General features: G+C 59.8%; 56 protein-coding genes and 3 tRNA genes (2 of these 59 running past the window's edge). 40 read left to right on the top strand and 19 right to left on the bottom strand.

What is annotated here, in order from left to right:
• Together asd and rsgA are read right to left on the bottom strand one after the other, a co-directional pair.
• Positions 1–514, bottom strand: partial view of an archaetidylserine decarboxylase gene (asd, locus tag ACSBQQ_RS16825; RefSeq protein WP_033636775.1) — the 5' portion only. Its footprint begins 380 nt before the window's first position; 514 of the gene's 894 nt are visible here — the first part of the coding sequence; the start codon lies at positions 512–514; its stop codon lies beyond the left edge, outside the window.
• Between the two features lie 76 nt (positions 515–590).
• A complete protein-coding gene (gene rsgA, locus ACSBQQ_RS16820; RefSeq protein WP_033638924.1) occupies positions 591–1,640 on the bottom strand; it encodes a small ribosomal subunit biogenesis GTPase RsgA in 1,050 nt (349 codons plus the stop codon).
• A 240-nt stretch (positions 1,641–1,880) separates the two neighbouring features.
• On the opposite strand from rsgA, the gene orn reads away from it, so the two are divergent.
• The 4 genes from orn (at position 1,881) to ACSBQQ_RS16800 (ending at position 2,965) form a co-directional block, all read left to right on the top strand.
• Positions 1,881–2,426 (top strand): oligoribonuclease, encoded by a 546-nt coding sequence (gene orn / locus ACSBQQ_RS16815; protein WP_033636776.1) that lies wholly within the window; start codon positions 1,881–1,883, stop codon positions 2,424–2,426.
• Positions 2,427–2,617: 191 nt separating this feature from the next.
• A tRNA-Gly gene (locus ACSBQQ_RS16810) sits at positions 2,618–2,693 on the top strand.
• 66 nt (positions 2,694–2,759) lie between these two features.
• Positions 2,760–2,835, top strand: a tRNA-Gly gene (locus tag ACSBQQ_RS16805).
• A gap of 54 nt (positions 2,836–2,889) precedes the next feature.
• Positions 2,890–2,965 (top strand) — tRNA-Gly (locus tag ACSBQQ_RS16800).
• A 311-nt stretch (positions 2,966–3,276) separates the two neighbouring features.
• Here the strand turns inward: ACSBQQ_RS16800 and queG are convergent.
• Positions 3,277–4,416 carry a tRNA epoxyqueuosine(34) reductase QueG gene (gene queG, locus ACSBQQ_RS16795; protein ID WP_033648708.1) on the bottom strand — a complete coding sequence of 380 codons (1,140 nt, stop codon included), beginning with the start codon at positions 4,414–4,416 and terminating at the stop codon, positions 3,277–3,279.
• Here queG and nnr point away from each other — a divergent pair.
• The 16 genes from nnr (at position 4,415) to ACSBQQ_RS16715 (ending at position 23,076) form a co-directional block, all read left to right on the top strand.
• A complete protein-coding gene (gene nnr / locus ACSBQQ_RS16790; RefSeq protein WP_039567867.1) occupies positions 4,415–5,929 on the top strand; it encodes a bifunctional ADP-dependent NAD(P)H-hydrate dehydratase/NAD(P)H-hydrate epimerase in 1,515 nt (504 codons plus the stop codon). The genes queG and nnr overlap by 2 nt on opposite strands.
• Positions 5,930–5,939: 10 nt before the next feature.
• Positions 5,940–6,410, top strand: a complete 471-nt coding sequence (gene tsaE, locus ACSBQQ_RS16785) for a tRNA (adenosine(37)-N6)-threonylcarbamoyltransferase complex ATPase subunit type 1 TsaE (RefSeq protein WP_033648706.1) — start codon at positions 5,940–5,942, stop codon at positions 6,408–6,410.
• 7 nt (positions 6,411–6,417) lie between these two features.
• Positions 6,418–8,250: an N-acetylmuramoyl-L-alanine amidase AmiB gene (amiB, locus tag ACSBQQ_RS16780; protein WP_060428805.1), complete on the top strand. Its 1,833-nt coding sequence runs from the start codon at positions 6,418–6,420 to the stop codon at positions 8,248–8,250.
• Positions 8,251–8,272: 22 nt separating this feature from the next.
• Positions 8,273–10,156, top strand: coding sequence for a DNA mismatch repair endonuclease MutL (gene mutL / locus ACSBQQ_RS16775; RefSeq protein WP_048321234.1), 1,884 nt, complete (start codon positions 8,273–8,275; stop codon positions 10,154–10,156).
• Positions 10,149–11,090 (top strand): tRNA (adenosine(37)-N6)-dimethylallyltransferase MiaA, encoded by a 942-nt coding sequence (miaA, locus tag ACSBQQ_RS16770; RefSeq protein WP_048321235.1) that lies wholly within the window; start codon positions 10,149–10,151, stop codon positions 11,088–11,090. Before mutL ends, miaA begins: the two co-directional genes overlap by 8 nt.
• Before the next feature lie 114 nt (positions 11,091–11,204).
• Entirely contained in the window at positions 11,205–11,513 is a 309-nt protein-coding gene (gene hfq, locus ACSBQQ_RS16765) for an RNA chaperone Hfq (RefSeq protein WP_004933678.1), read from the top strand.
• A 98-nt stretch (positions 11,514–11,611) separates the two neighbouring features.
• Positions 11,612–12,892, top strand: coding sequence for a ribosome rescue GTPase HflX (hflX, locus tag ACSBQQ_RS16760; protein WP_004933675.1), 1,281 nt, complete (start codon positions 11,612–11,614; stop codon positions 12,890–12,892).
• 68 nt (positions 12,893–12,960) lie between these two features.
• Positions 12,961–14,211 carry an FtsH protease activity modulator HflK gene (gene hflK / locus ACSBQQ_RS16755; protein WP_033636782.1) on the top strand — a complete coding sequence of 417 codons (1,251 nt, stop codon included), beginning with the start codon at positions 12,961–12,963 and terminating at the stop codon, positions 14,209–14,211.
• Between the two features lie 3 nt (positions 14,212–14,214).
• A complete protein-coding gene (gene hflC / locus ACSBQQ_RS16750; protein WP_004933669.1) occupies positions 14,215–15,219 on the top strand; it encodes a protease modulator HflC in 1,005 nt (334 codons plus the stop codon).
• A gap of 63 nt (positions 15,220–15,282) precedes the next feature.
• Positions 15,283–15,483, top strand: coding sequence for a DUF2065 domain-containing protein (locus ACSBQQ_RS16745; RefSeq protein WP_004933666.1), 201 nt, complete (start codon positions 15,283–15,285; stop codon positions 15,481–15,483).
• A gap of 98 nt (positions 15,484–15,581) precedes the next feature.
• Positions 15,582–16,880 carry an adenylosuccinate synthase gene (locus tag ACSBQQ_RS16740; protein ID WP_033654892.1) on the top strand — a complete coding sequence of 433 codons (1,299 nt, stop codon included), beginning with the start codon at positions 15,582–15,584 and terminating at the stop codon, positions 16,878–16,880.
• 233 nt (positions 16,881–17,113) lie between these two features.
• Positions 17,114–17,539, top strand: coding sequence for a nitric oxide-sensing transcriptional repressor NsrR (nsrR, locus tag ACSBQQ_RS16735; RefSeq protein WP_033636784.1), 426 nt, complete (start codon positions 17,114–17,116; stop codon positions 17,537–17,539).
• A 59-nt stretch (positions 17,540–17,598) separates the two neighbouring features.
• Positions 17,599–20,073, top strand: coding sequence for a ribonuclease R (rnr, locus tag ACSBQQ_RS16730; RefSeq protein ID WP_033648699.1), 2,475 nt, complete (start codon positions 17,599–17,601; stop codon positions 20,071–20,073).
• A gap of 61 nt (positions 20,074–20,134) precedes the next feature.
• Positions 20,135–20,866, top strand: coding sequence for a 23S rRNA (guanosine(2251)-2'-O)-methyltransferase RlmB (gene rlmB / locus ACSBQQ_RS16725; protein ID WP_004933653.1), 732 nt, complete (start codon positions 20,135–20,137; stop codon positions 20,864–20,866).
• 116 nt (positions 20,867–20,982) lie between these two features.
• On the top strand, positions 20,983–22,611 hold the full coding sequence (locus ACSBQQ_RS16720) for an isovaleryl-CoA dehydrogenase (protein WP_033654894.1): 1,629 nt from the start codon (positions 20,983–20,985) through the stop codon (positions 22,609–22,611).
• A gap of 66 nt (positions 22,612–22,677) precedes the next feature.
• Complete coding sequence (locus ACSBQQ_RS16715; RefSeq protein ID WP_033636787.1) at positions 22,678–23,076, top strand: DUF350 domain-containing protein; 399 nt, start codon at positions 22,678–22,680, stop codon at positions 23,074–23,076.
• Here the strand turns inward: ACSBQQ_RS16715 and ACSBQQ_RS16710 are convergent.
• Both ACSBQQ_RS16710 and bsmA read right to left on the bottom strand, forming a co-directional pair.
• A complete protein-coding gene (locus ACSBQQ_RS16710; RefSeq protein ID WP_033638652.1) occupies positions 23,073–23,348 on the bottom strand; it encodes a DUF1471 domain-containing protein in 276 nt (91 codons plus the stop codon). The two genes, ACSBQQ_RS16715 and ACSBQQ_RS16710, sit on opposite strands and share 4 nt — an antisense overlap.
• A gap of 122 nt (positions 23,349–23,470) precedes the next feature.
• Positions 23,471–23,779 carry a biofilm peroxide resistance protein BsmA gene (bsmA, locus tag ACSBQQ_RS16705; RefSeq protein ID WP_033648696.1) on the bottom strand — a complete coding sequence of 103 codons (309 nt, stop codon included), beginning with the start codon at positions 23,777–23,779 and terminating at the stop codon, positions 23,471–23,473.
• 126 nt (positions 23,780–23,905) lie between these two features.
• Here bsmA and yjfP point away from each other — a divergent pair, with 126 nt between their 5' ends.
• Both yjfP and ACSBQQ_RS16695 read left to right on the top strand, forming a co-directional pair.
• Entirely contained in the window at positions 23,906–24,658 is a 753-nt protein-coding gene (gene yjfP / locus ACSBQQ_RS16700) for an esterase (RefSeq protein ID WP_060428803.1), read from the top strand.
• 123 nt (positions 24,659–24,781) lie between these two features.
• Positions 24,782–25,144, top strand: coding sequence for a hypothetical protein (locus tag ACSBQQ_RS16695; protein WP_033654896.1), 363 nt, complete (start codon positions 24,782–24,784; stop codon positions 25,142–25,144).
• 96 nt (positions 25,145–25,240) lie between these two features.
• Here ACSBQQ_RS16695 and ACSBQQ_RS16690 read toward each other — a convergent pair whose 3' ends face one another.
• Complete coding sequence (locus ACSBQQ_RS16690; protein ID WP_033654897.1) at positions 25,241–25,507, bottom strand: DUF1471 domain-containing protein; 267 nt, start codon at positions 25,505–25,507, stop codon at positions 25,241–25,243.
• A 453-nt stretch (positions 25,508–25,960) separates the two neighbouring features.
• On the opposite strand from ACSBQQ_RS16690, the gene rpsF reads away from it, so the two are divergent.
• The 5 genes from rpsF (at position 25,961) to ACSBQQ_RS16665 (ending at position 27,874) form a co-directional block, all read left to right on the top strand.
• A complete protein-coding gene (rpsF, locus tag ACSBQQ_RS16685) occupies positions 25,961–26,359 on the top strand; it encodes a 30S ribosomal protein S6 (protein ID WP_004933634.1) in 399 nt (132 codons plus the stop codon).
• A gap of 8 nt (positions 26,360–26,367) precedes the next feature.
• Positions 26,368–26,685 carry a primosomal replication protein N gene (priB, locus tag ACSBQQ_RS16680; RefSeq protein WP_049233092.1) on the top strand — a complete coding sequence of 106 codons (318 nt, stop codon included), beginning with the start codon at positions 26,368–26,370 and terminating at the stop codon, positions 26,683–26,685.
• Positions 26,686–26,689: 4 nt separating this feature from the next.
• The gene (rpsR, locus tag ACSBQQ_RS16675; protein ID WP_000135199.1) at positions 26,690–26,917 is read left to right on the top strand and encodes a 30S ribosomal protein S18; all 228 of its coding nucleotides are present in this window, start codon (positions 26,690–26,692) and stop codon (positions 26,915–26,917) included.
• 39 nt (positions 26,918–26,956) lie between these two features.
• Positions 26,957–27,409, top strand: coding sequence for a 50S ribosomal protein L9 (gene rplI, locus ACSBQQ_RS16670; protein ID WP_004933629.1), 453 nt, complete (start codon positions 26,957–26,959; stop codon positions 27,407–27,409).
• 111 nt (positions 27,410–27,520) lie between these two features.
• A complete protein-coding gene (locus ACSBQQ_RS16665; RefSeq protein ID WP_033648693.1) occupies positions 27,521–27,874 on the top strand; it encodes a DUF488 domain-containing protein in 354 nt (117 codons plus the stop codon).
• Positions 27,875–27,877: 3 nt separating this feature from the next.
• On the opposite strand, the gene ACSBQQ_RS16660 is transcribed toward ACSBQQ_RS16665, so the two are convergent.
• Positions 27,878–28,549 (bottom strand): OapA family protein, encoded by a 672-nt coding sequence (locus ACSBQQ_RS16660; protein WP_060388201.1) that lies wholly within the window; start codon positions 28,547–28,549, stop codon positions 27,878–27,880.
• A 267-nt stretch (positions 28,550–28,816) separates the two neighbouring features.
• On the opposite strand from ACSBQQ_RS16660, the gene fklB reads away from it, so the two are divergent.
• Positions 28,817–29,437, top strand: a complete 621-nt coding sequence (fklB, locus tag ACSBQQ_RS16655) for an FKBP-type peptidyl-prolyl cis-trans isomerase (protein WP_004933618.1) — start codon at positions 28,817–28,819, stop codon at positions 29,435–29,437.
• A 43-nt stretch (positions 29,438–29,480) separates the two neighbouring features.
• Here fklB and ytfE read toward each other — a convergent pair whose 3' ends face one another.
• Both ytfE and ACSBQQ_RS16645 read right to left on the bottom strand, forming a co-directional pair.
• Positions 29,481–30,146, bottom strand: coding sequence for an iron-sulfur cluster repair protein YtfE (gene ytfE, locus ACSBQQ_RS16650; protein WP_060428801.1), 666 nt, complete (start codon positions 30,144–30,146; stop codon positions 29,481–29,483).
• 117 nt (positions 30,147–30,263) lie between these two features.
• Positions 30,264–32,216, bottom strand: a complete 1,953-nt coding sequence (locus ACSBQQ_RS16645; protein WP_060428799.1) for a bifunctional 2',3'-cyclic-nucleotide 2'-phosphodiesterase/3'-nucleotidase — start codon at positions 32,214–32,216, stop codon at positions 30,264–30,266.
• Between the two features lie 254 nt (positions 32,217–32,470).
• On the opposite strand from ACSBQQ_RS16645, the gene cysQ reads away from it, so the two are divergent.
• Positions 32,471–33,211: a 3'(2'),5'-bisphosphate nucleotidase CysQ gene (gene cysQ, locus ACSBQQ_RS16640; RefSeq protein WP_033654905.1), complete on the top strand. Its 741-nt coding sequence runs from the start codon at positions 32,471–32,473 to the stop codon at positions 33,209–33,211.
• A 1-nt stretch (position 33,212) separates the two neighbouring features.
• Here the strand turns inward: cysQ and ACSBQQ_RS16635 are convergent, their stop codons facing one another.
• Complete coding sequence (locus ACSBQQ_RS16635; RefSeq protein ID WP_060428798.1) at positions 33,213–33,770, bottom strand: YtfJ family protein; 558 nt, start codon at positions 33,768–33,770, stop codon at positions 33,213–33,215.
• A 330-nt stretch (positions 33,771–34,100) separates the two neighbouring features.
• On the opposite strand from ACSBQQ_RS16635, the gene ACSBQQ_RS16630 reads away from it, so the two are divergent.
• The gene (locus ACSBQQ_RS16630; RefSeq protein WP_033636801.1) at positions 34,101–34,307 is read left to right on the top strand and encodes a DUF1107 domain-containing protein; all 207 of its coding nucleotides are present in this window, start codon (positions 34,101–34,103) and stop codon (positions 34,305–34,307) included.
• Positions 34,308–34,380: 73 nt separating this feature from the next.
• On the opposite strand, the gene ACSBQQ_RS16625 is transcribed toward ACSBQQ_RS16630, so the two are convergent.
• The gene (locus ACSBQQ_RS16625; RefSeq protein WP_033636802.1) at positions 34,381–35,706 is read right to left on the bottom strand and encodes a hemolysin family protein; all 1,326 of its coding nucleotides are present in this window, start codon (positions 35,704–35,706) and stop codon (positions 34,381–34,383) included.
• A 180-nt stretch (positions 35,707–35,886) separates the two neighbouring features.
• The gene (gene msrA / locus ACSBQQ_RS16620) at positions 35,887–36,528 is read right to left on the bottom strand and encodes a peptide-methionine (S)-S-oxide reductase MsrA (protein ID WP_033648689.1); all 642 of its coding nucleotides are present in this window, start codon (positions 36,526–36,528) and stop codon (positions 35,887–35,889) included.
• Positions 36,529–36,832: 304 nt separating this feature from the next.
• Here msrA and tamA point away from each other — a divergent pair, with 304 nt between their 5' ends.
• Genes tamA through ACSBQQ_RS16605 form a run of 3 tightly spaced genes read left to right on the top strand, consistent with a single transcriptional unit; the run spans position 36,833 to position 42,716 of the window.
• Complete coding sequence (gene tamA, locus ACSBQQ_RS16615; RefSeq protein WP_170929839.1) at positions 36,833–38,551, top strand: autotransporter assembly complex protein TamA; 1,719 nt, start codon at positions 36,833–36,835, stop codon at positions 38,549–38,551.
• Positions 38,548–42,366: an autotransporter assembly complex protein TamB gene (tamB, locus tag ACSBQQ_RS16610; protein WP_060428797.1), complete on the top strand. Its 3,819-nt coding sequence runs from the start codon at positions 38,548–38,550 to the stop codon at positions 42,364–42,366. The genes tamA and tamB overlap by 4 nt, the downstream gene beginning before the upstream one ends.
• Before the next feature lie 2 nt (positions 42,367–42,368).
• Positions 42,369–42,716: a gamma-glutamylcyclotransferase family protein gene (locus tag ACSBQQ_RS16605; RefSeq protein ID WP_033636808.1), complete on the top strand. Its 348-nt coding sequence runs from the start codon at positions 42,369–42,371 to the stop codon at positions 42,714–42,716.
• Positions 42,717–42,769: 53 nt separating this feature from the next.
• Here the strand turns inward: ACSBQQ_RS16605 and ppa are convergent, their stop codons facing one another.
• Positions 42,770–43,300, bottom strand: a complete 531-nt coding sequence (gene ppa, locus ACSBQQ_RS16600; RefSeq protein WP_004933594.1) for an inorganic diphosphatase — start codon at positions 43,298–43,300, stop codon at positions 42,770–42,772.
• A 260-nt stretch (positions 43,301–43,560) separates the two neighbouring features.
• On the opposite strand from ppa, the gene ACSBQQ_RS16595 reads away from it, so the two are divergent.
• On the top strand, positions 43,561–45,114 hold the full coding sequence (locus ACSBQQ_RS16595; RefSeq protein WP_060426721.1) for a methyl-accepting chemotaxis protein: 1,554 nt from the start codon (positions 43,561–43,563) through the stop codon (positions 45,112–45,114).
• A gap of 45 nt (positions 45,115–45,159) precedes the next feature.
• On the opposite strand, the gene fbp is transcribed toward ACSBQQ_RS16595, so the two are convergent.
• Positions 45,160–46,164, bottom strand: a complete 1,005-nt coding sequence (gene fbp, locus ACSBQQ_RS16590) for a class 1 fructose-bisphosphatase (RefSeq protein WP_004933587.1) — start codon at positions 46,162–46,164, stop codon at positions 45,160–45,162.
• Positions 46,165–46,333: 169 nt separating this feature from the next.
• Here fbp and mpl point away from each other — a divergent pair, with 169 nt between their 5' ends.
• A complete protein-coding gene (mpl, locus tag ACSBQQ_RS16585) occupies positions 46,334–47,713 on the top strand; it encodes a UDP-N-acetylmuramate:L-alanyl-gamma-D-glutamyl-meso-diaminopimelate ligase (RefSeq protein WP_033636810.1) in 1,380 nt (459 codons plus the stop codon).
• 197 nt (positions 47,714–47,910) lie between these two features.
• Here mpl and yhcN (ACSBQQ_RS16580) read toward each other — a convergent pair whose 3' ends face one another.
• The 3 genes from yhcN (ACSBQQ_RS16580) to argR form a co-directional block, all read right to left on the bottom strand.
• Positions 47,911–48,174: a peroxide/acid stress response protein YhcN gene (gene yhcN, locus ACSBQQ_RS16580; RefSeq protein ID WP_033638654.1), complete on the bottom strand. Its 264-nt coding sequence runs from the start codon at positions 48,172–48,174 to the stop codon at positions 47,911–47,913.
• Between the two features lie 120 nt (positions 48,175–48,294).
• Complete coding sequence (gene yhcN, locus ACSBQQ_RS16575) at positions 48,295–48,558, bottom strand: peroxide/acid stress response protein YhcN (protein ID WP_033638655.1); 264 nt, start codon at positions 48,556–48,558, stop codon at positions 48,295–48,297.
• 403 nt (positions 48,559–48,961) lie between these two features.
• Positions 48,962–49,432, bottom strand: a complete 471-nt coding sequence (gene argR, locus ACSBQQ_RS16570) for a transcriptional regulator ArgR (protein WP_004933572.1) — start codon at positions 49,430–49,432, stop codon at positions 48,962–48,964.
• A gap of 464 nt (positions 49,433–49,896) precedes the next feature.
• Here argR and mdh point away from each other — a divergent pair, with 464 nt between their 5' ends.
• Positions 49,897–50,835 (top strand): malate dehydrogenase, encoded by a 939-nt coding sequence (gene mdh / locus ACSBQQ_RS16565; protein ID WP_033636811.1) that lies wholly within the window; start codon positions 49,897–49,899, stop codon positions 50,833–50,835.
• Between the two features lie 66 nt (positions 50,836–50,901).
• Here mdh and ACSBQQ_RS16560 read toward each other — a convergent pair whose 3' ends face one another.
• Positions 50,902–51,162, bottom strand: a complete 261-nt coding sequence (locus ACSBQQ_RS16560) for a helix-turn-helix domain-containing protein (RefSeq protein WP_033636812.1) — start codon at positions 51,160–51,162, stop codon at positions 50,902–50,904.
• A gap of 181 nt (positions 51,163–51,343) precedes the next feature.
• Between ACSBQQ_RS16560 and ACSBQQ_RS16555 the strand changes: the two genes are divergently transcribed.
• Positions 51,344–51,700, top strand: coding sequence for a DNA-binding protein (locus ACSBQQ_RS16555; protein WP_033655297.1), 357 nt, complete (start codon positions 51,344–51,346; stop codon positions 51,698–51,700).
• A gap of 48 nt (positions 51,701–51,748) precedes the next feature.
• On the opposite strand, the gene ispB is transcribed toward ACSBQQ_RS16555, so the two are convergent.
• Complete coding sequence (gene ispB / locus ACSBQQ_RS16550) at positions 51,749–52,720, bottom strand: octaprenyl diphosphate synthase (protein WP_033636815.1); 972 nt, start codon at positions 52,718–52,720, stop codon at positions 51,749–51,751.
• A 270-nt stretch (positions 52,721–52,990) separates the two neighbouring features.
• On the opposite strand from ispB, the gene rplU reads away from it, so the two are divergent.
• The 3 genes from rplU to ACSBQQ_RS16535 form a co-directional block, all read left to right on the top strand.
• The gene (gene rplU / locus ACSBQQ_RS16545) at positions 52,991–53,302 is read left to right on the top strand and encodes a 50S ribosomal protein L21 (protein WP_004933561.1); all 312 of its coding nucleotides are present in this window, start codon (positions 52,991–52,993) and stop codon (positions 53,300–53,302) included.
• A gap of 17 nt (positions 53,303–53,319) precedes the next feature.
• The gene (gene rpmA / locus ACSBQQ_RS16540) at positions 53,320–53,577 is read left to right on the top strand and encodes a 50S ribosomal protein L27 (protein WP_004933559.1); all 258 of its coding nucleotides are present in this window, start codon (positions 53,320–53,322) and stop codon (positions 53,575–53,577) included.
• Positions 53,578–53,682: 105 nt separating this feature from the next.
• Positions 53,683–54,331, top strand: partial view of a DMT family transporter gene (locus ACSBQQ_RS16535; protein WP_033636816.1) — the 5' portion only. 323 nt of this gene lie beyond the right edge of the window; 649 of the gene's 972 nt are visible here — the first part of the coding sequence; it begins with the start codon at positions 53,683–53,685; the stop codon falls past the right edge of the window.

The raw sequence follows: 54,331 nt of genomic DNA, 5'->3' as shown, positions 1-54,331 counted from the left end.
CGGTGAGCGGGTTGACCGAGAACAGATCGCCCGGCACATAGATCATTTCGCGCAGCACGCCGGCGCATGGCATGTGCACGCGGTGGTAATCGCGCGGCGCCAGATAGGTCGTGGCGAACAGGCCGTTGCGGAACGGTTCGGCCAGCAGGTAGTTGCCGGCCAGCAGCGCTTCCAGGCTGTAGTGATGGCCTTTGGCCTGGAAGATTTGATCGTCGCGGATCGGGCCGAGCTGGCTGATGGCGCCATCGGCGGGCAGCGCCAGCCAGTTGGCGTCGGCGATGATTGGGCGTGCGCCATCGCGCAGCGGGCGCACGAAGAAGTCGTTGAAGGTGGCGTAAGACGCCAGGTCCGGATTTTGCGCTTCCTGCATGTCCACGCGGTAGAAGCGGGCGAAGGCCTTGATCACCAGTTGGGTCAGCCAGCCGGCCCGTTTGTCGGCGCCCCAGCCCGCCAGGCGGGTCAGCGCCAGCTTCGGTAGCCAATATTGCAATTTAATCTTGATGCTATCCAGCACGTTAACCTCGTGAATCAGGGTAAAGGGCGCGCATTGTAACGAGGGCCTCGCCGTCGTCAATGCCCGCCCGTCAGTGTCAGTCTGCGGCGTCCGTGAAGTTCTTGCGAACCTTCACCTGCGCCATGCTTTCCAGAATGCGGTGATAGTTGTCGAAACGCTCTTCCGCGATATCGCCTTTCTCCATCGCCGCGCGGATGGCGCAGCCGGGATCGGTATCGTGGCGGCAGTCGCGGAATTTGCAACCGCCTAAATAATCACGGAATTCGACAAATCCGCGGGTGATTTGTTCCGGCTCCAGGTGCCACAGGCCAAACTCGCGCACCCCCGGGGAGTCGATCACGTCGCCGCCGTGCTGGAAATGGTACAGCCGCGCGGCGGTGGTGGTATGTTGCCCGAGGCCCGATACGTCGGAAACCTGATTTACCAGAATTTGCTCTTCGGACGGCGGCAGCAGCGCATTCAGCAGGCTGGATTTGCCGACGCCGGACTGGCCGGCGAAGATGCTGATGCGCCCGGCCAGCGCCTGTTCGAACTCCGCCATGCCTTCTCGCGTCTGGCTGGAGACTTCCAGCACCCGGTAGCCAATCTTGCGATAGATATCCATCATGCCGTCGACCAGCTTGCGCGCTTCGGCGTCCAGCAGGTCGATTTTGTTGAGCACGATCAGCGGCTCGACTTCGAGCGTTTCGCAGGCCACCAGATAGCGGTCGATGATGTTCAGCGACAGCTCGGGCAGGATCGCCGACACGATGACGATCTGATTGATATTGGCGGCGATCGGCTTCACGCCGTCGTAGAAGTCCGGGCGCGTCAGCACCGAGGTGCGTTCGTGCACCGCTTCCACGATGCCCTTCACCCCTTCATGGGCGCCCAGGCCGGGGCGCCACACCACGCGATCGCCGGTGACCAGCGAACGCAGCGTACGGCGGATATTGCAGCGGTGCTGAGTGCCATCCGGCGCCTCAACGTCGGCGTGCATGCCGAAACGGCTGATGACGACGCCTTCCTGCGGCTCGCCCAGTTGGGAATCATCCGGTTCCGGTTTGTTATCAGCGCGCTTCAGACGGCGCTGATGGTTCGCCTGCACGCGGCGTTGCTGACCTTTGGACAGTTTGTTCTTACTCACTGCGCCTCACTTGACTCGATTTTATACCTTTACACGTACGGCGGCGGTTGGGGCCTTCCCCGGCCGCAGCCTTGAACCCGTCGGGGTATATGTCGCCCAGGGCGACCAAAAAGACTATGATACACGCTATTTTATATTAAATAACCGTTGTTAGCCGTCGGCTGCGGCGCGTCGCCACCGGCGGCGCCCGCCGTCTCGTCCGCACAGCGTTTTTCTCTCGGCTTTTAGGCAGGAAACATCATGACAGGAAACGAAAATAACCTGATTTGGATCGATTTGGAGATGACCGGGCTGGATCCCGAGCGTGACCGCATCATCGAGATCGCCACGCTGGTCACCGACGCCAACCTGAACATCCTGGCGGAAGGGCCGGTGATCGCCGTGCATCAGTCCGACGAACAGCTGGCGCTGATGGACGAGTGGAACGTGCGCACCCATACCGGCAGCGGGCTGGTGGAGCGGGTGAAAGCCAGCCGCCAGGACGATCGCGCCGCCGAGCTGGAAACGATAGCCTTCCTGCAGCAGTGGGTGCCGGCCGGCAAATCGCCGATCTGCGGCAACAGCGTGGGCCAGGATCGCCGTTTCCTGTTCCGCTATATGCCGGAGCTGGAGGCCTACTTCCATTACCGCTACCTGGACGTCAGCACGCTGAAGGAGCTGGCGCGCCGCTGGAAGCCGGAAATTCTCGCCGGCTTTAAAAAGCAGGGCACCCATCAGGCGCTGGACGACATTCGTGAATCGGTGGCCGAACTGGCGTATTACCGCGAACATTTCATCCAGCTCTAAGGTGCGAGGGCCTCTGCGGGGAAAAAATGCCGGTTTTAGCCGCTTAATTCGCCAATCTGGCGCTTTAATCGGCAATCAAACAAAAATCGCGTTTTTTTGCTTTCAGGGGCTTGCGGCAAAAAGGATTTCTCGTATAATGCGCACCCCGTACCGATGAAGAATTTCGTAACGTTCCACCATCGATACGCCGGGCGGGAATAGCTCAGTTGGTAGAGCACGACCTTGCCAAGGTCGGGGTCGCGAGTTCGAGTCTCGTTTCCCGCTCCAAATTCAACAATGTCGCGATGCGGCATGATGAATAAATAAAGCAGTATCAAGCAGTACCTATGCGACGCGGGAATAGCTCAGTTGGTAGAGCGCAACCTTGCCAAGGTTGAGGTCGCGAGTTCGAGCCTCGTTTCCCGCTCCAAAAATTCAAAGGTCACGCCAGTGTTTGGTGGCCGGATGCCAAAAGCATCTCAATGCGGGAATAGCTCAGTTGGTAGAGCACGACCTTGCCAAGGTCGGGGTCGCGAGTTCGAGTCTCGTTTCCCGCTCCAATTTTCTCTTCGTTTCAAACTCAAATCCAACGCCTTATCCGGCGCGGGTTTTTGTCCCGTTTTACACGCCTGGTAAAAATGTTGTGAACAGAGTTATCCACAGCCTCTGCACATAAACTCGCCTGCCTGAAAAATCAACGTCATACAAATTAAATATTTATCTATTTGATTTATAAGTTTATTTATTTATCCCAAAACGTTATGCCGATCACTTGCTCTTTTTGTTGCAGTTGAAAGACAACGTGTTTTTATTTTTATGCACAAATCCACAGAGTGAGTCTTCCGGCGCTACGTCCGAATGGCGCACGCCGTCAGGCATCCCTTGGCAAACCTTTTTCCACAGCCCGTATCAGCCGTTTTTTCTGCGCCGTTTGCACCTCGATGCCCTGCGCTTCGCGGCGGGCGAGCTGTTGCGCCAGCGCCCAGTGGATATGTTCGTCCAGCATGGCGTTCTGGCCCAAACGGGTGCGCAGTGCGAGCACGATGCCGTCCTCGTAGGGCGCATTGCCCAGCGCCACGGCGATATTGCGCAGCCAGCGCAGGTGGCCGATGCGGCGTATCGCCGAGCCTTCGGTGATGCGCAGGAATTTTTCCTCCGTCCAGTTGAACAGATCGATCAGCTGCGGCGCATGCAGCGCGGCGCGCGGGCTGAAATCGTCTTCGTCGGTAAGCTGCGAAAAGCGGTTCCACGGGCAGATCAGCTGGCAGTCGTCGCAGCCGTAGATGCGGTTGCCGAGCAGCGGGCGGAACTCCTCCGGGATCGCGCCTTCCAGCTCGATGGTCAGGTAGGAGATGCAGCGCCGGGCGTCTACGGTATAGGGGGCGACGATGGCGCCGGTCGGGCAGGTGGTGATGCAAGCGACGCAGCGGCCGCACTGCTCTTCCTGCGGCTGGTCTACCGGCAGCGGCAGATCGATCAGCAATTCGCCGAGGAAAAACCATGACCCGGCTTCACGGTTGAGAATTAGTGAGTGTTTACCAACCCAGCCGATGCCCGCCTTGGCGGCCAGCGCGCGTTCCATCACCGGCGCAGAATCGACAAAGGGGCGGAAATTCAACTCGCCGCAGTAGGCCTGGATCTGATCGCCCAACTTTTTCAGGCGCTGGCGCAACAGCTTGTGATAGTCGCGCCCCAGCGCATAGCGGCTGACGTAGCCCAGCTGCGGATTTTGCAAGGTGCTGGCAAATGCCGCCTTGGCCGGCAGGTAGTTCATGCGTACGCTGATCACTCGCAGCGTGCCCGGCAACAGTTCGTGAGGGCGCGCGCGCAACATGCCGTGGCGCGCCATCCATTCCATTTCGCCGTGGTACTGTTTGTCGAGCCAGGCCTGCAGCTTCGGCTCTTCAAGGCTCAAATCGGTATCGCAGATGCCAACCTGCTGGAATCCTAGCGATTGCCCCCATTGCTTGATATGTTGGGCGAGTTGATGGAGATCGAGGGGGTGCGTCATGACGGGCCACAGTGAAAAAGCATACGCTGACAGTTTACCACACTCTGTCTGGCCTGCGGATTGGATCCGTCGCTCGGAACCCGCAGCGGCGGCCTCGCTCGGTATTTCTCTTTACGATTTGATGCAGCGCGCCGGTCAGGCGGCCTACGCGCTGGCGCGCAACGCGTACCCCTCCCGCGACCACTGGCTGGTGCTGTGCGGCCACGGCAACAACGGCGGCGACGGCTATGTGGTGGCGCGCCTGGCGAAGGCGGCGGGCGTGCAGGTGACGCTGATCGCCTGCGACGGCGCACGGCCTTTGCCACCGGAAGCCGCAGCGGCCCGCGAGGCCTGGCAAGCCGCAGGCGGCGACATTCTGCCGGCGAGCAGCCGCTGGCCGGCGTCTGTTTCTCTCATCATCGACGGCCTGTTAGGTACCGGCCTGGGCAGCGCGCCGCGTGCGCCCTACGACGCGCTGATCGAGGCCGCCAACCGCCATTCGGCACCGGTGGTGGCTCTTGACATCCCGTCCGGCCTGCTGGCGGAGAGCGGCGCGGCGCCGGGCGCGGTCGTGCGTGCCGCGCACACCGTCACGTTCATCGGCCTCAAACCGGGGTTGCTGACCGGTCAGGCGCGCGACTGGGTCGGGCAACTTCATCAGAATGCGCTAGGCTTATCGGGTTGGTTGGCGAAGCAACCGGAGCAGATTCAGCGGCTTACCGCCGAGGTGTTGCCGCGTTGGCTGCATCCGCGCCGTCCCTGCGCCCATAAGGGCGAGCATGGCCGCCTGCTGTTGGTGGGCGGCGATCGCGGGTTCGGCGGCGCCATTCGCATGGCGGCGGAAGCGGCGCTGCGCAGTGGGGCTGGGTTGGTGCGAGTGCTTACTCACATGGAGTATGTCGCGCCGCTGTTGGCGGCTCGGCCGGAGCTGATGGCGCAGGCGCTGGACGAGGCGACGCTGCGACAGGCGATGCAATGGGCGGATGTGCTGGTGATTGGCCCGGGTCTGGGCCAGGCTGAGTGGGGCAAAAACGCCTTGAACGTGCTGCAAACCAGCGATAAACCGGCCTTGTGGGACGCCGATGCGCTGAACTTGCTGGCATTAAATCCCGAGAAACGGCAGAATCGCGTGATGACTCCGCATCCTGGAGAGGCGGCGCGGCTGTTGAGCTGCAGCACTGCCGACATCGAGAGTGATCGCTTACTTGCCGTGCGCAAGCTGACGGCGCGTTACGGTGGCGTGGCGGTGCTGAAAGGCGCCGGTACGCTGATCGCCGATGAGCAGGGGCAGATGGCGATCGCCGACGTCGGCAACGCTGGCATGGCCTCCGGCGGCATGGGCGATGTGCTGTCGGGCATCATCGGCGGTTTGCTGGCGCAAAAGCTCTCGCTGTATGATGCCGCCTGTGCGGGCTGCGTCGTACACGGCGCGGCCGGCGATCGCGTAGCGGAAAGACAAGGAACAAGAGGCATGTTGGCGACCGATTTACTGCCGGACATCCTTCATTTCGTTAACCCTGAGTGGGCAAAATAGACTTTATCGAATGAAAGAACTCGTTTTACCTCTGCCGGACGAGGCAGCGACTGTCGCTTTGGGCACCACTTTGGCCCAGGCCTGCGATCGCGCCAGCGTCATCTATCTCTACGGCGACCTGGGCGCCGGTAAAACCACCTTCAGCCGTGGTTTCCTGCAGGCGTTAGGGCATCAGGGCAACGTCAAAAGCCCGACCTACACGCTGGTGGAACCCTATGCCTTGCAGCCGCTGGCGGTGTATCACTTCGATCTGTATCGCCTGGCCGATCCGGAAGAGCTTGAATTCATGGGTATTCGCGATTACTTCGCGCAAGACGCCATCTGCCTGGTCGAATGGCCGCAGCAGGGCACCGGCGTGCTGCCGGAGCCGGATCTGGCGCTGCATCTTAGCTATCAGGGCGAGGGGCGAGAGGCGAAGATCGAGGCGATTTCCGCATACGGCAGCCAGCTGTTAGACCGCATTCATGGATCACAGGGATGATGCTGCAATGACGCACGTGTTGAAAAAATTTGCGGTCATCATGCTGATCGCCGTGCTGGGGCCGCTCGGCGCGCTGAACGCGCTGGCGGCGTCCTCGCTGTCCGATATCAAAGTGTCCAACGCCCAACGCGAAGCGACGGTGTCGGTGAGCTTCAATGGCCCGCCGGACTATGCGTTTTTCCCGCTGCACGGCCCGGAACGCGTGGTGCTGGACGTTAACCAGAAGGGCAAGGTCGGCGGTCTTCCGCTCAATTTCAGCGGGCAAAACCTGGTGAAAAGCATTCGTTCCAGCGCGCCGAAAGACGCGCAGAGCGTGCGCCTGGTGTTTGATCTGACCCAGCGCGCCAAAACCCGCGTCGCCACCCGCCAGAACGGCGGCGTGCATACCGTGGTGTTCACCATTACGGCCGAAGGCGGCGCCAATACCGTGGTGCGTAAAGCGCCGGTGCAAACGCCTGCGCCGGTTGCGGTCAATCCACCGCCGCGTCAGGCGCCGGTCACGGTCAGCCAGCCACCGCGCCAGGCGCCGGTCGCGGTGCGTGAAGCGCCGGAGCCGCCGCTGCGCAAAGCGCCGACAGGATCGAATCCCTTCACCAATAAACAGACCGTGGTCGCAGGCACCGCCACAGAGGTCACGCCGCGCAGCAGCCGCGTTTCCGCCGGTTCCGGCGATCGGGTGGTGGTAGCGATCGACGCCGGCCACGGCGGCCAGGACCCGGGCGCCATTGGCCCGAGCGGGCTGAAAGAAAAGAATGTCACCATCGCCATCGCGCGCCGCCTGCAGGCGATGCTGGACGCCGATCCGCAGTTCAAACCGGTGCTGACCCGTACCGGCGACTATTTCATCTCGGTGATGGGGCGCTCCGATGTGGCGCGTAAACAGGGCGCCAACGTGCTGGTCTCTATCCACGCCGACGCCGCGCCAAACCGCAGCGCCAGCGGGGCCTCCGTCTGGGTGCTGTCCAATCGCCGCGCCAACAGCGAAATGGCCGGCTGGCTCGAACAGCATGAGAAACAGTCCGAGCTGCTCGGCGGCGCCGGCGATCTGCTGGCCAACAGCCAGGCTGACCCTTACCTGAGCCAGGCAGTGCTGGATCTGCAGTTCGGCCACTCGCAGCGCGTGGGATACGACGTGGCGGTGAAAGTGCTGCAGCAGTTGCAGAGTGTCGGATCGTTGCATAAACGCCGGCCGGAACACGCCAGCCTGGGCGTGCTGCGTTCGCCGGATATTCCCTCGCTGCTGGTGGAAACCGGATTTATCAGCAATAGCACGGAGGAGCGGCTGCTGGGCAGTAGCGCGTATCAGGAGAAGATTGCCAGAGCCATTCATAACGGCCTGCGCAGCTACTTCCTGGCGCATCCGCTGCAAGCCGACCCAAAGGTGGAAAACCGACCGCTGGACGTCGCAGCGGCGGTTAACACCTCAACACCAGACGTGCGCCAGCCTGAGCCTATCGTCAGCTCGGCCGGCGCGAGCCGCAGCGTAAGCGGCAAGACCCGGATCCACGTGGTGAAGCGTGCGGAAACGCTGTCCGGCATCGCCGACAGCTACGGCACCACCATGGCGGCGCTGCGGGATCTGAACAAACTGAAAAAAGACGGCGTGTGGGTAGGGCAACGTCTGAAGGTGCCGGCGGGGAAAGCCGCCGCCGTCACCACCACCGTCGCCAAGGCGAAAACGCCGGTGAAGAAAACGTCTAAACATAAAGTGGCCCGCGGGGATACGCTCTCCTCCATCGCTTCTCGCTACGGGGTCAGCGTCGGCGATCTGAAACGGGTCAATAATCTGAAGTCGGACGTCGCGCCGCTGGATCGGACGCTGACCATTCCGCAGGCCTAGCGCCATCGCTACAGGAGCCAGCATGCCTATCCAGGTGTTACCGCCGCAGCTTGCCAACCAGATTGCCGCCGGAGAGGTGGTTGAACGCCCCGCGTCGGTCGTCAAGGAGCTGGTGGAAAACAGCCTGGACGCCGGCGCAACGCGCATCGATATCGATATTGAACGCGGCGGTGCCAAGCTGATCCGCATTCGCGACAACGGCTGCGGCATCGGCAAGGACGATCTGGCGTTGGCGCTGGCGCGGCACGCCACCAGTAAAATCAGCACGCTCGACGATCTGGAGGCTATCGTCAGCCTCGGTTTCCGCGGCGAAGCGCTGGCCAGTATCAGCTCGGTTTCCCGTTTGACCCTGACGTCGCGCACCGCCGAGCAAAGCGAGGCGTGGCAAGCCTATGCCGAAGGGCGCGAGCAGGCGGTGACCGTCAAACCCGCCGCGCACCCGGTCGGGAGCACGCTGGAAGTGCTGGATCTGTTTTACAATACGCCGGCGCGCCGCAAGTTCATGCGCACCGAAAAAACCGAATTCGGCCATATCGATGAAGTGGTGCGGCGCATTGCGCTGGCGCGTTTCGATGTGGCGATCAACCTCAGCCACAACGGCAAACCGATCCGCCAATACCGGGCGGCGAAAGAAGAGAGCCAGCACGAACGCCGTTTGGGCAGCATCTGCGGCCCGGCGTTCTTGCAGCATGCGCTGAACATCGACTGGCAGCACGGCGATTTGAGCATCCGCGGTTGGGTGGCGGATCCGGCCGGGGCGCGCCAGCTGGGTGAAATGCAGTATTGCTACGTCAACTGCCGCATGATGCGCGATCGCTTGATCAATCACGCTATTCGTCAGGCCTATCAGGATCAGCTGAAGGACGATCAGCAGCCCGCTTACGTGCTGTATCTGGAGGTCGATCCGCACCAGGTGGACGTCAACGTTCATCCCGCCAAGCACGAAGTGCGTTTCCATCAGGCGCGGCTGGTGCACGATTTTATCTACCAGGCGGTAACCACCGTGCTGCAGCAGGCCGGTCAGACGCCGCCGCTGCCGCTGGCGGAAACGCCTGACGAAGCGCCCGCGCCGGTCTGGCAGCCGGAGAACCGCATCGCCGCCGGCGGCAACCATTTTTCTCAGCCTGCGCCGCGCCGTGAAACGCCGCCACCGGCCGGCACCGCCCGCGAGCGGGCGCCGCAGCCGGGTTGGCAAACGGCGGGCGGTTACCAGAAACGCGAAGGCGAGCTGTACGGTAAACTGATGCAGCCCGCCGCCGAGCCGCAGGCCGATGCCGCGCCGGAAGTTTCGAGCAAGCCGCCGCTGTTCCCGCCGGCGAAAGCCGCAGCGGAAACGCCGTTGGCGGGCGGCCAACACAGTTTTGGCCGGGTGTTGATGATCCATCCGCCGTGCTACGCGCTGATTGAGCAGCGCCAGCAGCCGGCGTTGCTCAATCTGGCGGTAGCCGAACGCTGGCTGCGCCAGGCGCAGCTCAACCCACCGGCGGAAGGGCTGCGGCCGCAGCCGCTGCTGATCCCGATTAAGCTGACGTTGGAGAAGCGCGAAGCGGCGGCCATTGCGCGGCATCAGGCGCTGCTCGTGGCGATGGGGCTGGATCTGCAGACGGATCACGGCCGTGTGACGCTGCGCGCAGTGCCTTTACCATTACGCCAACAAAATTTACAAAAACTGATACCCGAACTGTTAGGCTATCTGGCCGAACATCAGGAGATGTCGCCCGCGGTGCTGGCCACCTGGCTCGCTCGCCGTCTTGGCAGCGAACATGAACAGTGGAACACCTCGCAAGCGATACAATTGTTGACCGACGTTGAACGACTTTGCCCGCAGCTGGTCAAATCGCCACCGAGCGGACTTTTACAACCCGTTGATTTACAGGCCGCACTGGCGGCCCTCAAGCATGACTGACACTGAAATGACACCACGTCCCCCGGCTATTTTCATCATGGGGCCGACCGCCTCGGGCAAGACCGCGCTGGCGATCGCGCTGCGCGAACGCCTGCCGGTGGAACTGATCAGCGTCGATTCCGCGCTGATTTACCGCGGCATGGATATCGGCACCGCCAAGCCGAGCGCCGAAGAATTGGCGCAGGCGCCGCATCGGCTGATCGATATCCGCGATCCCGCCGAAGCCTACTCGGCCGCGGAGTTTCGCGCCGACGCGCTGAAGGAGATGGCCGACATCACCGCCGCCGGGCGCATTCCGCTGCTGGTCGGCGGCACCATGTTGTATTTCAAGGCGTTGCTGGAAGGATTGTCGCCGCTGCCGTCCGCCGATCCCGCGGTGCGCGAGCGCATCGAATGGCAAGCGGCGGAGCAGGGCTGGGAGGCGTTGCATCGGCAGTTGCAGGCGATCGATCCGGTCGCGGCATTGAGAATTCATCCGAATGATCCGCAGAGACTGTCCAGAGCACTGGAAGTTTTTTTTATTTCGGGTAAAACTTTAACGGAACTGACTAAAATTTCGGGTGAATCGTTGCCGTATCAAGTTCACCAATTTGCGATAGCGCCGACCAGCCGTGAGTTGATCCATCAACGCATCGAGCTGCGGTACCATCAAATGTTGGCGGCGGGTTTTGAGACGGAAGCGCGTGCACTTTTCGCACGGGGTGATTTGCATACGGACTTGCCCTCCATTCGCTGTGTCGGTTACCGCCAGATGTGGTCATACTTGTCTGGTGAAATTAGTTACGATGAGATGGTTTATCGTGGTATTTGCGCAACACGTCAGTTGGCTAAACGCCAGATGACCTGGTTACGGGGTTGGGAGTCGGTCCATTGGTTGGACAGTGAAAAGCCGGGAGAGGCTTTGGACTCGGTGACACAGGTTGTTAGTGCATAGGTTGGGTGATTGTGTACAATTGCTGAGTATTCAGCGCGCAAATTTTTTACGTCGTTTATTTTAGAGCCGACAGGTTCTTAGTTACAAACAACAAGCAAATAAGGAAAAGATAGAATGGCTAAGGGGCAATCTTTGCAAGATCCGTTCCTGAACGCATTGCGTCGTGAACGTGTTCCGGTTTCTATTTATTTGGTGAATGGTATTAAGCTGCAAGGCCAGATTGAGTCTTTTGACCAGTTTGTCATCCTGTTGAAGAACACGGTTAGCCAGATGGTGTACAAGCACGCTATCTCTACCGTTGTCCCGTCTCGCCCGGTCTCGCATCACAGCAACAACCCGAGCGGCGGTTCAAGCAACTATCACCATGGCAACAATCCGTCTGCGCAGCAACAGCCGCAGCAGGAAAGCGATGACGCTGAATAAAGCGCGTTGCAAGTCAACCATGACGGGGAGCATAAGCAGCCGCGGGCTGTTTATGTCCCCCAAACTCACGGTGAGTGTCCGTTTGAGAGGTTGCACGCTTGTTTGACCGTTATGAAGCCGGTGAGCAGGCCGTACTGGTTCATATCTATTTCTCGCAAGACAAAGATACGGAAGACCTCAACGAGTTCGAATCGTTGGTTTCCTCAGCCGGTGTCGAAGCTTTGCAAGTGGTGACCGGTAGCCGCAAAGCCCCGCATCCGAAGTACTTTGTCGGCGAAGGAAAGGCCGAAGAAATTGCAGATGCGGTGAAAGCCAGCGGCGCGTCTGTTGTCCTGTTTGATCATTCCCTTTCCCCGGCGCAGGAAAGAAACCTCGAGCGCCTGTGCGAATGCCGGGTGATCGATCGCACCGGGCTGATTTTAGACATCTTCGCCCAGCGTGCCCGCACCCATGAAGGTAAGCTGCAGGTGGAGCTGGCTCAGTTGCGTCACATCGCCACGCGTCTGGTACGCGGCTGGACGCACCTGGAGCGGCAAAAAGGGGGGATTGGCCTGCGCGGGCCGGGGGAAACCCAGCTTGAGACCGACCGTCGCCTGTTGCGCGATCGCATCAGCTTGATTCTGCGCCGCCTGGAGCGGGTAGAAAAGCAGCGTGAACAAGGCCGACGCGCGCGGACCCGGGCCGATGTGCCGACCGTATCGCTGGTTGGCTACACCAACGCTGGCAAATCCACCCTGTTTAACCGAATAACGTCTGCCGAGGTGTATGCGGCGGACCAGCTATTTGCCACCCTGGATCCTACGTTGCGGCGCATTGACGTGCCGGACGTGGGGGATACCGTGTTGGCGGATACCGTAGGCTTTATCCGGCACCTGCCGCACGATCTGGTGGCCGCCTTCAAGGCGACGCTGCAGGAAACGCGCCAGGCATCTCTGCTGCTGCACGTCATCGATGCCGCAGATCCGCGCGTCGATGAGAACATCGAAGCGGTGAACACCGTGCTGGCGGAGATAGACTCGGATGAAATCCCTACACTGTTAGTGATGAACAAAATAGATATGCTGGACGATTTTGTGCCGCGTATCGACCGCAACGACGAAAACCTGCCGATCCGGGTGTGGCTGTCCGCCGCCAGCGGAGAGGGAATTCCGTTGCTGTATCAGGCGTTGACGGAGCGCTTATCGGGGGAGATCGCGCATTACGAATTGCGCTTACCGCCACGGGCAGGCCGTCTTCGCAGCCGTTTTTACCAGCTTCAGGCGATTGAAAAAGAGTGGAACGAAGAAGACGGCAGCATTGGCGTGGTGGTGCGAATGCCGATCGTCGAATGGCGTCGTCTCTGCAAGCAAGAACAGGACCTGATTGACTTTATCGTATGATCATATCCTGTTACATTTATGCTTCGCGAAAGCCTGAAGTACCCAATCACAGAATATGGAGCTAAAACATGGCGTGGAATCAGCCCGGTAATAACGGACAGGACCGCGACCCGTGGGGGAGCAGCAATAACAATGGCGGCAACTCTGGCGGTAACAACAAAGGCGGTCGTGATCAAGGGCCACCTGATTTGGACGATATCTTCCGCAAACTGAGCAAGAAATTGAGCGGTTTCGGCGGGGGCAAAGGCTCCAACAGCAATAGCGGCGGCACCGGCACCTCTGGTCCAGGCTTCAGCGGCCGCATTATCGGTATCGCGGCGGTGGCCGTGGTGGTGATTTGGGCCGCCAGCGGCTTCTACACCATCAAGGAAGCCGAGCGCGGCGTCGTGACGCGTTTCGGCAAGTTCAGCCACCTGGTGCAGCCGGGCCTGAACTGGAAGCCGACCTTCATCGACGACGTGCGTCCGGTGAACGTGGAATCCGTGCGCGAGCTGGCGGCGTCCGGCGTGATGCTGACCTCCGATGAAAACGTGGTGCGCGTGGAAATGAACGTGCAGTACCGCGTGACCAACCCGGAAGCGTACCTGTTCAGCGTCGTCAATGCCGACGACAGCCTGAGCCAGGCGACCGACAGCGCCCTGCGCGGCGTGATCGGCAAATACTCGATGGACCGCATCCTGACCGAAGGCCGTACCGTGGTGCGTAACGATACGCAGCGCATGCTGGAGGAGACCATCCGTCCTTACAACATGGGCATCACGCTGCTGGACGTCAACTTCCAGGCGGCGCGTCCGCCGGAAGAGGTGAAGGCGTCGTTCGACGATGCGATCGCCGCGCGTGAAAACGAGCAGCAATACATCCGTGAGGCGGAAGCTTACGCCAACGAAGTTCAGCCGCGTGCGAACGGCCAGGCGCAGCGTCTGCTGGAAGACTCCAAGGCTTATAAGGACCGTACCGTCCTGGAAGCCCAGGGTGAGGTGGCGCGTTTTGCCAAGCTGTTGCCGGAATACAAGTCCGCACCGCAGATCACCCGCGAGCGTCTGTATATCGAAACCATGGAAAAAGTGCTGGGCCATACCCGTAAGGTGTTGGTGAGCGACAAAGGCAACAACCTGATGGTGCTGCCGCTGGATCAGATGCTGCGCGGCCAAGGCGCGGCGCCGGAGAGCGGCAACAAGGATACCAGCCTGATTCGCCTCAATCCGAATCCTGCGCCGGCTGCCAACAGCAGCGCCCCGCGCACCAGCGGCGGTTCGATTATGGATCAGCGCCGGGCGAATGCGCAGCGTGACGACACCACTCGCGTAGGGAGAGAGTAATCAATGCGTAAGTCTTTTGTAGTTATTGTCCTCGCGGTGCTGGTGGTGCTGTACGCTTCGCTGTTCGTGGTGCAGGAAGGCCAGCGCGGCATCGTGCTGCGCTTCGGCAAGGTTCTGCGCGACGGCGAAAACAAGCCGCTGGTGTATGCGCCGGGTCTGCACCTCAAGATCCCGTTCATTGAGACCGTGAAGAACCTGGATGCGCGCATCCAGACCATGGACAACCAGGCCGATCGTTTCGTGACCAGCGAGAAGAAAGACCTGATCGTCGACTCCTATCTGAAGTGGCGCATCAGCGACTTCAGCCGTTACTACCTGGCGACCGGCGGTGGCGACGTCTCCCAGGCCGAAGTGCTGCTGAAACGCAAGTTCAGCGACCGTCTGCGTTCCGAAATCGGCCGCCTGGACGTGAAAGACATCGTGACCGACTCGCGCGGCAAGCTGATGTCCGACGTGCGTGACGCGCTGAACACCGGCACCGTGGGTGATGGCGAAGAAGTGGCGACCACCGAAGCCGATGACGCTATCGCCTCTGCGGCGGCGCGCGTTGAGCGGGAAACCACCGGCAAACAGCCGCAGGTTAACCCGAACAGCATGGCGGCGCTGGGCATCGAAGTGATCGACGTGCGTATCAAGCAGATCAACCTGCCGGCCGAAGTGTCCGACGCCATCTACCAGCGTATGCGCGCCGAGCGTGAAGCGGTAGCCCGTCGTCTGCGCTCGCAGGGCCAGGAAGAAGCCGAGAAGCTGCGCGCCAGCGCGGACTACGAGGTGACCCGCACCTTGGCGGAAGCCGAGCGTCAGGCGCGTATCACCCGCGGTGAAGGCGATGCCGAAGCGGCCAAGCTGTTCGCCAACGCGTTCAGCCAGGATCCGGACTTCTATGCCTTTATCCGCAGCCTGCGTGCCTATGAAGCCAGCTTCAAGGACAACCAGGACGTGCTGGTACTGAGCCCGGACAGCGATTTCTTCCGCTACATGAAGTCGCCTGATACCCTGCGCAAGTAAGCGCGGCAGGCAATCTGATCGAGGGCCCGTTTACGCGGGCCCTTTCTCGTTTTTGGGGGATGCATGAACTCAACGATTTGGCTGGCGCTCGGGCTGGTTCTGGTGTTGGAAGGATTGGGGCCGATGCTGTTTCCGCAGGCCTGGCGCAAAATGATTGTGGCGATGTCGCAGTTGCCGGACGCGACGCTGCGGCGATTTGGCGGTGGAATAGTGGTTGCGGGCTGCGTGATCTACTACATGTTGAGCGGCCGCACGGGTCTTTAAAGTCTAGCCCAAAATTTATGCAATCGTATGCTAAAAGTGCTGAAAATCGAAAATTACGGTGGTAGAATCCATTTTTAAGCAATCGGTGATTTTGAAAAATGGGTAAGAACGTCGTCGTACTGGGCACCCAATGGGGTGACGAAGGTAAAGGCAAGGTTGTAGACCTGCTGACTGAACGGGCTCAATATGTTGTGCGCTACCAAGGTGGCCATAACGCTGGCCACACTCTGGTAATCAACGGTGAAAAAACCGTTCTTCATTTAATTCCTTCAGGTATTTTGCGTGAAAACGTCACCAGCATCATCGGCAACGGTGTTGTTCTGGCGCCGGACGCGTTGATGAAAGAAATGGGTGAACTCGAAGCGCGTGGCATCCCGGTACGCGAACGTCTGTTACTCTCTGAAGCTTGCCCGTTGATCCTGCCTTACCACGTTGCGTTGGATAACGCGCGTGAGAAAGCGCGCGGCGCAAAAGCGATCGGCACCACCGGTCGCGGCATCGGCCCGGCTTACGAAGATAAAGTGGCTCGTCGCGGTCTGCGCGTCAGCGATCTGTTCAACAAAGAAACCTTCGCCGCTAAGCTGAAAGAGATCGTCGATTACCACAACTTCCAGCTGGTCAACTACTACAAAGTTGAAGCCGTCGATTATCAGGCGACGCTGGACTACGTGCTGTCTATCGCCGACATCCTGACCGCCATGGTGGTTGACGTTTCCGAACTGCTGGACGGCGCGCGCAAGCGTGGCGACCTGATCATGTTCGAAGGCGCTCAGGGCACCCTGCTGGATATCGACCACGGTACTTACCCGTACGTTACCTCTTCCAACACCACCGCCGGCGGCGTGGCTACCGGTTCCGGCATTGGCCCACGTTATGTGGACTACGTGCTGGGCATCGTGAAAGCCTACTCCACGCGCGTGGGTGCAGGCCCGTTCCCAACCGAACTGTTCGATGAAACCGGCGAGTACCTGTGCAAGCAGGGTAACGAGTTCGGCGCCACCACCGGCCGTCGCCGTCGTACCGGCTGGCTGGACGCGGTAGCGGTGCGCCGCGCCGTGCAGATCAACTCCCTGTCCGGCTTCTGCCTGACCAAACTGGACGTCCTGGACGGCCTGAAAGAAGTGAAGATCTGCGTGGGTTACCGCATGCCGGACGGCCGCGAAGTGGATACCACTCCGCTGGCGGCTGAAGGCTGGGAAGGCATCGAGCCTATCTACGAAACCATGCCGGGCTGGAGCGAAACCACCTTTGGCGTGAAAGAGCACAGCAAGCTGCCTCAGGCTGCGCTGAACTACATCAAGCGCATCGAAGAAGTGACCGGCGTACCGGTAGACATCATCTCTACCGGCCCGGATCGCAGCGAAACCATGATCCTGCGCGACCCGTTCGACGCATAATCAGGCTTTGCGGCATTAAACAAACCGGGCGCGTCCCGGTTTGTTTTTATCCTGACTCCCTCCGATTGCGGTTTCACGTCAAAAAATCCTTTCATAAACCCGCCTTAGGGCGCGGGATTCGCTAAATAATTAGCGACGAACTCTCCGGCTGGTTTATTATCCAATGAGTAATCTTTTGAATAGCGCCGAAAAGCGGCGTATCAGACGGGTAAAACGATACCCAGAGGTAAGATGTGCAGTTAACAAGTTTTACTGATTATGGCCTGCGGGCGTTGATCTACATGGCCTCGTTGCCGCAGGACAAGATGACCAGCATCTCGGAAGTGACCGAGGTTTACGGCGTGTCTCGCAACCATATGGTGAAGATCATCAATCAGTTGAGCCGGGTCGGTTTTGTCACGGCGGTGCGCGGCAAGCATGGCGGCATTCGCTTGGGCAAACCGGCCGAGAGCATTCGCCTCGGCGACGTGGTACGGGCGCTGGAGCCGCTCGCGCTGGTTAACTGCAGCAGTGATTTTTGCCACATCACCCCTGCCTGCCGATTGAAGCAGGTGCTCCACCAGGGCGTACAGAATTTCCTTGAAGAGCTGGATAAGCATACGTTGGCCGACATGGTCGAAGACAATCCGCCGCTCTACAAGCTATTGCTTGTCGAATAAAACGACGTTGAGAAGACAAGGCTCAACGTCATCCTGCTGATGACAACGGAGGAACCGCAATGTCACAAGATCCATTCCTGGAACGAGAAGCAGAAAAATACGAATCCCCTATCCCCAGTCGTGAATATATCCTGGCCCATTTGGCGAAAAGAGAAACGCCGGCCAACCGCGAAGAACTGGGCAACGAACTGGGCCTCAGCGGTGAAGAGCAGCTGGAAGCGCTGCGTCGCCGCCTGCGCGCCATGGAGCGCGATGGCCAGTTAGTGTTTACCCGCCGCCAGTGCTACGCGCTGCCGGAACGTCTGGATCTGCTGCGCGGCACGGTGATCGGCCACCGCGACGGCTACGGCTTCCTGCGCGTTGAAGGCAGCAAAGACGATCTGTACCTGTCTGCCGAACAGATGAAAATGGCGATCCACGGTGACGTGGTGTTGGCGCAGGCGCTGGGCGCGGATCGCAAAGGGCGCCGCGAAGCGCGTATCGTGCGCGTGCTGGTGCCGAAAACCAGCCAGATTGTCGGCCGCTTCTTCATGGACGCCGGTACCGGCTTCGTGGTGCCGGACGACAGCCGTCTGAGCTTCGATATTCTGATCCCGGCGGACAGCGTCAGCGGCGCGCGCATGGGCTTTATGGTGGTGGTGGAGCTGACTCAGCGCCCGACCCGCCGCACCAAGGCGGTCGGCAAGATCGTCGAGATCCTCGGCGACAAGATGGGCACCAGCATGGCGGTGGACATCGCGCTGCGCACCCATGAGATCCCGCATACCTGGCCGCCGCAGGTGGAAAAACAGGTGGCCGATCTCAGCGAGCAGGTGCCGGAAGCGGCCAAGAAGGGCCGCGTCGATCTGCGCAAGCTGCCGTTGGTGACCATCGACGGTGAAGACGCACGCGACTTCGATGACGCCGTGTACTGTGAGAAGAAACGCGGCGGCGGCTGGCGCCTGTGGGTGGCGATCGCCGACGTCAGTTACTACGTGCGCCCGCGCACCGCGCTGGACGACGAAGCGCGCAGCCGCGGCAACTCGGTGTACTTCCCGTCGCAGGTGATCCCGATGCTGCCGGAAGTGCTGTCCAACGGGCTGTGCTCCCTGAACCCGCAGGTCGATCGCCTGTGCATGGTGTGCGAGATGACCATCTCCGCCCAGGGGCGCCTGTCTACGGCCAAGTTTTACGAGGCGGTGATGAGCTCGCATGCTCGCCTGACCTACAACAAGGTGTGGCACATTCTGCAGGGCGATCAGGAGCTGCGCGAGCACTACCATCCGCTGGTCAAGCACCTGGAAGAGCTGCACGCGATGTACAAGGTGCTGGATAAGGCGCGCGCCGAGCGCGGCGGCATCGCGTTTGAAACCGAAGAAGCCAAGTTCATTTTCAACGCCGAGCGTCGCATCGAGCGCGTGGAGCCGACGGTGCGCAACGACGCCCACAAGCTGATCGAAGAGTGCATGATCATGGCCAACGTGGCGGCCGCGCGCTTCGTCGAGAAACGCAACGAGCCGGCGCTGTACCGCGTGCACGATCGTCCGAGCGACGACCACATCTCCGCGCTGCGCAGCGTGCTGAGCGAGCTGGGGCTGACGCTGGGCGGCGGCAACAAGCCGCAGCCGAAGGACTATGCGGTGCTGATGGACGAAGTGTCCGAGCGCCCTGACCACGAAATGCTGCAAACCATGTTGCTGCGCTCGATGAAGCAGGCGATTTACGATCCGGAAAACCGCGGCCACTTCGGCCTGGCGCTGGCGTCTTACGGCCACTTCACCTCGCCAATCCGTCGTTATCCGGATCTGGCGCTGCATCGCGCGATCAAATATCAGCTGGCCAAAGAGCACGGCGAGCCGAAAGAGCGCTGGACGCCGACCGGCGGCTGGCACAGCGAATTCGAAGAGATGCTGCAGCTGGGCGAACACTGCTCGATGACCGAACGCCGCGCGGACGAAGCGACGCGTAACGTCGCCGACTGGCTGAAGTGCGATTTCATGCAGGATCACGTCGGTGAAGTGTTCAGCGGCATCATCTCCAGCGTGACCGGCTTCGGTTTCTTCGTGCGCCTGAACGATCTGTTCATCGACGGGCTGGTGCACGTATCAACGCTGGATAATGATTACTATCGCTACGATAATATCGGCCAGCGCCTGATCGGCGAATCTTCCGGCACCGTCTATCGCCTGGGGGATACGGTGGAGATCCGCGTGGACGCGGTGCATATGGACGAGCGCAAGATTGACTTCGCGCTGGTGTCCAGCACCCGCAAAGCGCGCGGTGAAGGTAAAACCGAGCGCGATCGCGCCAAGAAGGGCGGCCAGCGCACGCTGCGCGACAACGGCAACGCGGGGCGCGGCAAGCGCCGCGGCGGCAAACCGCCGGCCAACTTCGAGCCGGACAGCGCCTTCCGCAAGCAGGATGACGCCAAGCCCGCGGACAACGTGAAGAAGGCGAAAAAGAAAGCCAAGAAAGCGTCCGACAAAACGCGGAAAATCGCGGCGGCGACCAAAGCCAAACGCGCAGCCAAGAAGAAAGGTGCCGAGCAGGCTTAACCTGCCGCACATCGTTATCATCGGCCGGTTATCGCCGGCCGCACGAATTTAAAAGAGCATCATGAGCGAAATTATTTACGGCATCCACGCCGTCAAAGCCCTGTTAGAGCGCGATCCGCAACGCTTCCTGGAAGTGTTTATCCTGAAAGGCCGCGAAGATCGCCGCCTGCAACCGCTGATCGCCGAGCTGGAAGCGACCGGCATCGTGATCCAGGTGGCGAACCGCCAATGGCTGGATGACAAGGTTGAAGGCGCAGTGCACCAGGGGATCATCGCCCGGGTGCGCGAAGGGCGTCAGTATCAGGAGAACGATCTGCCGGGCCTGCTGGAAAGCGTGGAGACACCGTTCCTGCTGGTGCTGGACGGCGTGACCGACCCGCACAACCTCGGCGCCTGCCTGCGCAGCGCCGACGCTGCCGGAGTGCACGCGGTGATCGTGCCGCGTGACCGTTCCGCCCAGCTGAACGCCACCGCCAAGAAAGTGGCCTGCGGCGCCGCCGAAAACGTGCCGCTGATCCGCGTGACCAACCTGGCGCGCACGCTGCGTCTGTTGCAGGAAATGAACGTCTGGGTGGTGGGCACCGCCGGCGAAGCCGACCATACGCTGTATCAGAGCAAAATGACCGGCCCGATGGCGCTAGTGATGGGCGCGGAAGGCGAAGGCATGCGCCGTCTGACCCGCGAACACTGCGACGAACTGATCAGCATCCCGATGGCCGGCACCGTCTCTTCGCTGAACGTGTCGGTCGCCACCGGCATCTGCCTGTTCGAAGCGGTGCGCCAGCGCGGCTGATTCTTCTGACGGGGGCTTAGTGCTCCCGTTAATTCCCCCTCTTGTGATCCCGCCTGCGGCAGAAATCTCTGCGCCGACCATACTTACTCCTGACGCTTTTCTCAGGGAGCACTCTCATGGTCTGGACTACGCACACCGTTTTTAACCAACCCAAGCCGCTGGGCAACAGCAACCTGTTTCTCTCCGATACGCCGCTGCGCGAAGCGTTGCAGCGCGAGCAGGGCGGCTGGGACGCCGAGGTATTGGCCTCGCTGGGCCAGCAGCTCGGCACCCAGGAGTCGCTGGAGCTGGGGCGCCTGGCCAATGCCAACCCGCCGGAGCTGCTGCGCTACGACGCCACCGGCCAGCGGCTGGACGACGTTCGCTTTCACCCCGCCTGGCATATCCTGATGCAGGGGCTGATCGCCAACCGGGTGCACAACCTGCCCTGGCAGGAGGATGCGCGCATCGGTTCCTTCGTGGCGCGCGCCGCGCGCTTTATGCTGCATGCGCAGGTCGAGGCCGGCACGCTGTGCCCGGTGACCATGACCTTCGGCGCTACGCCGCTGTTGCTGCAGGCGTTACCGGCCGAGTTTCGCTCCTGGCTGACGCCGCTGCTGTCGGATCGTTATGACGCTCACCTGCTGCCTGGCGGGCAAAAGCGCGGCCTGCTGATCGGCATGGGCATGACGGAGAAACAGGGCGGCTCCGATGTCCTGAGCAATACCACCACCGCCGCGCCGCTCGGCGCGCGCGGGCCGGGTGAAGCCTACCGGCTGGTGGGGCACAAGTGGTTCTTCTCGGTGCCGCAGAGCGATGCGCACCTGGTGTTGGCGCAGGCCGAAGGCGGGTTGTCCTGCTTCTTCCTGCCGCGCATTTTGCCGGACGGCAGCCGCAACGCCATTCGCCTGGAGCGGTTGAAAGACAAGCTGGGCAACCGTTCCAACGCCAGCAGCGAAGTGGAATTTCAGGACGCCACCGCCTGGCTGCTGGGGGAGGAGGGCGACGGCGTGCGGCATATCCTGAAGATGGGCGGCCTGACCCGTTTCGACTGCTCGCTCGGCAGCCACGGCCTGATGCGCCGCGGGTTGTCGGTGGCGCTGTATCATGCGCTGCAGCGGCAGGCGTTCGGCAAGCTCTTGATCGAACAGCCGCTGATGCGTCAGGTTCTGGCGCGCATGGCGCTGCGGCTGGAAGGGCATACCGCGTTGCTGTTCCGGCTGGCCCGCGCCTGGGAGAGCCGCAGCAATGAGGGCGAGCTGATCTACAGCCGCCTGCTGACCCCGGCGGCCAAATACAGCATCTGCCGCCAGGGCATGCCGTTCATCGCCGAGGCGATGGAGGTGCTGGGCGGCATCGGCTACTGCGAAGAGAGCGAGCTGCCGCGCCTGTATCGCGAGATGCCGGTCAACAGCATCTGGGAAGGTTCCGGCAACATCATGTGTCTGGACGTGTTGCGTAGCCTGCACAAGCTGCCGGGCGCGCTCGAGATGCTGCAGTTCGAACTGCAGCCGGTGCGCGGCCAGAATCGGTTGTTCGATCATGCCTGGCGGCAGTGGCAGCAGCGCGCCCGGCAACCGAGTGAGGAGATGGGGCGGCTGCTGACCCAGCAGCTGTTCGATCTGTGCTGCGCCGCGCAGCTGCTGCAGCACGCCAGCCCGCAGGTAGCCGACGCCTGGTGCCATCTGACGCTGGATCACCGCGGCGAGAGCCTGCTGTCGGCCGAGGTGTGCGAACTGCTGCTGAACCGCGCCATCGGCGGTTAGGGAAAAGGTTGGCGCGCGGCGGCGAAAACCTTTTTAATTCAGTCTCACTCTGACAGGAAAATGCACATGGATATTCTCAGCGCGTTGGCGGCGTTCGCCTCTTACTTCTTCAGCGGTTTCGCCATGGTTTTGGTGTTTCTGTTCGTCTATACCCGCATCACCCCGCACGACGAATGGGCGTTGATCAAGGCCGATAACCAATCCGCCGCCTTTGCTTTCATCGGCGCTTGCCTGGGGTATGTGATCCCGTTGGCCAGCGCGGCGATCAACTCGATCAGCCTGCTGGATTACCTGCTGTGGGGCGTGGTGGCGCTGGTGGTGCAACTGCTGTTGTTCGCGGCCGTGAAGATCTACATGCCGCGCATCAGCGACAAGATCGAAGCGAACCACCTGGCCGCCGGGATTTTCCTGGGGGGCGTCTCCGTCAGCGGCGGCGTGTTGAATGCGGCTTGCATGAGCTACTAAAGGTATAAGATGGCCGAGGCGCGCCAGCCAAGCGGGTGCGCCTGTTCTTCCATCCGCAGGATGCGGTAATAGCTGGCGCCGTGCTGGCCGGCGGTGCGGGCGATGGCCTGCTCCGCCTCCTGCGGTGAACCGGGCAGATCGTTAAAGGTGATCTCGGCGATTTCACTGAGCGGCGTCACGCGATCGGCGGGTGCCAGTTCGGCGGACTGTGCGCCGGTGCTGAGCAGCCCTACTGAAAGCAGGAGGGAGGTGAGTGCGGTGGAGCGTTTCATGGCGTTCCCCTTCGTCAGATCCTGAATCGCACCCGCAACATGCGGCATGCTGTCCGCCAGTGTGCAACACCCTACTTCAGCCTGTGCAAAGCCAGTGTAAATCTGCTTAAAAAATCCTCGCCTTACCGATACAGGATCGCCTGGGAATACCATTGGCCCGGCACGACGGTTTCGCTGTTCATGATGATCACGTAATACCGGGCGCCGGCGGCGGTGGCCTTGCGCTGGATCTCCGCTTCCACGTCCATCGGGCTGCCGCGCACTACGGCGGTGACGGTACCTATCTTCACCAGCTCGGCGGTCTGCGCGCGGACGATCTCCTGCGCCTGTGCGGTGGGCGGCGGCGGCGGTTTCGGCGTGGTGGTCATGATGCCGCAGGCGGAAAGCTGTGCGGCCAGCGTCAGGATGATGAGTGTACGGACAAGCGTCATGATGACCTCGGAAGAGCCGGTAGATGGCTTCAGTGTAACGCAATATAAGCAGGAACAGATTGAGCTAACGCTGGCTGGCGCAAGTTTGTCATGATGAATGCCAACAGGTGCGTTGAGGATGAACGGATGATCGAAATTCATGACGAGCGGGCGGGCGATATCGCGGTGATCCATGCGGTGCCGGCGGGGCAGTATCATTGGCCGTTGCCGACGGTGTTCTTCTGTCACGGCTATACCTCGTCGAAAGAGGTGTACGCCTACTTCGCCTATGCGCTGGCGCGCGTCGGTTTTCGGGTGGTATTGCCGGATGCCGATCGGCACGGCGAGCGGTTCGACGGCGATGAGGCGCGGCGTCTGGCCACGTTTTGGGAGATCCTGCGCAGCAATATCGACGAGCTGCCGCAGATCAAGGCGCACTTCGAGCGGCTTGGCCTGATTGCCGACGGGCGTATCGGCGTCGCCGGCGCCTCTATGGGGGGCATGACCGCGCTTGGCGCCTTCGCGCGCTTTCCGTGGGTCCGGGCGGCCGCCAGCCTGATGGGTTCCGGCTATTACCGTTCGCTGGCGCAAACGCTGTATCCGCCGTTGGGCGCAGAGGGCGAGGCGCTCTCGCCGGCGGCGTTTGCGGCGCGCACCGCCGTGCTGGCGGAATATGAGCTGGAGGGGCGTTTGGAGACGATCGCCGGGCGGCCGCTGCTGCTGTGGCACGGCGAGACGGACGACGTGGTGCCGGCGGCGGACAGCCTGCGTTTGGCGGCTGAACTGCGCCGGCAAGGTGCGGGCAGCCGTCTGACGTCGCTCGTCGAACCGGGGGTGAAGCACCGCATCACGCCGCTGGCGCTGTCCGCCACGGCCGACTTCTTCCGCCGCGAGCTGTAGTACGCATCCTGGCGCGATGCCTGGAATTGCACCTCTCTGTGCCTGCTGTTTCGGCCATCGTTTGGCCGAATAAAGGGGAGAATGCCAGCGTGAATTCTTTCAGGGTAGCAAGGAGCAAAGGGCATGATAAAAAACATCGGCAGTGCGGACGGTTTAATGGGAACGATGAAAGCACGCGCCGAGCTTAACTCAGCGGCCTTCAGCGAGATGTTGGGGGCCGCCGACGGCAAGGCGCGGCAAAACAAGGCGAATCCGCTGTCGCGCATCACCGCGCAGACGATGCAAAACGTGACGGCGCTGTTCGCCTCCGCGGCGAAAGCGGCGCCCACTCACCCCGCGGCAGCCGGTGCGCTCTCGTTCGAACAGCGGGCGACGCTGGCGGAAAGCGCAGAGCTGCTGCAAACGCGAACGAACTATCTGCGGACGGCGCTGCAATTGCACAATCCGGGCAAGGCGTTCAGCATGCCGGCGCTGCTCAAGCTGTGATGAGGAAAGCGGAGCGCCCAACGAGCGGCGCTCCGGTGCGGACTGAACGGGCTTTCTGATGAAGCCCTGGGGATTTCCCTGGCGTGGCTTGTCTCTTTAGCGATACAGCTCGGCGCTGACGTGCATCGTGCTGTTGTCGCCCGGTTCGTGCAGGGCGATGATGCGATAAGAGGTCGCGCCGCGTTGATCGGCGATTTTACTGACCTGGCTGCTGGCGTCATCCGGCGAAACCACGTTCTGGTTCAGGGTGATGAAGCCGACGCTCTGGCGTTGATCGGCCTGGTGCGACGTGATCTCCGTGGCGGCCATTACGTTGGCGGAGAACAGGGCGGCCAGCGCCGTTGCGAGAATGATGCGTTTCATAGTGCCTCTCTTACTTTTTGCCGTTACGGCCTGACAGCGAGTGTCGCTGCGGCAAAAAGTCATTTATCTGCATTGAATAACCTGGAATCTTTTTCGTCGCGCTGTCTGCGGCGGATATGGTTAATTTTAGTCCGTTGCGGCGGATTAAAAAGCGGGGTCTTTTGATTGCCTCTTTCAAAAAAAGTGAAATAGATTTGTGACTCAACGCTGATTTCATTGAAAGATTTTTGAAACCGATGGATCGGCGTACATAGGTTCTCCCACGAGCAAATCGTGCTATTTCCCATAACGCCTCGCATTAACGCGAATAAAACCCACGCAGTCCTTGAGTTTCCCGCCCTGCGTCAGTATGATTACGCGTCATTTTTCAGCCGCACACTAAACACGTTCCTTGCTTCCATGGGCCGCGGTTGACCCTGACAGGAGGCTGAATAATCCGTAAGGAGCAATTCGATGCGTCATTACGAAATCGTTTTTATGGTCCATCCTGACCAAAGCGAACAGGTTCCGGGCATGATCGAGCGTTACAGTGCTACCATCACTAACGCGCAAGGTCAGATTCACCGTCTGGAAGACTGGGGCCGCCGTCAGCTGGCTTATCCGATCAACAAACTGCACAAGGCTCACTACGTTCTGCTGAACGTTGAAGCGCCGCAGGAAGCGATCGATGAGCTGGAAACTAACTTCCGCTTCAACGACGCCGTTATCCGCAGCATGGTTATGCGCGTTAAGCACGCGGTAACTGAAGCATCTCCGATGGTTAAAGCGAAAGACGAACGTCGTGGCGATCGCCGCGAAGACTTCGCTAACGAAACCGCAGATGATGCAGATGCTGGGGATTCTGAAGAGTAATTGCCGCCGTGACGGCTAATCGTCTGGTTTTGTCGGGCACTGTGTGCAAGGCGCCGGTTCGAAAAGTGAGTCCTTCCGGGATACCGCACTGCCAATTTGTGCTAGAGCACCGTTCGCAGCAGATGGAAGCCGGATTCAGCAGACAAGCATGGTGCCGAATGCCCGTGGTTGTCAGCGGACAACAGTCACAAGCACTAACTCAAAGATTAACGGTCGGCAGTCAGATTACCGTGCAAGGCTTTGTAAGCTGCCATCAAGGGCGCAACGGGCTGAGCAAATTGGTTCTGCATGCCGAGCAGATTGAATTGATAGATTCTGGAGACTAGCCAAATGGCACGTTATTTCCGTCGTCGCAAGTTCTGCCGTTTCACCGCGGAAGGCGTTCAAGAGATTGACTATAAAGACATCGCTACGCTGAAAAACTACATCACCGAAAGTGGTAAAATTGTACCGAGCCGTATCACCGGTACTCGTGCAAAATATCAGCGCCAGCTGGCCCGTGCTATCAAGCGCGCGCGCTACCTGTCTTTGTTGCCGTACACTGATCGTCATCAGTAATCGGCCACTGTCCATTAACGACTTTGAGAGGATAAGGTAATGCAAGTTATTCTGCTTGATAAAGTAGCAAACCTGGGCAGCCTGGGTGATCAAGTTAACGTTAAAGCGGGCTACGCTCGTAACTTCCTGGTACCACAGGGCAAAGCTGTTCCTGCTACCAAGAAAAACGTTGAGTTCTTCGAAGCACGCCGTGCTGAACTGGAAGCCAAACTGGCTGACGTTCTGGCTGCTGCTGAAGCTCGCGCAACCAAGATCAACGAACTGGGTTCAGTCACCATCGCTTCCAAATCTGGCGACGAAGGTAAACTGTTCGGCTCTATCGGCACCCGCGACATCGCTGACGCAGTGACTGCGGCAGGCGTTGAAGTTGCCAAGAGCGAAGTTCGTCTGCCGAACGGCGTTCTGCGTACCACTGGTGAGCACGAAGTGCACTTCCAGGTACACAGCGACGTGTTCGCACAGCTGAATGTAGTTGTGGTTGCAGAAGCGTAATTTACGCTGCTGTTAACCCGGTTAAAACGCCAGCCTCGCGCTGGCGTTTTGCTTTTCTGCGCCCGGCAAAACGCGCTACGCTTGAAGACGGGATAAAAAGGAGAGCGTGCGATGGCAAAGATTACGCTACAGCGGGTTTACGATTTCAGCGCGCCGGCGCCGGAACACTGTTATCTGATAGACAGGCTATGGCCGCGCGGCATCAGCAAGGAGCGGCTGACGGGCGTGCAGTGGCTGAAACAGGTGGCGCCGGATGACGAACTGCGCAAGTGGTTCCATCAGCATACCGACCAGTGGGCGGTCTTCGAGGCGCGTTACCGCCAACAGCTGGCGGCCAACGACGCCTGGCGGCCGCTGGTGGCGCTGTTACGGCAGGGGCAAGCGCTGACGCTGCTGTATGGCAGCAAAGATACCGAGCACAACCAGGGCGTGGTGCTGCGCGAGTTTTTGCTGGCGCAGCTGTAGGGATTAGCGTTCCCGGCGGTAGCTGCCGTCGGCCTGGCGGCGGAACAGCGCCTGGCTGTTGTCCACCGTGGTCACCGACAGCGCGTTAATCATGCCGTTGGCACCGCGTTCGATGCGCACTTCCTGGCCGGCTTTCATGTTGCTCAGCGGCTTGTCGCCGCCTTCCACCTGCGCCATGGCGAACACTTCATTCACCGGCAGATTGTTGTCGCGAAACAGCTGCGCCAGGGTCTGGCCGGGCTGAATTTGGTAACGCTGCCAGTTGCCCGCCGGCGTCGGTTCGTTGGCTGGAGTGGCGCCGCCGCCGTTTTGCCGCTCGGCCTGCAGCGGCACGCTGGTTTCCTGCTGGGATACCGGGAACGGCTGTCTTTCGGGCGAGTAGGGCCACAGCAGAGCCAGCAGCAGGATAGCGCCGAAAATCAGCACCCAGCGGCGGTGAAAGTAGGGCAGCGGCTCCATCCAATGGAAACCGTCCGGCAGATGCCAGACTTTAGCCAGCAGCGCTTTGACCAGCTGCATTTTGTCGTTGGCCGGCGGTGGCTCCGATGGCGGTTCCGCGCCTTCAGACGTGGGTGCGGCGCCCGGTTTCAGGCGCTGGCTGACGTTCAGCCAGGTGCGCAGCAGCGGCTGGTAGATGCGGGTGGTTTTCCTTCTCCTGGGCGCGATTCTGCCCATGGTGACCTCTCTTCGACGGCGAAATAATGAGCGCGGCGCGGCAAACGCGTCGCCTGCCCGATATCCTGCGTTCAGTATAGTCCGCTAACTGATTGAAGTGAAAGGCGGCTGAGCGGCAGGGCCGGGGTTTGCGGCTGCGGGCGTTAACAGAAGGTTATTGTTTCTTTTTCTACGACAAAAGTCATCATTCTCCACACAAGATTTTACCCGGCATTGACGCGCTGTTATGCTGCGCTTTCGACTTTTTACAGACTTAAGGAAAACCCCATGACAACCCCTTCTTTTGACAGCGTTGAAGCGCAAGCAAGTTACGGGATTGGTTTACAGGTCGGCCAGCAGCTGCAAGAGTCCGGGCTGGAAGGTTTGCAACCGGAAGCTTTGCTGGCGGGCCTGCGTGACGCGCTGGAAGGGAATGCCCCGGCGGTTCCGGTAGACGTGGTGCACCGTGCGCTGCGTGAAATCCACGAGCGTGCGGACGCGGTGCGCCGCGAGCGCCAGCAGGCGATGGCCGTGGAAGGCCAGAAATTCCTGGACGACAACGCCAAGCGCGACGACGTGACGCTGACCGAGTCCGGCCTGCAGTTCTCCGTGCTGGAGCAGGGCAACGGCCCGATCCCGTCCCGTCAGGACCGCGTGCGCGTGCACTACACCGGTCGTCTGATCAACGGCGACGTGTTCGACAGCTCGGTCGAGCGCGGCCAGCCGGCAGAATTCCCGGTCAGCGGCGTGATCCCAGGCTGGATCGAAGCGCTGACCCTGATGCCGGTCGGCTCCAAATGGCAGCTGTATATCCCGCATAACCTGGCCTACGGCGAGCGTGGCGCTGGCGCGTCCATTCCGCCATTCAGCGCGCTGGTGTTCGACGTCGAGCTGCTGGAAATCCTGTAATCCCACCGAGGATTGCTCCGGGCGCCTTCGTGGCGCCCTTATTTTATGCGCCGCGCAGCGCGCGCGGGAACAGCAGATTGTTTTCCAGGCTGATGTGCTCCATCAGATCGCCGATAAACTCATCGATGCCGGTGTACAGCGCTCGCCAGGTGGTGCAGGCGCCCTCCGGCGGCGTCACGTTATCGGTGAGGAACTTCACCACTTCCAGCTGCTCACCCGCCTCGTCATGTTCATGCTCCATCACCGAAATCGGTCCGGCGGCCTGCGGCCCCATGCCCTGTTTGATCAGCGGGAACAGGATCTGTTCCTCTTTCATCATGTGATTCTCCAGATCCAGACGGATCAGGTTCAGCTGCTTCGCCAACCCGCGCGGGCAGCTGGGTTTGTCGCCGTGCACGCGTTCGACTTTTTCCGCCATCAGCACCAGTTCAGCCAATTGCTCGCGGTGCCGCTGATGAAAGCGCGGCAGAATGTAATCGATCACCTCACCGAGCGGCGCTGTGCGCCAGTCCCGGCTTTGTTCCGGCGTGGCGGCGAGTGCGGCCAGCGCGTTCTCCAACTGGTCGATGTTCAGCCCTTTACGCTCGGCGGCGCGCGCCAGCGACTGCCGGCCGCCGCAGCAGAAATCCAGCTGATGCTGGCGAAACAGCCGGGATGCCCGGGGAATGGCGATGGCGAGCGCGCCAAGGGATTGGTTGCGGTAATCCATGGTAGTGCCTCTTTAAACGAAGGAATTTTATAACATGCATTTTAAATGCAATTTAAAGAGTGCGCCAGTGGGAAAATAGCGAAGATGGCCGGGAGATGGCCCCGGCCGGGTGATTATTTATTTCGCGCTTAAATTGATGCGATAGAGCGCGAAGCCGATACGGTCATTGCCCTCGGCGGTCATCGGATATTGAGCGTGCTCCTTGATAAACGCTGTCGCTTTGTCCGACGGCGAAGTCTCGAAGCGGATATCCAGCGGCTGCTGGCTGTTGAAGGTCGCCAAACGCCAGTTGTTGTCCGCCTGCGGATGCACCGCGCCGTGCCGTTGGGTTTCGGCGCTGATGTAGGCCGCCAGCACCGACCGGTTCTCATCCGGCGAAGCGAAGGCGATGTGTTTGTCGCCGGTGCCGGCAAACTTGCCGCCGTAGGCGCGGTAGTTGTTGGTGGCGACCAGGAAGGTGGCGTTCGGATCGATCGGCTTGCCGTTGAAGGTAAGCTGCTTGATGCGCTCCGCCTTGTCGTTGATCAGCTGGCATTCGCCGTCGTAGCGTGCCGGCTGGCTGACGTCGATCTGGTAGTTGACGCCGTCGATCACGTCGAAGTTATAGGTGCGGAAGCCGTCCCAGTTGATCAAGCCCTGCGGCTTGGCGCTGTTGACGTCGATCTGGTTGAACTGGCCGGCGGAGCACTCCAGCCACTCTTTCACCTCTTTGCCGCTGGCCTTTACTACTACCAGGGTATTGGGGTAGAGATAGAGATCGGCGGCGTTGCGGAAGGTGAGCTGGCCCTTTTCCACTTCGACGAAGCTGGCCGGATCGTTCCTGCGGCCGCCGACCTTGAACGGTGCCGCCGCCGACAGCACCGGCAGATCGGCCAGATCCGGATCGCCCTGAATGTAATGTTCAACGTAGGCCTTCTGCGCATTGTTGACGATCTGCACCGTCGGATCGTCCTGCACCAGCGCCAGGTAGCTGTACATGTTGCCGTCGGATTTGCCGATCGGCTGGCTGACGAACTCGCGCGTGCCCTTGTGATCGTCCGCCAACACTTTCACCAGCGCGGTATCTTCCGCCGCCAGCGATTTCTTGTTCTCTTTGTCGTAGATCGGCCGCGCTTCCGCTTTGGCGGCGGTCACTTTCCAACTGCCGCCATCGTTGTTGAGCTGCAGGTCGACCACGCCGAGATGATCGCCCCATTGGCCCGGCATCACCGCCGGTACGCCGTTCAGCAGGCCTTTATCGATATCCGCGCCTTTGATGTTGGCGAAGTCCTTGCTCGGAAACACCGCATGGGCGTGGCCGAACATGATGGCGTCGATGCCCGGCACCTGGCTGAGGTAATAGACCGAGTTTTCCGCCATTGCCTTGTAAGGCTCGCTGGACAGCCCGGAATGCGGGATCGCCACCACCAGATCGGCGCCCTGTTTACGCATTTCCGGCACGTAGCGCTTGGCGGTGGCGGTGATGTCGTCCACCGTCACTTTGCCCTGCAGGTTAGCTTTATCCCACACCAGGATCTGCGGCGGCACGAAGCCGATGTAGCCGATGCGCAGCGTATGCGCCTTGCCGTCGCGGTCTTTCACCGGCGTATCGACGATGATGTACGGCGTGAACAGCGGTTTTTGCGTTTTGGTGTCGATGACGTTGGCGTTGATGTACGGGAATTTGGCGCCGGCGATGGCGTTCTTCAGGTAGTCCAGCCCGTAGTTGAATTCATGGTTGCCGATGTTGCCGACCACGTAGTCCAGCGTGTTCATCGCCTTATAGACCGGGTGCACGTCGCCCGGCTTCAACCCCTTGGCCGCCATGTAGTCGCCGAGCGGGCTGCCCTGAATGATGTCGCCGTTGTCCACCAACACCGCGTTGGTGGCCTGTTGGCGCGCCTGCTGGATCAGGCTGGCGGTGCGCACCAGGCCGAACTTGTCGGTCGGCGTGTCCTTGTAGTAATCGAAGTCCATCATGTTGCTGTGCAGATCGGTGGTTTCCAGCACGCGCAGATCGACGGTGGCCGCCTGCGCCGAGGCGCACACCAGCAGCGCAAGCGCGGACAGCGTCAGTGGATGCTTCATCATTTGGGGGCTCTCCATTCCATTATTCGAGTGTTATCGCAGAGGGAAATGTAATTAACATTGCTTGCCACAGTAAACTGTGAAGTGTGGCAGAAAACGGCGGCAGGTAACGCGGGGAAGTTCACAGTTGTGCCCAACAAGATCTGAGGAATTCCCGGGGGTTAGCCGGTTGAGATGGATATTCGGCGTAAAAAAAACTAGTCTGCTAGCAGAGACAGAGGGAAATTTCCCACGGAGATGCAGAGTTGAGGTGCATGATGTTAGAGCGAATTTGCCAACTGTCCCGCGAGGCGGGGGCGGCGATCATGGCGGTGTACGACGGTGAACAACCGCTTGATGTCGCACAGAAAAAAGATGATTCACCGGTGACGGCGGCCGATCTGGCGGCGCATCACATCATCAAGCGCGGCCTGGCGGCGCTGACGCCCGAGGTGCCGCTGCTGTCGGAAGAAGATCCGCCGGCGTGGGAAGAGCGCCGCAGCTGGACGCGTTACTGGCTGGTCGATCCGCTGGACGGCACCAAAGAGTTCTTGCACCGCAACGGTGAGTTCACGGTCAATATCGCCCTGATTGAAGAGGGGCAGGCGGTGATGGGCGTGGTGTACGCGCCGGCGATAGACGTATTGTATCTGGCGGAGCGCGGCAAGGCCTGGAAAGAAGAGAAGGGCGTGCGGCAGGCGATCGGCGTCAGCAATGCGCACCCGCCGCTGGTGGTGGTGAGCCGCTCGCATATCGACGACGAGCTGAAAGATTATCTGCAGCAGCTGGGCGAGCACCAGACCGTGTCCGTCGGCTCCTCGCTGAAGTTCTGCCTGGTGGCGGAAGGCAAGGCGCAGCTCTATCCGCGCTTTGGGCCGACCAACATTTGGGATACCGCCGCAGGGCATGCGGTGGCGGTGGCCGCCGGGGCGCAAATTCACGATTGGCAGGGCAGGCCGTTGCTCTATACCCCGCGTGAATCCTTCCTCAACCCCGGCTTCCGGGTGTCGCTGTTCTGAGTTAGTTCGCCAACAGCTGGTGCAGCTTGGACATCACCTGCTGCACCTCTTCCGGCGTCAGCGCGCCGTCTTTGGCAAACTGAATGCGCCCTTGCTTATCCAGCACCACGATGGCGGAGCCTTTCGGCTGCAGATCCCAGGCCTTGCGCACGTTACCGTCGCTGTCGACGATAAACTGCGACCACGGGAACTCCTTCTTGCTGTCTTCAATGCTGCTGCGCACGAACATCGCGGTGCCCATCAGGGCATCGTCGGTGTTGACGACTGTCGTCGTTTGGTAACGATCGTGTGGTAGCTTCGCCTTCTTGATCGCTTCAATCAGTGGGTCGTTCATGTCTTTGGCGGAGCTGCGGCCGGCAATATGTTGTATCACTCGCACTTTTCCACTGAGCTGTGCGCTGTTCCAGTTCTGGTAGCTAAAATTACCTTCAGCGTAATTGAGCTCTCCTTTGTCGCTGACGCCGACCGGCGCCACGCGCTGCTGGAGCTGGAAGTTGTGCGCGGAAGCGAAAAGCGGGGCGAGCAGCAGGGATACCATCAGCATGCGACTTGTTTTCATGCTTTCTCCTTGTAATGGGGGGAATTTGTGCGACAGCACTTCGACAGCCTAAAGCATAGGATGTGATAAGAGGTCTGTCCTGTTAACCGGATCGCAGATTTTCCCTTGGTTCGCTAATTATCAGATTTTGAAGGGATATCCTGAAAACGTTATAAATTATCATATACAATTCTGTCAAAAAGTGTAAATCCAGTGCAGATCACCGGGCAGAAGTGAACGATCTGGTCTTTACTGGGTCTACTACATGCAATCAAGTTGCGTTCTGAATTTCGAGGCTGCCACCTTTGGCGGCTCGCTGAGCGCATGGATCAACGGGAGGAGCGTAAAAGAATGAGAATCTTCCAGCGTTATAACCCTTTGAAAGTGGCGAAGTACGTTAAGACCCTGTTTCGCGGAAGGCTGTATATCAAGGACGTGGGCGCATTTGAATTCGACGAGGGGAAAATCCTGCCGCCGAAGATTCGCGACAAGCGCCATTTCAGCGTGATGTCTGAAGTGAACCGTCAGGTGCTGCTGCTGCAGGCCGAGATGGGGTGAACACCTCGCTGACGGCGGTAAAAAAATGCGGCCCCGATGGGGCCGCTGATGTTTTTGTCTTATCGCCGTCAAGCTACGGGGTGTCTTCCGGCGCTTTCGGCAGCACCGCCGCCGGTTTGTCGCTCAGCCGGGTGACCAGCAACTGGTCTATCTTGTAGCTGTCGATATCCACCACTTCGAACTTGTAGCCGGCGTATTTGACGAAGTCGGTGCGTTTCGGGATCTTGCGCAGCATATACATCATAAAGCCGCCGATGGTCTCGTAGTTGCCCGCCTGAGGGAACTCGTCGATATCCAGCACGCGCATCACGTCGTCGATCGGCGTGCCGCCCTCAATCAGCCATGAGCTTTCGTCGCGCGCCACGATCTGCTCTTCCTGGCCCTGGCCGACCAAATCGCCCATCAGCGTGGTCATCACGTCGTTGAGGGTGATGATGCCCACCACCAACGCATATTCATTGAGGATCACCGCGAAGTCTTCGCCGGCGGTCTTGAAGCTTTCCAGCGCTTCGGACAGCGTCAGCGTATCCGGCACGATCAGCGCCGAGCGGATCTGCACGCCGCTGCTCAGCACCAGGCTCTGGTTGCCCAGCACGCGGTTCAGCAGGTCTTTGGAGTCGACGTAGCCGACCACCTGATCGATATGGCCGTCGCACACCAGGAACTTGGAGTGCGGATGGGTCGAGACCTTCTCCTTGATGCTCTCTTCGCTTTCGCGCAGGTCGAAGTACACCACGCTTTCGCGCGAGGTCATCGAAGACGGCACGGTGCGCGATTCCAGTTCGAACACGTTTTCAATCAGCTCATGTTCCTGCTTGCGCAGCACGCCCGCCAGGGCGCCGGCTTCCACCACCGCGTAGATGTCGTCGGAGGTGATGTCGTCCTTGCGCACCATCGGCAGCTTGAACATACGGAAGATCAGGTTGGCCATGCCGTTGAAGAACCACACCAGCGGGCGGAAGATCATGATGGAGAAACGCATCGGGTTGATGATCCGGACGGCGACCGTCTCTGGTGCAATCATACCGATGCGCTTCGGGGTCAAATCGGCGAACAGGATAAACAGGCTGGTCACCAGCACGAAGGAGCAGATGAAGCTGACCTGTTCCGCCAGTTCGGGCGACAGGAAACGATCGAACAACACCTTGAAGGTGGGAGAGAAAGCCGCGTCGCCGACAATACCGCCGAGGATGGCCACGGCGTTCAGGCCGATCTGCACCACGGTGAAGAAGATGCCTGGGGTTTCTTGCAGTTTAAGCACTCTGGCGGCGTTGACGTTGCCTTCGTCCGCCATCAGCTTCAGTTTGATCTTGCGCGAGGCGGCCAGAGAGATTTCCGACAGTGAGAAGAACGCACTCACCGCGATCAGAAAAAGAATCAGTAAAATACTGTTTAACATAATCTATCCATACGTGCCGACGGGATGCCGGCGCTCTTGAGGAAGGGTAGTACATAGCAAAAAAAGCAGCGATAACAACCAGAAGGGAAGCTATCGGGCCGCAGAAGCGGCCCGCACAGTATAGCAGTTGCCCCACAGGGGCCGCCAGCGGTTAAAAAAGTGCCGCCGGCCGGCATCGGATCAGCCCTGCGGCGGCAGGCAAACGCCGATGCCGCCCAGCCCGCAGTAGCCTTCCGGATTCTTGAACAGGTACTGCTGATGATCGTCTTCCGCGTAATAGAACGGCAGCGCCGGCGCGATCTCGGTAGTGATGACGCGCTTGTCGCCTGCCGCCTCCATCGCCTGCTGGAAGCGCTGCAGGCTGCTTTCCGCCTCGGCCTGCTGCTCCGGGCTCAGCGTATAAATCGCCGAGCGGTACTGGGTGCCGACGTCGCCGCCCTGGCGCATGCCCTGCGCCGGATCGTGATTTTCCCAGAACACCTGCAGCAGCTGTTTGTAGCTGACGACCTGCGGATCGAACACCACGCGCACCACTTCGGCGTGGCCGGTCTGGCCGCTGCACACTTCGCGGTAGGTCGGGTTCGGCGTGTAGCCGCCGCTGTAGCCGGCGGCGGTGCTGTAAACGCCCGGCTGCTGCCAGAACAGGCGCTCAACGCCCCAGAAACAGCCCATGGCGAAGATCGCCACCTCCATGCCTGCCGGCACCTGGGTCATCGAGTGTTCGGTGACCACGTTGAGCGTTGCGACAGGCATTGGCGTGGTGCGGCCAGGCAGCGCGCTTGCCTTATCGACGGTTTGTGATTTATCAAAAAATGGCACCACGGTTGACTCCTGTTGTCACAGTAAGAATTGACCCTACATGGGGGCGGTTCGGTTGTATCTCACCGCGTCTTTGCCCACAATAAGTGGCAAGTTGAGTTTATGTATAAGCTTAACGCAGTATTTTGAGCGCCAAAAGTGAAGAATTCGCCTGTTGCGCGGTGGTGGCAAGCGCGGCGGGCGGCGTCCGGAACAAGGTTGAAGAGGGCTGCCGTCATGATAGCGCGGAGTCTGCCCTGGCCCCGGAGCGAACACCATAACAGGAAAGTAAAATCAATAAGGAGAACACGTGCCAAAGTACCCGGTCATGTGCTTGATATCTGTGTTGCTTGCGGCACCTGCGGCCTATGCGGCCAACGTGCGCTTGCAGGTGGAGGGGTTAAGCGGAGAGTTGGAAAAAAACGTCCGGGTGCGGCTGTCGTCGATCACGCCTGAAGAGGTCGGCGCCGACGGGCGCTTCCGCGCGCGGGTGGATGAGGCGGTGCGCCAGGGGCTGCGCGCGCTCGGCTATTACCAGCCGACCATCGAGTTTACGCTGGACGATCGGCCGGGGATGTCGCGCCCGGTGCTGCACGCCAAGGTCAATCCGGGCGAACCGGTGCGTATAGCCGGCGCCAACATCGTGCTGGAAGGCGGCGCGAAGACCGATGAGGACTACCTGGCGCTGGTGAAGAAGGGGCGGCCGACCATCGGCGAGATCCTCAACCACGGCAAGTATGACAGTTTCAAAGGCTCGCTCACCGGCCTGGCGCTGCGCAAAGGCTACTTCGACGCCGACATGACCAAAAGCCAACTCGGCGTGGCCGAAGATCTGCACAAGGCGTTTTGGGATATCGATTTCAACAGCGGCGAACGTTACCGCTTCGGCAAGGTGAAATTCACCGGTTCGCAAATCCGCGAAGACTATCTGCAAAATCTGGTGCCCTTTCATCAGGGGGATTACTACAGTTCGGAGGATTTGGCCGAGCTGAACCGCCGTTTGTCCGCCACCAACTGGTTCAACTCGGTGGTGGTGTCCCCTGATTTCAACGATGCCAAAGAGAACAAGATTTTGCCGTTGGACGCGCTGGTGACGCCGCGCACGCGCAACACCGTCGAAACCGGTATCGGTTACTCCACCGACGTCGGCCCGCGGGTGAAAGGCACCTGGAAAAAGCCCTGGCTCAACGATCGCGGGCATAGCCTGGAAACCAGCGCCAGCGTGTCGGCGCCGGAGCAGCAGCTGGATCTGACCTACAAAATCCCGTTGCTCAAGAACCCGCTGGAGCAGTATTACCTGCTGCAGGGCGGCCTCAAGAACGTCGATCTTAACGACACCAAGTCCGTCACCTCCAAAGTGGTGGCCTCGCGCAACTGGGATCTTTCCAGCGGCTGGCAGCGGGCGATCAACCTGACCTGGCGCTGGGATAACTTTACCCAGGGTAACGTCAGCAACACCACCATGCTGCTGTATCCCGGCGTCAGCTTCAGCCGCACCCGTTCGCGCGGCGGTCTGATGCCGACCTGGGGCGACAGCCAGCGCTACTCTATCGACGTGTCCGACACCTCCTGGGGCTCCGGCGTGGACTTTGCGCTGATGCAGGCGCAGAACGTCTGGATCCGCACCCTGGCCGACAAGCATCGTTTTGTGGCGCGCGGGCAGGTGGGCTGGATAGAAACCAACGACTTCGACAAGGTGCCGCCGGATCTGCGCTTCTTCGCCGGCGGTGACCGCAGCATTCGCGGCTACAAGTACAAAGACATCTCGCCGCGCGGTGACGACGGCAAGCTGACCGGCGCCTCCAAGATGCTGACCGGCTCGCTGGAGTACCAATACAACGTGACCGGCAAATGGTGGGGGGCGATGTTCGTCGACTCCGGTGAAGCGGTGAACGATATCAAGAAGAGCAACTTCAAGACCGGCGCCGGCGTAGGCGTGCGCTGGCAGTCGCCGGTGGGGCCGGTGAAGCTGGATATCGCCGCGCCCGTGGGGGACAAGGACACCCACGGGATGCAGTTCTACATCGGTTTGGGGCCTGAACTATGAGCCTGGTTAAAAAGATTTGTCTCGGATTTCTGGTCGTTCTGCTGTTGCTGATCGGCGGCCTGGCCTTCCTGATAGGCACCACCACCGGTTTGCATATGGTCATCAACGGCGCGGCGCGCTGGGTGCCGGGGCTGGAGATCGCCGGCGTCAGCGGCGGCTGGCGCGATCTGACGCTGAAGGGCGTGAAGTATCAGATGCCGGGCGTGACGGTCAACGCCGGGCAGTTCCATCTGTCGCTCGATCTCTCCTGCTTTAAGCGCAGCTCGCTGTGCGTCAACGCCTTGACCGCCCAGGATGTGGACGTGGCGGTGAACACCAAAGAGATGGCGCCTTCCGCGCCGGTGGAGGAGAGCAGTGAGCCGACCACCAATCTCAGCACGCCTTACCCGATCACGCTGCGCCTGTTGGCGTTGAACAACGTCAAGGTCACCGTCGACGACACCGCCATCTCGCTGGCCGAGTTCCGCACCGGCGCGCAGTGGCAAGAGCGCGCGCTGACGCTGATGCCCACCAAGATCGGCTCGCTGCTGATCGCCTTGCCGAAAACCCCGCAAAACCCGTTGCCGGAAGCGGTGCAGCCGGCGGTCGAGGTGGCGAAAAAGGTCGGCGAGCAGGTTACCGACGCGGCGAAGCCGGCACCTCAGCCGGAAGAGAAGCCGCTGGGCGAAACGCTGAAGGAACTGTTCGCCAAACCGCTGTTGCCGGATCTGCCGGACATCCGCCTGCCGCTGGATATCACCGTCAAAGAGATCAGTGGCGAACAGCTGCGCTTGACCGGTGATACCGACGTGCTGATCACGAGCCTGTTGTTGCAGGCCAGCACGCAGGATCAACATATCCAGCTGGACAACTTCGACGTGAAGTCGCCACAGGGCACGCTGTCGCTGCAGGGGCAGGCAACCCTGACCGGCGACTGGCCGGTGTCCCTGACCGCCAACAGCGCGCTGAACATCGAACCGCTGAAGGGCGAGAAGGTGAAGCTGAACGTCGGCGGCGGGCTGCGTGACGAGCTGAAGGTGGCGCTGAACCTGTCCGGCCCGGTCGGCGCCCAGCTCGATGTGCAAACCCGGCTGGCCGAAGCCGGCCTGCCGCTGGTGCTGACGTTGCAGAGCAAGCAGCTGAAATGGCCGCTGAGCGGCGAGGCGCAGTATCAGGTCAACGATTTCCGCCTGCGCTTTAACGGCAAGGCGACCGACTACGCGCTGTCGACGCGCGCCAATCTGAAAGGCCAGGATCTGCCGCCGGCGGTGCTGACGCTGGACGGCAAAGGCAACGTCGAGCAGTTCAAGCTGGAGCGCCTGCGGCTGGCGGCGCTGCAGGGCAATACCGATCTCACCGCGCTGGTGGACTGGAGCAAGGCCATCAGCTGGACCTCGCAATTGACGCTGAGCGGCATCAATACCGCCAAGCAGTGGCCGGAATGGCCGGCGAAACTCGACGGCAAGATCACCACGCGCGGTAGCCTGCACGGCGGCAGCTGGCAGCTGCAGGTGCCGGTGCTGCAGTTGGACGGCAACGTGAAGCAGAACAAGGTCACGGCGCGCGGTACGCTGAGCGGCAACGCCGCCGGGCAGTGGAAAATCCCCGGCATCGATCTGGCGCTGGGGCGTAACCAACTGAACGTCAAAGGGCAGCTGGACGAGAAGAGCTGGAACCTGGACGCCAACATCGACGCGCCGCGTCTGGACGGCGCGCTGCCGGGCCTGGGCGGCACCGCCAAAGGACTGCTGAAGCTGCGCGGCAATCTGCAGGCGCCGCAGCTGCTGGCGGATTTGACCGCATCCGGCCTGCAGTGGCAGGCGCTGCGCATCAACCGCGTGAAAATAGACGGCGACGTGCGCTCCACGGATCAGATTCAGGGGCAACTGGCGGTACGCGTCGAGCAGCTGAAGCAGGATGCGCTGGAGGTCAGCCTGCTGACCCTCGACGCCAAGGGCAGCGAGAAGCAGCACCAGCTGCAGCTGAAGATCGACGGCAAACCGGTCTCCGGCCAGCTGGCGCTGCAGGGCAGTTTCGATCGCCAGCAGCAGCGCTGGCGCGGCAATCTGAACAACACTCGCTTCGATACGCCGGTCGGGGAATGGCGCCTGACGCGCGCCATCGCGCTGGACTACCTGAACACCGAGCAGAAAATCAGCGTCGGGCCGCACTGTTGGCAGAACCCGAACGCCGAGCTGTGCGTGCCTAAGACCATTGAAGCCGGCCAGAGCGGCCAGGCCAGCGTGGTGCTCAACCGGTTCGATCTGGCGATGATCAAGCCGTTCCTCGGCCCGGAAACCGCCCTGAGCGGGGTGTTCACCGGCCGGGCCGACGTCAGTTGGAAACCGAGCGGCGCGCTGCCGGAGGCGAAAGTCACGCTGGCCGGCAACGGCGTCAAAGTGGTGCAGCAGGTGCAGGGCAACGCGCTGCCGATCGCCTTCGACACGCTAACCCTCAACGCCGGCCTGAACAACGGTCGCGCGCTGGCCGACTGGCGGATCAAGCTGACCAACAACGGCCAGTTCGACGGCAATATCCAGGTGGCTGATCCGCAGGTGCGGCGCACCATCAGCGGCAACGTCAATATCACCAACATCTCACTGGCGCTGATCAACCCGGCGCTGATGAAGGGCGAAAGCGCGGCGGGCATGCTGAACGCTAACCTGCGCCTGGGCGGCAGCGCGCAGAAGCCGCTGGTGTTCGGGCGCCTGGCGTTGGATCGGGCGAAGGTGCAGGGGCACTGGATGCCGTTCGATATGACCGACGCGCGGCTGGCGGTGAATTTCAACGGCATGACCTCGACGCTGGAAGGGCTGCTCAGCACCACGCGCGGCCAGCTGAATCTGGCGGGCGACGCCGACTGGCGCGATATCAACGCCTGGCGTGCGCGCATTGCCGCCAAGGGCGATAAGCTGCGGGTGACGGTGCCGCCGATGATCCGCATCGACGTGTCGCCGGATCTGGTGTTCGAAGCCACGCCGCAGCTGTTCTCGCTCAACGGCAAGGTCGACATTCCCTGGGCGCGCATCACGGTGCAGGAGCTGCCGGAAAGCGCGGTGGGCGTCTCTTCCGACGAGGTGATGCTGGACGACCAGCTGAAGCCGATTCAACCGAAGACCGCCTCGATCCCGATCAACAGCAATCTGATGATCCACGTCGGCAACGACGTGCGGCTGGACGCTTTTGGTCTCAAGGCCCGCCTGAAGGGCGACCTGAAGGTGGTGCAGGACAAGAAAGGGCTGGGCCTCAACGGCCAGATTGACATCCCTTCCGGCCGCTTCCATGCTTATGGTCAGGATTTGATCGTGCGTAAAGGGCAGCTGATGTTCTCCGGCCCGCCGGATCAGCCGCTGCTGAATATCGAGGCGATCCGCAACCCGGAATCCACCGAGGACGATGTGACCGCCGGCGTGCGCGTGACCGGCCTGGCGGATGCGCCGAAGCTGGAAGTGTTCTCCGATCCGGCCAAATCGCAACAGGAAGCCCTGTCTTATCTGCTGCGCGGCCAGGGCTTGAGCAGCTCCGGCGCCGACGGCAACGCCATGACCTCGATGTTAATCGGCATGGGGGTTGCACAAAGTGGTCAACTTGTGGGTAAAATCGGCGAGGCATTCGGCGTAAGTAATTTGGCTCTGGACACTCAGGGGGTTGGCGACAGTTCCCAGGTTGTCGTGAGCGGCTATGTTCTCCCAGGCTTACAAGTAAAATATGGGGTGGGCATCTTCGACTCCTTGGCCACGCTGACGTTGCGTTATCGCCTGATGCCTAAGTTGTATCTTGAAGCGGTGTCTGGTCTCGACCAGGCATTAGATTTGCTCTATCAGTTTGAGTTTTAGCGATGCGAATAATTGTCTACGGCAGTTTACGGCGCAAACAGGGAAACAGCCATTGGATGACCAACGCCCAATGGCTCGGCGAGCACGAGCTCGAAGGCTATCAGATTTATAATCTGGGCCATTACCCGGCGGCGATCCCTGGAGAGGGCACGATACATTGCGAGGTGTATCGTATTAACTCATCGATTCTGGCAGAGCTGGACGAACTGAAAAGCAACACCAAGGACTATAAGCGCGAGCTGATTCAGACGCCTTATGGGAGTGCGTGGATCTACCTGTACAAACACAGCGTGGACGGTTACCCGCGAATTACCAGCGGTGACTGGCTGAAGCGTCTCGACGATCAGTAATAAAAAAAACACCGCTCAATGAGCGGTGTTTTTTCATCGGACGGCGGCGAGAATTACTTCTTGGCAGCGCGTTCGAAGGAGGCGATGATTTCCGCTTTAGCTGCGGCAGCGTCTGCCCAGCCTTCCACTTTCACCCATTTGCCTTTTTCCAGATCTTTGTAGTGCTCGAAGAAGTGAGCGATCTGGGCTTTCAGCAGTTCCGGCAGGTCGTTCACGTCTTTCACGTGATCGTACTCTTTGGTCAGCTTGCTGTGCGGTACCGCAACCAGCTTGGCGTCTTCACCGGCTTCGTCGGTCATCTTCAGCACGCCAACCGGACGGCAGCGGATCACGGAGCCCGGCTGCAGCGGGTATGGGGTTGGGACCAGCACGTCAACCGGATCACCGTCCAGAGACAGGGTGTGGTTGATGTAGCCGTAGTTGCACGGGTAGAACATCGCGGTGGACATGAAACGGTCAACGAACAGCGCGCCGGTTTCTTTGTCGATTTCGTATTTGATTGGATCGGCGTTGGCCGGGATTTCGATTACTACGTAGATATCTTCCGGCAGGTCTTTGCCAGCAGGGACCAGATTCAAGCTCATGTCGGTTTCCTTTAATCATCAAACCAGAAATGGAGTGGCGGCTATTATAGCGGACTCTTTTGCGATTTCCTGCCCTTTTCATCGTCGAAAACCCAGTGCGCTGGCGCACGGAGAATTTCCAGATTAATCCCGCCGCGGCATGAAGTTTTGCCTCCGCCTGCCGATAACTTCAACAAACAATAATGAGCCAGCAAAGCTGGCTCCGCGTTTTGCCACCCCTACTACGTCTGATCTCACTATTCTGAAGCCGGGAAGAACTCATGCTAAAAAAGATTACGGTGAAGGCTGGGCTGATCGCCCTGCTGAGCCTGATGACCATGCTGCTGATCATGGTCAGCGTTATTGGCGTCAACGCGATTAACGAAGGATCGCGCTCGATCCATACCTTAAACCAGATCCTCGGCGAAGAGCTGGGCTCGCTGGCCAACAGCTCCAACCTGACGCTGCGCGCCAGAACCGCCGCCTCGCTGGCGGTGCGCCAACGGGAGATCGGCCAGACTGATGTCTCCGACGCCACCGTGGGCCGCATCTACGGTTACCTCGAGCAGTCGAACAAGGAAATGGCGCGCTTTGTCGGCGTCGGCACCGTGACCGAGCGCGGCCGCGAACTCTCCAACCGCCTGCAAAACAGCTACCGCGCCTATCTGGATCAGGGCGTGAAGCCGATGGCCGCCGCTATCAAGGCCGGCAAAATCGATGAGTATTATCACATTCAGGAAACGCGCATCTCCGCGTTGAGCATCGCGTTCGAAAAGGATCTCAGCGATTTCCGCAGCTTCGCGATGAAGCTCGGCGCGCAGCAGGTGTATGACGCGGAAAGCAACGCCAGCACCAAGATCTCGCTGATCGTGGTGGCGGGCCTGCTCAGCGTGCTGCTGGCGGTGCTGGCCTGGTTCGCGCTGCGGGTGATCATTCTGCGCCCGCTGGACGAGTCCATTGCGCAGCTGGAACACATCGCCGGCGGCGATCTGACCCATGAGATCCGTGGCGAGGGCGATACCGAGATGGGCCGCCTGGTGCGGGCGATGCAGCGCATGCAGCAGGCGTTGGCCAGTTCGGTCAGCAAAGTGCGCGACGCCAGCAGCCAGATTGACACCGGTTCACGCGAACTGGCGGCCGGCAACCTGCATCTGGCGCAGCGCACCGAAGAATCGGCCGCTTCGCTGGAAGAAACCGCCGCCAGCATGGAACAGCTGACTTCGACGGTGAAAATGAACGCCGAGAACTGCGAACAGGCCAATCAACTGGCGCTGAGCGTGTCCGATATCGCCAACCAGGGCAGCGACGTGGTCAGCCAGGTGATGAGCAAGATGCAGGCGATCACCGACAGCTCGCGCCGCATCGCCGACATCATCAGCGTGATGGACGGCATCGCCTTCCAGACCAATATCCTGGCGCTGAACGCGGCGGTGGAAGCGGCGCGCGCCGGCGAGCAAGGCCGCGGTTTCGCGGTGGTGGCCGGTGAAGTGCGCAATCTGGCGCAGCGCAGCGCCCAGTCGGCGAAAGAGATCAAAGGATTGATCGAAGCGTCGCAGAACCGGGTGCAGGAAGGCGAGCAGATGGTGGAGTCGGCGGCGCAGACCATGAGCGGCATTACCGGCGAAGTGGGCCGGGTGACGGCGTTGATGCGTGAGATCTCGGCGGCGACGCGCGAACAAAGCAGCGGTATCGAACAGGTGAACCTGGCGGTGGCGCAGATGGATCAGGTGGCGCAGCAGAATGCGGCGCTGGTGGAAGAGTCGGCGGCGGCGACGCGCTCGCTGGAAGATCAGGCTCAGCTGTTGGCGCAGAGCATGGCGGCGTTCAAGCTGTAAGGTGATAAGGGTTCGGCGCGGCGCCGAACCCTTGCAAAGAACGCGTTACTCGTCCGGGTTTTCGGCGATGAAGCGTTCCGCGTCTTCTACCATCGACTTGGTGCCGACGAAGAATGGCGCACGCTGGTGCAGTTTCACCGGCGTGATGTCCAGAATGCGGTTTTTGCCGTCGCTGGCCTTACCGCCGGCCTGTTCGGCCAGGAACGCCATCGGGTTGCATTCGTACAGCAGGCGCAGCTTGCCTTGCGGATGGCTGGCGGTGCTTGGGTAGATGTAGATGCCGCCTTTCAGCAGGTTGCGGTGGAAGTCCGCCACCAGAGAACCGATGTAGCGCGAGGTGTAAGGGCGCTGCGTCGCTTCATCCTGCTCTTGGCAGTACTTGATGTATTTCTTCACGCCGAGAGGGAACTTGATGTAGTTGCCTTCGTTGATGGAATACATGTTGCCGCTCGCCGGGAAGCGCACTTTCTCGTGGGAGAGGCAGAATACGCCCAGAGACGGGTCGTAGGTGAAGGCGTGGACGCCGTAACCGGTGGTGTACACCAGCATGGTGGACGAACCGTAAACCACATAACCCGCTGCGACCTGGGCGCTGCCCGGTTGCAGGAAGTCTTCTTCGGTCACCGGCGTGCCGACCGGCGTGATGCGACGGTAGATAGAGAAAATCGTACCGACCGAGACGTTGACATCGATGTTGGACGAACCGTCCAACGGATCCATCAAAACGACATACTTGGCATTTTCAGCTCGCTCGCCGTCGAATATCACGATTTCATCTTCTTCTTCGGAAGCGATACCCGCAACTTCACCACGCGCTTTCAACGCCGCTTTCAGTTTTTCGTTCGCGTACAGGTCCAGTTTCATCTGAACTTCGCCCTGTACGTTGGACACCCCGCTGGTGCCCAGAATATCAACCAGGCCGGCCTTGTTGATGTCGCGGTGGATGATTTTGGCGCCCAGTTTAATTGCAGAAAGTAACGCGGTCAGCTCGCCGGTGGCGTGAGAGAAGTCGTGCTGTTTCTCGACGATAAATTCGCCTAACGTTTTCATGACACAATCCCTGAATCTACGGATGGATAGCGGCCTGTTAACAAACCGCCAACGTTTTCGCGTGCAGTGTAGCCCAAAGATGCGCGCTATTCATAGGCAAATCCATTTCTTCTGGACGATTCTGAGCGTTAGAATATGCCGACATTCGATGCACTCACATGAGAAACCTATGCGCATTCACATTCTTGGGATCTGTGGCACCTTTATGGGCGGGTTGGCGATGCTGGCGCGCTCACTGGGGCATGACGTCACCGGTTCGGACGCCAACGTCTATCCGCCGATGAGCACGCTGCTGGAGAACCAGGGGATCGATCTTATTCAGGGTTATGATCCGGCCCAGCTGGATCCGGCGCCGGATCTGGTGATCATCGGCAACGCCATGACGCGCGGCAACCCGTGCGTGGAGGCGGTGCTGGAACGTGGCATCCCTTACGTTTCCGGCCCGCAGTGGCTGCACGATGCCGTGTTGCGCGATCGCTGGGTACTGGCGGTCGCCGGCACCCACGGCAAAACCACCACCGCCGGCATGGCGACCTGGATCCTCGAGGCCTGCGGCTACCAGCCCGGCTTCGTCATCGGCGGCGTGCCGGGCAACTTCGACGTATCGGCGCGCCTTGGCGGCAGCCCGTTCTTCGTGATCGAGGCCGACGAATATGACTGCGCGTTCTTCGACAAGCGCTCCAAGTTCGTGCACTACAGCCCGCGCACGCTGATCATGAACAACCTGGAGTTCGACCACGCCGATATCTTCGACGATCTGAAAGCCATCCAGAAACAGTTCCACCACCTGGTGCGTCTGGTGCCGGGCAAAGGCAAGATTATCCTGCCGGACAACGACAGCCACCTGAAGCAGGTGATGGCGATGGGCTGCTGGAGCGAGCAGGAGTTGGTGGGGGAAGAGGGCACCTGGCGCGCACAGAAGCTGACGCCGGACGCCAGCCATTACGCGGTGTTCCTCGACGGCGAACAGGTCGGCGAAGTGAACTGGGCGCTGGTGGGCGAGCACAACATGCATAACGGCCTGATGGCCATCGCCGCCACCCGCCACGTCGGCGTGCAGCCGGCGGACGCCTGCCGCGCGTTGGGCGATTTCATCAACGCCCGCCGCCGCCTGGAGCTGCGTGGCGAAGCCAACGGCGTCACGGTCTACGACGACTTCGCGCACCACCCGACGGCGATCCTGGCCACTCTGGCCGCGCTGCGCGGCAAGGTCGGCGGCACGGCGCGCATTCTGGCGGTGCTGGAGCCGCGCTCCAACACCATGAAAATGGGCATCAGCAAAAACGATCTGGCGCCTTCGCTCGGCCGCGCCGACGAGGTGTTTCTGTTCCAGCCGCACCACATTCCGTGGCAGGTGGCGGAAGTGGCGGATGCCTGCGTGCAGCCGGCGCATTGGAGCGCGGATCTCGACACGCTGGTGGACATGGTGGTGAAAACCGCACAGCCGGGCGATCACATTCTGGTGATGAGCAACGGCGGTTTCGGCGGCATTCACGACCGTCTGCTGGACGCGCTGGCGAAAAAGCAGGAACCGAAAGTCACCTACTGATCGCTCAGCCGCATCAGCCACATCAAGGGCCGCATTCGCGGCCTTTTTTACGCCCATAAAAAAGCCCTCGCGAGCGAGGGCAACGGGGTTCGTCGGATAGGACGACGAGAGGGTCTCTGGGAAATCGGCGTTTGCGTCAGAACTCGGCAGTGGCAGTGACGAGGGTAATCAGCTCTGCAAAGCCGTTCCCAGAGTTGTTATTTGTAAATCTCGGCGGTGGCGTGGTAGTTGCCTTCGTTACGCGCTTCGATCACGCGGTAGGCGGTCGCGCCTTTCGCGTCGGCTTTCTCCGACAACGCTTGGCGAATGTCGGTCGGCGCGCCGTCGATGCCGCTGACGGTGATGGTGCCGATAGATTGCAGATTGGCGGTCTGATCGTTAGTCACCAGCTGGGCGGCGGAGGCGCCGAAGGAGATGACAGACAGCAGGCCGAATGCAGCGAGAGTAGTTTTCATGTTCATGATAGCGATCCTTGGTCATAACAGCCTGGAAGGGCTTGGCAGCGATTTTTATTCTTGAAGGCCGTTATGACAGCGTTTGATTCCAGAGATGTATTGCCCGTTGCCGGGTAATGCCGGTACTTATTTGTAGATTTCAGCGGTTGCGTGGAAGCTGCCGTCATTGCGGGCTTCGATTACGCGGTAAGCGGTCGCCCCTTTGGCGTCGGCTTTGTCGGACAGCGCCTGGCGGATGTCGGAAGGCGCAGCGGCGACGCCGCTCACGGTGATTACACCGGCCGGCTGCAGTTTTGCGGCCTGAGTTGCATCAATAGATTGTGCTGCGAATGCACCAAAGGAAAGCATGGACAGAACGCTCAGGGTTGCAACGGTAGCTTTAATTTTCATCATCTCACCTCATCGTATTCTTTTATCAGTTCCAACGAACTGTGATTCAGTTCACGAAAATGAGTATACAGATAGTAACGCGAAAAATTAATAGTTCGCTAACAGTTGCTAGTGAAACTTTAACCTTATGATCCTTATTTTTTATAACAGTAAGGAATAAAAAACGCTCACAAAACGATCTTTTGATGTTAAATTTATGTAATTTCAATAAGGTAAGTGCTTTTGACCAAAAGTGCGGAAGATCACAGTGGGTACTGCTGGTTACATGGAGATGTCATGGAAATGTGTTGCTGAGGGATAAAAAAGCAGTGTTAAACGCGGTTGAAGACGGGAAAGGTAACGTGAGAGTTAAAGAAGCGCTAACAAAGTGCGGGCTAAAGCCGCACTTTGTTAGCGCCAGGTTTCACAGCTCTTGCTCGAACACGCCCAGAATAGCCTCATGCAGTTTCTGAGCGGTAAAGCCGTTGGACGGGGTGACGAAAATCGTGTCGTCGCCGGCAATCGTGCCGAGGATGCCCTGGGATTTCCCCAATGAGTCGAGCAGGCGGGCGATCAGCTGCGCGGCGCCCGGGCTGGTGTGGATCACCACGACGGCGTCGTTATGGTCGACGTCCAGCACCAGATTCTTCAATGGGCTGGTGGTGGTCGGCACGCCGAGTTCGGCAGGAAGGCAATACACCATTTCCATTTTGGCATTGCGCGTACGTACCGCGCCGAACTTGGTCAGCATGCGCGATACTTTGGATTGGTTAATGTTTTCGAAGCCTTCTTCTTGCAGCGCCAAAACGATCTCGCCTTGAGAACTGAATTTTTCTTCTTTCAATAACGCTTTGAACGTCTTGATCAGATCTTCCTGTTTTGCGGGATTACGCATTTTGCACCGTGGAATGTTGATAGTGGAAGTCATGATTATGCATATAGATGAATTTTTATGCAACAAAGGCCGACCCAAAGAAAATAAGCATGACCGGGCGGCGAGGAAAGGGCGGCATTTTAACAAAATCCGGCCGCGATGAATATGCCCTTTTGGCGACGGAAAATCGGCCCGCAGTGGTAAATAAAATGTTATTAAAATGATGTTGTTCTGATGTTGCGTAAGGGTGTAATGTAACGGCCGGTTAACTTGCTCGTGAATAACCTCGCACTATTTTTGATTAGTGTGCGCTATGCCCTTCATGCGTAAGCGATTTAATCTAAAATGGGCGCGACAGCGGCCGTTTTATTACACCTGCAGGCAAGAATTGGCTAATTTATTGTTTTGAAAGGTGTAATGACTTAAGGTCCGTAACCAACACATTCACGGCGCTTTATATATTTAAGATAATAAAGGAGTATAGGATGAAAGTTGCAGTTCTCGGTGCTGCTGGCGGTATCGGCCAGGCCCTCGCCCTTCTACTCAAAACCCAGCTTCCTTCAGGTTCTGAACTCTCTCTCTACGACATTGCCCCCGTTACCCCAGGCGTTGCCGTCGACTTAAGCCACATCCCAACCGCAGTTAAAATCAAAGGCTTCAGCGGCGAAGACGCGACCCCGGCTCTGCAAGGTGCGGACGTGGTGCTGATTTCCGCCGGCGTGGCCCGTAAGCCAGGCATGGATCGCTCTGACCTGTTCAACGTTAACGCCGGCATCGTGCGTAACCTGATTGAACAAGTGGCGAAAACCTGCCCGAAAGCCTGCATCGGCATCATCACCAACCCGGTTAACACCACGGTCGCCATCGCGGCGGAAGTGCTGAAAAAAGCCGGCGTTTACGACAAGAACAAACTGTTCGGCGTGACTTCGCTGGATATCATCCGTTCCAACACCTTCGTGGCCGAGCTGAAAGGCAAGCAGCCGGAAGAGCTGAACGTGCCGGTCATCGGCGGCCACTCTGGCGTGACCATCCTGCCTCTGCTGTCGCAGATCCCAGGCGTGAGCTTCACCGATCAGGAAGTGGCGGATCTGACCAAGCGCATTCAGAACGCCGGCACCGAAGTGGTGGAAGCCAAAGCCGGCGGCGGGTCTGCAACGCTGTCCATGGGCCAGGCGGCCGCCCGTTTCGGTCTGTCTCTGGTGCGTGCGCTGCAGGGCGAGAAAGGCGTTGTGGAATGCGCTTACGTTGAAGGCGACGGCAAATACGCTCGCTTCTTCGCACAGCCGCTGGTGCTGGGCAAGAACGGCGTTGAAGAGCGCAAGGATATCGGCACCCTGAGCGCCTTCGAGCAGAAAGCGCTGAACGAGATGCTGGACGTGCTGCACAAAGATATCGAACTGGGCGAGAAGTTCATCAATAACTGATCGACGCCGATAGTCAGCCGATAAACGCCGCCGGACGCTGTTCCGGCGGTTTTTTTTGCTCCGCGTTCACGATTTGATGCGCGCCTTGCGATCCAGCAGGCAATCGCTGTGCGGATCGTAATAGCGGCTTGGCCAGATCTCCGAGGGGTGGACGCCTATCGCTTCGGCGATCAGCCATTCCCCCTTCGGCCACGGGCGCGACAGCGCGTTGGCCAGCGTCGATGAGCTTAATCCGGCCTTGCGCGACACTGCCGCCAGCGTGGTGCCCTGCTTGCGTAGCGCCGCGATGATATCTGCCGGATGCCAATCTGGGTTCCTTGAATTCATGTTTACATTCCTTTTCTGATTAGCCAAAGTTGCGTTAGTGGTATAACTAACGGGTCAAGGTTAAGCGCATGAACAACGTGAAACGCTTATTCGGAAACCAGAATACCATTAAATTTCCTAAAAAATACCCAAGTAATTTCCAAAAAATGACGTTGCCCACTATTGCCCAGAGATGATGGCTATGAAAAAAGAGTGGTTTGCCGCCAAGGAACTGACAGGCATCGCAGGATTACCTTCCTCACCACAGGGAATCAATCTGATGGCCCGGCGCGAAGGCTGGATCAGCCGCAGGCGTAAAGGCGTGCAGGGAAAAGCGTTGGAGTACCATATCGACAGCCTGCCTTCAGACGTACGTAACCTGCTGGTGCTGAAGGAAGACGGGGCGGCATATGACGTAGAGCGTCAGGATCCGTTGGCGGTCTGGATCGAGTATTACTACCATTTGACGGAAAGCGAGCGCGAGAAAATGGTGGCTTTCCTGATGCGGGAAGGGATCGGCGGCCTGCTGGCGCGTATCGACGAAGAGAGCAATACCTAGGCAGGCCCGCGTATGCGGGCCTGATGGTTTTTAAGAAACATTAATTTCTTAAAAGTCGCGTTGCACCGCCAGATGGGCCAGGCCCTCCAGCGCCGTGCGGTGCTCCGATGCCGGCAATGCCTGCAGCGCGGCGATCGCCTTGTCGGCCTCTTCCTCGGCGCGTTTGCGGGTGTATTCCAGCGAACCGCATTGCTGCATCGCCTGCAGCACCGGCTCCAACAGGTGACGGCCGTTGCCTTGCTCAATCGCGCCGCGGATCATGTCACGCTGGGCGTCGTCGCCGTTGTGCATCGCGTGCAGCAGCGGCAGGGTCGGTTTCCCTTCGTTCAGATCGTCGCCGGTGTTTTTGCCCAAGGTGCTGCCGTCGGCGCTGTAGTCGAGCAGATCGTCGATCAGCTGGAAAGCGGTGCCGAGGTAGCGGCCATAGTCTTGCAGCGCCCGTTCTTGCTCAGCGCTGGCGCCGGACAGGATCGCCGACGATTGCGCCGCCGCCTCAAACAGACGGGCGGTTTTGCTGTAGATCACCCGCATATAGCTTTCTTCGCTGATGTCGGGATCGTGCACGTTCATCAACTGCAGCACTTCACCTTCGGCGATGACGTTGACCGCTTCCGACATCAGCGCCAGCACGCGCAGGGATTCCAGGCTGGTCATCATCTGGAAGGCGCGGGTGTAGATAAAGTCGCCGACCAGCACGCTGGCGGCGTTGCCGAACGCCGCGTTGGCGGTGGCTTTGCCGCGGCGCATGTCCGATTCGTCAACGACGTCGTCATGCAGCAGCGTGGCGGTATGGATGAATTCGATCAGGGCGGCCACGGTGACGTGCTTGCTGCCTTCATAGCCCAATGCCCGCGCCGCCAGGACGGCGATCATCGGCCGGATGCGCTTACCGCCACCGCTGATAATGTAATAGCCAAGCTGATTGATGAGCGTGACATCGGAATTCAGCTGTTCGAGAATTGTTGCGTTCACGGCCGCCATATCTTGCGCGGTTAACTCGGTAATTTGCTCTAGGTTCATTGTATTTTTTTCAGCTGTGTTTCTCTTCACCGCGTTGAGATCGCTGCTCACATCGGTACATGGCGGTAACTGTCCCTATGATTGTACTTGAAAAACGGTTCAGATAAACGCCACGAAAGAAACTGCGCTTTTTTTCTTCTTTTTTCTTGTTCTGGTCTTATTCTGCTCTTGTCATGCGCTGCTTTTTTGCGTAGAATTCGCGCCCTATTGTGAATATTTATAGCGCGCTCTGAACTAACACAGTCGGGCACGCGGAAAGCGGAGTTTTATATGTACGCGGTTTTCCAAAGTGGTGGTAAACAACACCGAGTAAGCGAAGGTCAGACCGTTCGCTTGGAAAAGCTGGACATCGCAACTGGTGAAGCGGTTGAGTTTGACCAGATTCTGATGATCGCTAATGGCGAAGATATCAAAATCGGCGTTCCTTTCGTCGATGGCGGCAAGATCAAAGCTGAAGTCGTTGCTCACGGTCGTGGCGAGAAAATTAAAATTGTTAAGTTTCGTCGTCGTAAACACCACCGTAAGCAGCAGGGCCACCGTCAGTGGTTCACTGACGTTAAAATCACCGGCATCAGCGCTTAAGTTAGGAGAGCGGATTAATGGCACACAAAAAGGCTGGCGGCTCGACTCGTAACGGTCGCGATTCAGAAGCTAAACGTCTGGGCGTAAAACGCTTTGGCGGCGAAGCAGTACTGGCAGGCAGCATCATCGTTCGTCAGCGCGGCACCAAATTCCACGCTGGTACCAACGTGGGTTGCGGCAAAGACCACACTCTGTTTGCTTTGAAAGACGGTAAAGTCAAATTCGAAGTTAAAGGCCCGAGCAATCGTAAATTCATCAGCATCGAAGCTGAATAATTTTTCGAGCCTTACGAAATAGATGTAAGCCCCGCAATTCGTTGCGGGGCTTTTTACATTTATGGGTTGCCTGAGGGCAGGCCCGTCAGCGTTGGCGAAGGTGATATGGATACGAAGCAGCAGGTCGGCGTTGGCATTTCTCTGGCGTTAACCACGGCGGTTTGCTGGGGCGCGTTGCCGATTGCGATGAAAGAAGTGTTGGTGGTGATGGAGCCGTTTACCGTTGTCTGGTATCGCTTTACCATGGCCGCCATCGGTTTGGGCGCGATCCTCGCGGTGCGCGGCAAGCTGCCGCCGCTGACGATGTTCCGCCAGCCGCGTTGGCTGCTGCTGTTGGCGATCGCGACGGCGGGGCTGCTGGGCAACTTTGTGTTCTTCAGCTCCTCGCTGCAATACCTGAGCCCGACGGCGTCGCAGGTGATTGGCCAGCTGTCGCCGGTGGGCATGATGTTCGCCAGCGTGCTGATTTTAAAAGAACGCATGCGCGTCACCCAGGTCATTGGCGCCCTGATGCTGATTTGCGGACTGATGCTGTTTTTCAACGTCAGTCTGATAGAGATCTTCACCCGGCTGACGGACTACACGCTGGGCGTCATGCTGGGCGTGTGCGCGGCGATGGTCTGGGTGAGTTACGGCGTGGCGCAGAAGGTGTTGCTGCGCCGGCTGGCTTCGCCGCAGATCCTGGTTATGTTGTACACTTTATGTGCGATGGCGTTGTTCCCTCTGGCCAAACCCGAGGTGATTTTCCAGCTGA

The sequence above is a fragment of the Serratia sp. G204Y genome (assembly GCF_051172435.1).
Lineage (GTDB): Bacteria > Pseudomonadota > Gammaproteobacteria > Enterobacterales > Enterobacteriaceae > Serratia > Serratia sarumanii.
The sequence above is the reverse complement of the archived record's forward strand: the minus strand, read 5'-3'. Positions and strand labels throughout refer to the sequence as shown.

What these genes read in the sequence shown, in the direction of transcription:
- ACSBQQ_RS16720 (WP_033654894.1), top strand. Translation starts at nt 20,983, where the DNA reads ATGGTCTGGACTACGCACACCGTTTTTAACCAACCCAAGCCGCTGGGC.
- ACSBQQ_RS16645 (WP_060428799.1), bottom strand. Translation starts at nt 32,216, where the DNA reads ATGATGAAGCATCCACTGACGCTGTCCGCGCTTGCGCTGCTGGTGTGC.
- fbp (WP_004933587.1), bottom strand. Translation starts at nt 46,164, where the DNA reads ATGAAAACGTTAGGCGAATTTATCGTCGAGAAACAGCACGACTTCTCT.
- rnr (WP_033648699.1), top strand. Translation starts at nt 17,599, where the DNA reads ATGTCACAAGATCCATTCCTGGAACGAGAAGCAGAAAAATACGAATCC.
- queG (WP_033648708.1), bottom strand. Translation starts at nt 4,416, where the DNA reads ATGACGCACCCCCTCGATCTCCATCAACTCGCCCAACATATCAAGCAA.
- hflC (WP_004933669.1), top strand. Translation starts at nt 14,215, where the DNA reads ATGCGTAAGTCTTTTGTAGTTATTGTCCTCGCGGTGCTGGTGGTGCTG.
- amiB (WP_060428805.1), top strand. Translation starts at nt 6,418, where the DNA reads ATGACGCACGTGTTGAAAAAATTTGCGGTCATCATGCTGATCGCCGTG.
- ACSBQQ_RS16690 (WP_033654897.1), bottom strand. Translation starts at nt 25,507, where the DNA reads ATGAAACGCATCATTCTCGCAACGGCGCTGGCCGCCCTGTTCTCCGCC.
- ACSBQQ_RS16715 (WP_033636787.1), top strand. Translation starts at nt 22,678, where the DNA reads ATGGATATTCTCAGCGCGTTGGCGGCGTTCGCCTCTTACTTCTTCAGC.
- tamB (WP_060428797.1), top strand. Translation starts at nt 38,548, where the DNA reads ATGAGCCTGGTTAAAAAGATTTGTCTCGGATTTCTGGTCGTTCTGCTG.
- ACSBQQ_RS16595 (WP_060426721.1), top strand. Translation starts at nt 43,561, where the DNA reads ATGCTAAAAAAGATTACGGTGAAGGCTGGGCTGATCGCCCTGCTGAGC.
- yhcN (WP_033638654.1), bottom strand. Translation starts at nt 48,174, where the DNA reads ATGAACATGAAAACTACTCTCGCTGCATTCGGCCTGCTGTCTGTCATC.
- hfq (WP_004933678.1), top strand. Translation starts at nt 11,205, where the DNA reads ATGGCTAAGGGGCAATCTTTGCAAGATCCGTTCCTGAACGCATTGCGT.
- ACSBQQ_RS16740 (WP_033654892.1), top strand. Translation starts at nt 15,582, where the DNA reads ATGGGTAAGAACGTCGTCGTACTGGGCACCCAATGGGGTGACGAAGGT.
- ppa (WP_004933594.1), bottom strand. Translation starts at nt 43,300, where the DNA reads ATGAGCTTGAATCTGGTCCCTGCTGGCAAAGACCTGCCGGAAGATATC.
- ACSBQQ_RS16660 (WP_060388201.1), bottom strand. Translation starts at nt 28,549, where the DNA reads ATGGGCAGAATCGCGCCCAGGAGAAGGAAAACCACCCGCATCTACCAG.
- orn (WP_033636776.1), top strand. Translation starts at nt 1,881, where the DNA reads ATGACAGGAAACGAAAATAACCTGATTTGGATCGATTTGGAGATGACC.
- ACSBQQ_RS16710 (WP_033638652.1), bottom strand. Translation starts at nt 23,348, where the DNA reads ATGAAACGCTCCACCGCACTCACCTCCCTCCTGCTTTCAGTAGGGCTG.
- rlmB (WP_004933653.1), top strand. Translation starts at nt 20,135, where the DNA reads ATGAGCGAAATTATTTACGGCATCCACGCCGTCAAAGCCCTGTTAGAG.
- ACSBQQ_RS16695 (WP_033654896.1), top strand. Translation starts at nt 24,782, where the DNA reads ATGATAAAAAACATCGGCAGTGCGGACGGTTTAATGGGAACGATGAAA.
- hflK (WP_033636782.1), top strand. Translation starts at nt 12,961, where the DNA reads ATGGCGTGGAATCAGCCCGGTAATAACGGACAGGACCGCGACCCGTGG.
- yjfP (WP_060428803.1), top strand. Translation starts at nt 23,906, where the DNA reads ATGATCGAAATTCATGACGAGCGGGCGGGCGATATCGCGGTGATCCAT.
- rpsF (WP_004933634.1), top strand. Translation starts at nt 25,961, where the DNA reads ATGCGTCATTACGAAATCGTTTTTATGGTCCATCCTGACCAAAGCGAA.
- ACSBQQ_RS16630 (WP_033636801.1), top strand. Translation starts at nt 34,101, where the DNA reads ATGAGAATCTTCCAGCGTTATAACCCTTTGAAAGTGGCGAAGTACGTT.
- ispB (WP_033636815.1), bottom strand. Translation starts at nt 52,720, where the DNA reads ATGAACCTAGAGCAAATTACCGAGTTAACCGCGCAAGATATGGCGGCC.
- tsaE (WP_033648706.1), top strand. Translation starts at nt 5,940, where the DNA reads ATGAAAGAACTCGTTTTACCTCTGCCGGACGAGGCAGCGACTGTCGCT.
- ACSBQQ_RS16555 (WP_033655297.1), top strand. Translation starts at nt 51,344, where the DNA reads ATGAAAAAAGAGTGGTTTGCCGCCAAGGAACTGACAGGCATCGCAGGA.
- mdh (WP_033636811.1), top strand. Translation starts at nt 49,897, where the DNA reads ATGAAAGTTGCAGTTCTCGGTGCTGCTGGCGGTATCGGCCAGGCCCTC.
- rplU (WP_004933561.1), top strand. Translation starts at nt 52,991, where the DNA reads ATGTACGCGGTTTTCCAAAGTGGTGGTAAACAACACCGAGTAAGCGAA.
- argR (WP_004933572.1), bottom strand. Translation starts at nt 49,432, where the DNA reads ATGCGTAATCCCGCAAAACAGGAAGATCTGATCAAGACGTTCAAAGCG.
- rplI (WP_004933629.1), top strand. Translation starts at nt 26,957, where the DNA reads ATGCAAGTTATTCTGCTTGATAAAGTAGCAAACCTGGGCAGCCTGGGT.
- ACSBQQ_RS16745 (WP_004933666.1), top strand. Translation starts at nt 15,283, where the DNA reads ATGAACTCAACGATTTGGCTGGCGCTCGGGCTGGTTCTGGTGTTGGAA.
- ACSBQQ_RS16625 (WP_033636802.1), bottom strand. Translation starts at nt 35,706, where the DNA reads ATGTTAAACAGTATTTTACTGATTCTTTTTCTGATCGCGGTGAGTGCG.
- yhcN (WP_033638655.1), bottom strand. Translation starts at nt 48,558, where the DNA reads ATGAAAATTAAAGCTACCGTTGCAACCCTGAGCGTTCTGTCCATGCTT.
- miaA (WP_048321235.1), top strand. Translation starts at nt 10,149, where the DNA reads ATGACTGACACTGAAATGACACCACGTCCCCCGGCTATTTTCATCATG.
- bsmA (WP_033648696.1), bottom strand. Translation starts at nt 23,779, where the DNA reads ATGACGCTTGTCCGTACACTCATCATCCTGACGCTGGCCGCACAGCTT.
- mutL (WP_048321234.1), top strand. Translation starts at nt 8,273, where the DNA reads ATGCCTATCCAGGTGTTACCGCCGCAGCTTGCCAACCAGATTGCCGCC.
- ACSBQQ_RS16605 (WP_033636808.1), top strand. Translation starts at nt 42,369, where the DNA reads ATGCGAATAATTGTCTACGGCAGTTTACGGCGCAAACAGGGAAACAGC.
- ACSBQQ_RS16665 (WP_033648693.1), top strand. Translation starts at nt 27,521, where the DNA reads ATGGCAAAGATTACGCTACAGCGGGTTTACGATTTCAGCGCGCCGGCG.
- ACSBQQ_RS16635 (WP_060428798.1), bottom strand. Translation starts at nt 33,770, where the DNA reads ATGAAAACAAGTCGCATGCTGATGGTATCCCTGCTGCTCGCCCCGCTT.
- rpmA (WP_004933559.1), top strand. Translation starts at nt 53,320, where the DNA reads ATGGCACACAAAAAGGCTGGCGGCTCGACTCGTAACGGTCGCGATTCA.
- cysQ (WP_033654905.1), top strand. Translation starts at nt 32,471, where the DNA reads ATGTTAGAGCGAATTTGCCAACTGTCCCGCGAGGCGGGGGCGGCGATC.
- ACSBQQ_RS16560 (WP_033636812.1), bottom strand. Translation starts at nt 51,162, where the DNA reads ATGAATTCAAGGAACCCAGATTGGCATCCGGCAGATATCATCGCGGCG.
- mpl (WP_033636810.1), top strand. Translation starts at nt 46,334, where the DNA reads ATGCGCATTCACATTCTTGGGATCTGTGGCACCTTTATGGGCGGGTTG.
- rpsR (WP_000135199.1), top strand. Translation starts at nt 26,690, where the DNA reads ATGGCACGTTATTTCCGTCGTCGCAAGTTCTGCCGTTTCACCGCGGAA.
- tamA (WP_170929839.1), top strand. Translation starts at nt 36,833, where the DNA reads ATGTGCTTGATATCTGTGTTGCTTGCGGCACCTGCGGCCTATGCGGCC.
- nnr (WP_039567867.1), top strand. Translation starts at nt 4,415, where the DNA reads ATGACGGGCCACAGTGAAAAAGCATACGCTGACAGTTTACCACACTCT.
- ytfE (WP_060428801.1), bottom strand. Translation starts at nt 30,146, where the DNA reads ATGGATTACCGCAACCAATCCCTTGGCGCGCTCGCCATCGCCATTCCC.
- fklB (WP_004933618.1), top strand. Translation starts at nt 28,817, where the DNA reads ATGACAACCCCTTCTTTTGACAGCGTTGAAGCGCAAGCAAGTTACGGG.